This is a genomic window from Stenotrophomonas sp. YJH_SMC_81 (assembly GCF_059370875.1).
This window is the reverse complement of the sequence record NZ_JCAFUB010000008.1, coordinates 112375-163502: the sequence shown is the minus strand read 5'-3', so window position 1 is coordinate 163502 and position 51128 is coordinate 112375. Positions and strand designations below refer to the sequence as shown.

General features: G+C 68.4%; 39 protein-coding genes (1 of these 39 running past the window's edge). 14 read left to right on the top strand and 25 right to left on the bottom strand.

The window, feature by feature from the left end; translation table 11 throughout:
* Positions 1 to 264: 264 nt before the first annotated feature.
* The 14 genes from gspD to purL form a co-directional block, all read right to left on the bottom strand.
* Positions 265 to 2472, bottom strand: a complete 2208-nt coding sequence (gspD, locus tag AC5P8U_RS16160; RefSeq protein WP_447897484.1) for a type II secretion system secretin GspD — start codon at positions 2470 to 2472, stop codon at positions 265 to 267.
* Positions 2473 to 2481: 9 nt separating this feature from the next.
* Positions 2482 to 3270, bottom strand: coding sequence for a type II secretion system protein, XpsN-like (locus AC5P8U_RS16155; RefSeq protein ID WP_072168888.1), 789 nt, complete (start codon positions 3268 to 3270; stop codon positions 2482 to 2484).
* Positions 3260 to 3973 carry a type II secretion system protein GspM gene (gspM, locus tag AC5P8U_RS16150; RefSeq protein WP_061478433.1) on the bottom strand — a complete coding sequence of 238 codons (714 nt, stop codon included), beginning with the start codon at positions 3971 to 3973 and terminating at the stop codon, positions 3260 to 3262. Before gspM ends, AC5P8U_RS16155 begins: the two co-directional genes overlap by 11 nt.
* Positions 3948 to 5093 carry a PilN domain-containing protein gene (locus tag AC5P8U_RS16145; protein ID WP_005415230.1) on the bottom strand — a complete coding sequence of 382 codons (1146 nt, stop codon included), beginning with the start codon at positions 5091 to 5093 and terminating at the stop codon, positions 3948 to 3950. Before AC5P8U_RS16145 ends, gspM begins: the two co-directional genes overlap by 26 nt.
* A complete protein-coding gene (locus AC5P8U_RS16140) occupies positions 5090 to 5953 on the bottom strand; it encodes a type II secretion system minor pseudopilin (RefSeq protein WP_072168886.1) in 864 nt (287 codons plus the stop codon). The genes AC5P8U_RS16145 and AC5P8U_RS16140 overlap by 4 nt, the downstream gene beginning before the upstream one ends.
* Complete coding sequence (locus AC5P8U_RS16135; protein WP_072168885.1) at positions 5950 to 6582, bottom strand: type II secretion system protein J; 633 nt, start codon at positions 6580 to 6582, stop codon at positions 5950 to 5952. Before AC5P8U_RS16135 ends, AC5P8U_RS16140 begins: the two co-directional genes overlap by 4 nt.
* The gene (xpsI, locus tag AC5P8U_RS16130) at positions 6579 to 6998 is read right to left on the bottom strand and encodes a type II secretion system protein XpsI (protein ID WP_061478437.1); all 420 of its coding nucleotides are present in this window, start codon (positions 6996 to 6998) and stop codon (positions 6579 to 6581) included. The genes AC5P8U_RS16135 and xpsI overlap by 4 nt, the downstream gene beginning before the upstream one ends.
* The gene (gene xpsH, locus AC5P8U_RS16125; RefSeq protein WP_049417201.1) at positions 6995 to 7489 is read right to left on the bottom strand and encodes a type II secretion system protein XpsH; all 495 of its coding nucleotides are present in this window, start codon (positions 7487 to 7489) and stop codon (positions 6995 to 6997) included. The genes xpsI and xpsH overlap by 4 nt, the downstream gene beginning before the upstream one ends.
* Positions 7490 to 7495: 6 nt before the next feature.
* Positions 7496 to 7939 carry a type II secretion system major pseudopilin GspG gene (gspG, locus tag AC5P8U_RS16120; protein WP_005415225.1) on the bottom strand — a complete coding sequence of 148 codons (444 nt, stop codon included), beginning with the start codon at positions 7937 to 7939 and terminating at the stop codon, positions 7496 to 7498.
* Between the two features lie 49 nt (positions 7940 to 7988).
* Complete coding sequence (gene xpsF, locus AC5P8U_RS16115; RefSeq protein ID WP_180866658.1) at positions 7989 to 9209, bottom strand: type II secretion system protein XpsF; 1221 nt, start codon at positions 9207 to 9209, stop codon at positions 7989 to 7991.
* Between the two features lie 24 nt (positions 9210 to 9233).
* Entirely contained in the window at positions 9234 to 10955 is a 1722-nt protein-coding gene (gene gspE / locus AC5P8U_RS16110) for a type II secretion system ATPase GspE (protein ID WP_005415223.1), read from the bottom strand.
* Positions 10956 to 11091: 136 nt separating this feature from the next.
* Positions 11092 to 12945 carry a S8 family serine peptidase gene (locus AC5P8U_RS16105; RefSeq protein ID WP_188241611.1) on the bottom strand — a complete coding sequence of 618 codons (1854 nt, stop codon included), beginning with the start codon at positions 12943 to 12945 and terminating at the stop codon, positions 11092 to 11094.
* A gap of 158 nt (positions 12946 to 13103) precedes the next feature.
* Entirely contained in the window at positions 13104 to 21011 is a 7908-nt protein-coding gene (locus AC5P8U_RS16100) for an ESPR-type extended signal peptide-containing protein (protein WP_447897485.1), read from the bottom strand.
* A 439-nt stretch (positions 21012 to 21450) separates the two neighbouring features.
* Positions 21451 to 25335, bottom strand: a complete 3885-nt coding sequence (purL, locus tag AC5P8U_RS16095; protein WP_495214234.1) for a phosphoribosylformylglycinamidine synthase — start codon at positions 25333 to 25335, stop codon at positions 21451 to 21453.
* An 829-nt stretch (positions 25336 to 26164) separates the two neighbouring features.
* Between purL and AC5P8U_RS16090 the strand changes: the two genes are divergently transcribed.
* Positions 26165 to 28264 (top strand): glycosyl hydrolase family 18 protein, encoded by a 2100-nt coding sequence (locus tag AC5P8U_RS16090; protein ID WP_188241518.1) that lies wholly within the window; start codon positions 26165 to 26167, stop codon positions 28262 to 28264.
* Between the two features lie 121 nt (positions 28265 to 28385).
* Here AC5P8U_RS16090 and AC5P8U_RS16085 read toward each other — a convergent pair whose 3' ends face one another.
* Entirely contained in the window at positions 28386 to 29171 is a 786-nt protein-coding gene (locus AC5P8U_RS16085; protein WP_088496901.1) for a thioredoxin fold domain-containing protein, read from the bottom strand.
* Between the two features lie 100 nt (positions 29172 to 29271).
* Positions 29272 to 30249, bottom strand: coding sequence for a site-specific tyrosine recombinase XerD (gene xerD, locus AC5P8U_RS16080; RefSeq protein WP_072168877.1), 978 nt, complete (start codon positions 30247 to 30249; stop codon positions 29272 to 29274).
* A gap of 56 nt (positions 30250 to 30305) precedes the next feature.
* Here xerD and AC5P8U_RS16075 point away from each other — a divergent pair, with 56 nt between their 5' ends.
* A complete protein-coding gene (locus AC5P8U_RS16075; RefSeq protein WP_495214233.1) occupies positions 30306 to 30797 on the top strand; it encodes an RDD family protein in 492 nt (163 codons plus the stop codon).
* A 90-nt stretch (positions 30798 to 30887) separates the two neighbouring features.
* On the opposite strand, the gene lptG is transcribed toward AC5P8U_RS16075, so the two are convergent.
* Together lptG and lptF are read right to left on the bottom strand one after the other, a co-directional pair.
* Positions 30888 to 31994: an LPS export ABC transporter permease LptG gene (gene lptG / locus AC5P8U_RS16070; RefSeq protein WP_049414332.1), complete on the bottom strand. Its 1107-nt coding sequence runs from the start codon at positions 31992 to 31994 to the stop codon at positions 30888 to 30890.
* Positions 31991 to 33073, bottom strand: coding sequence for an LPS export ABC transporter permease LptF (lptF, locus tag AC5P8U_RS16065; RefSeq protein WP_072168875.1), 1083 nt, complete (start codon positions 33071 to 33073; stop codon positions 31991 to 31993). The genes lptG and lptF overlap by 4 nt, the downstream gene beginning before the upstream one ends.
* 104 nt (positions 33074 to 33177) lie before the next feature.
* Here lptF and AC5P8U_RS16060 point away from each other — a divergent pair, with 104 nt between their 5' ends.
* The 4 genes from AC5P8U_RS16060 (at position 33178) to AC5P8U_RS16045 (ending at position 39020) form a co-directional block, all read left to right on the top strand.
* Complete coding sequence (locus tag AC5P8U_RS16060; protein ID WP_072168874.1) at positions 33178 to 34656, top strand: leucyl aminopeptidase; 1479 nt, start codon at positions 33178 to 33180, stop codon at positions 34654 to 34656.
* Positions 34657 to 34738: 82 nt separating this feature from the next.
* Positions 34739 to 35164 (top strand): DNA polymerase III subunit chi, encoded by a 426-nt coding sequence (locus AC5P8U_RS16055; protein ID WP_005415211.1) that lies wholly within the window; start codon positions 34739 to 34741, stop codon positions 35162 to 35164.
* A 72-nt stretch (positions 35165 to 35236) separates the two neighbouring features.
* The gene (locus AC5P8U_RS16050; protein WP_283785457.1) at positions 35237 to 38065 is read left to right on the top strand and encodes a valine--tRNA ligase; all 2829 of its coding nucleotides are present in this window, start codon (positions 35237 to 35239) and stop codon (positions 38063 to 38065) included.
* A gap of 133 nt (positions 38066 to 38198) precedes the next feature.
* A complete protein-coding gene (locus AC5P8U_RS16045; RefSeq protein ID WP_005415209.1) occupies positions 38199 to 39020 on the top strand; it encodes an EamA family transporter in 822 nt (273 codons plus the stop codon).
* 45 nt (positions 39021 to 39065) lie between these two features.
* Here AC5P8U_RS16045 and rimI read toward each other — a convergent pair whose 3' ends face one another.
* From rimI to pssA, 3 genes are read right to left on the bottom strand one after another with little or no spacing between them, the layout of a single operon-like run.
* Positions 39066 to 39563 carry a ribosomal protein S18-alanine N-acetyltransferase gene (rimI, locus tag AC5P8U_RS16040; RefSeq protein WP_049465109.1) on the bottom strand — a complete coding sequence of 166 codons (498 nt, stop codon included), beginning with the start codon at positions 39561 to 39563 and terminating at the stop codon, positions 39066 to 39068.
* On the bottom strand, positions 39560 to 40063 hold the full coding sequence (locus AC5P8U_RS16035; protein ID WP_072168871.1) for a hypothetical protein: 504 nt from the start codon (positions 40061 to 40063) through the stop codon (positions 39560 to 39562). The genes rimI and AC5P8U_RS16035 overlap by 4 nt, the downstream gene beginning before the upstream one ends.
* Positions 40060 to 40836, bottom strand: a complete 777-nt coding sequence (gene pssA / locus AC5P8U_RS16030) for a CDP-diacylglycerol--serine O-phosphatidyltransferase (protein ID WP_111008221.1) — start codon at positions 40834 to 40836, stop codon at positions 40060 to 40062. The genes AC5P8U_RS16035 and pssA overlap by 4 nt, the downstream gene beginning before the upstream one ends.
* Positions 40837 to 40916: 80 nt before the next feature.
* Here pssA and AC5P8U_RS16025 point away from each other — a divergent pair, with 80 nt between their 5' ends.
* The 3 genes from AC5P8U_RS16025 (at position 40917) to AC5P8U_RS16015 (ending at position 43864) form a co-directional block, all read left to right on the top strand.
* On the top strand, positions 40917 to 41291 hold the full coding sequence (locus AC5P8U_RS16025; protein ID WP_072168890.1) for a DUF4124 domain-containing protein: 375 nt from the start codon (positions 40917 to 40919) through the stop codon (positions 41289 to 41291).
* Positions 41292 to 41554: 263 nt separating this feature from the next.
* Positions 41555 to 43258 carry a proline--tRNA ligase gene (locus AC5P8U_RS16020; protein ID WP_334271896.1) on the top strand — a complete coding sequence of 568 codons (1704 nt, stop codon included), beginning with the start codon at positions 41555 to 41557 and terminating at the stop codon, positions 43256 to 43258.
* Positions 43259 to 43480: 222 nt separating this feature from the next.
* Positions 43481 to 43864, top strand: a complete 384-nt coding sequence (locus tag AC5P8U_RS16015; RefSeq protein ID WP_005415203.1) for an H-NS histone family protein — start codon at positions 43481 to 43483, stop codon at positions 43862 to 43864.
* 110 nt (positions 43865 to 43974) lie between these two features.
* On the opposite strand, the gene AC5P8U_RS16010 is transcribed toward AC5P8U_RS16015, so the two are convergent.
* Positions 43975 to 45234, bottom strand: a complete 1260-nt coding sequence (locus AC5P8U_RS16010) for a threonine/serine exporter family protein (RefSeq protein ID WP_046428410.1) — start codon at positions 45232 to 45234, stop codon at positions 43975 to 43977.
* Between the two features lie 92 nt (positions 45235 to 45326).
* On the opposite strand from AC5P8U_RS16010, the gene AC5P8U_RS16005 reads away from it, so the two are divergent.
* From AC5P8U_RS16005 to AC5P8U_RS15990, 4 genes are read left to right on the top strand one after another with little or no spacing between them, the layout of a single operon-like run.
* Positions 45327 to 46448 (top strand): MlaE family ABC transporter permease, encoded by a 1122-nt coding sequence (locus tag AC5P8U_RS16005; RefSeq protein ID WP_065179137.1) that lies wholly within the window; start codon positions 45327 to 45329, stop codon positions 46446 to 46448.
* Position 46449: 1 nt separating this feature from the next.
* Complete coding sequence (locus AC5P8U_RS16000; protein ID WP_227837902.1) at positions 46450 to 47277, top strand: ABC transporter ATP-binding protein; 828 nt, start codon at positions 46450 to 46452, stop codon at positions 47275 to 47277.
* A gap of 3 nt (positions 47278 to 47280) precedes the next feature.
* The gene (locus tag AC5P8U_RS15995; protein WP_088496891.1) at positions 47281 to 48207 is read left to right on the top strand and encodes an MlaD family protein; all 927 of its coding nucleotides are present in this window, start codon (positions 47281 to 47283) and stop codon (positions 48205 to 48207) included.
* On the top strand, positions 48204 to 48845 hold the full coding sequence (locus AC5P8U_RS15990) for an ABC-type transport auxiliary lipoprotein family protein (RefSeq protein ID WP_151354777.1): 642 nt from the start codon (positions 48204 to 48206) through the stop codon (positions 48843 to 48845). The genes AC5P8U_RS15995 and AC5P8U_RS15990 overlap by 4 nt, the downstream gene beginning before the upstream one ends.
* A 4-nt stretch (positions 48846 to 48849) precedes the next feature.
* On the opposite strand, the gene AC5P8U_RS15985 is transcribed toward AC5P8U_RS15990, so the two are convergent.
* Genes AC5P8U_RS15985 through AC5P8U_RS15975 form a run of 3 tightly spaced genes read right to left on the bottom strand, consistent with a single transcriptional unit; the run spans position 48850 to position 50849 of the window.
* Positions 48850 to 49437: an alpha-ketoglutarate-dependent dioxygenase AlkB family protein gene (locus AC5P8U_RS15985; RefSeq protein ID WP_495214232.1), complete on the bottom strand. Its 588-nt coding sequence runs from the start codon at positions 49435 to 49437 to the stop codon at positions 48850 to 48852.
* A 46-nt stretch (positions 49438 to 49483) separates the two neighbouring features.
* Complete coding sequence (locus tag AC5P8U_RS15980; protein ID WP_069139452.1) at positions 49484 to 50116, bottom strand: CoA transferase subunit B; 633 nt, start codon at positions 50114 to 50116, stop codon at positions 49484 to 49486.
* 1 nt (position 50117) lies between these two features.
* Entirely contained in the window at positions 50118 to 50849 is a 732-nt protein-coding gene (locus AC5P8U_RS15975) for a CoA transferase subunit A (protein ID WP_069139451.1), read from the bottom strand.
* Between the two features lie 160 nt (positions 50850 to 51009).
* Between AC5P8U_RS15975 and AC5P8U_RS15970 the strand changes: the two genes are divergently transcribed.
* A protein-coding gene (locus tag AC5P8U_RS15970) for a DEAD/DEAH box helicase (RefSeq protein WP_111008214.1) crosses the window boundary here: on the top strand, positions 51010 to 51128 show its start. It continues 3190 nt past the right edge of the window; the window shows 119 of its 3309 coding nt (coding positions 1–119); its start codon is at positions 51010 to 51012; its stop codon lies off the right edge, out of view.

Sequence of the window (51128 nt, the reverse complement as noted above, 5' to 3'; positions counted from 1 at the left end):
TAGCGACGAGCAACGGCTTTGACCGATGTGGAGGTCTTGCAGGCCTCTTTGGCGACCTGCAGTTTGAAACGCGCGTCGTATCTGTTCATGTATCCCTCGGGGTTGGATCTGATGTCCAACTCCCGGGGGTCACTTCATGGATGGGTTTACGGCGTCCCCGCAAACCCACAGTGCCCCGCCATCCCTCAGTAAACCCGCTGTTGCTTTGGCTGTTGCCGTTGCTCTGGCCTCTGCGGGTGCCGGGCGCCGCCCGGCCGTAACCCCTTACTTCTTCGCGCGCGGCTGGTTCAGCGGCTCCATCGCGCGGAAGCGCTTGCTGTACTCATCGGTCAGGTTGCGCGATTCCTGGTTGTTGCGGACGATGGTCGGGGTCAGCAGCACGATCACCTCCGAACGACGGCTGGTGCGGGTCTTCTGCCCGAACAACGCACCGACCACCGGGATCCTGCTCAGGCCCGGAATGCCGCTGCTGCCATCGGTGGCCGAGTCGGTGATCAGGCCCGCCAGCATGATGGTGTCGCCGCTCTGTACCGCCGCTTCGGTGGACAGCTTCTTGGTCGAGATGCGCGGATTGCAGTTGCGTTCGTTCGGGTTGCAGGCGTCCGGCACGTCGGAGGCGCTGCTGACCTCCTGCACGATATCCAGGAACACCGTGCCATCGCGGGTCACGCGCGGGCGCACCTTGAGGATCACGCCCGTGTCGATGTACTGCACCGAGCTGTAGGTGCTGGTGCCCACGCCGGTATTCACCGTGGTGGTGTTGATCGGCACCTTGTCGCCAACGTTGAGCGTGGCCTCGGCGTTGTTGCGCACGAACACCGACGGTGTCTGCAGCAGGCGCAGGTCGGTGACCTTGTCCAGCGCGCTGACCACGGCGGCCGCGTTGTGACCGGTGAACGCCCAGCCTACGCCATCGTTGCCGGTGACACCGCCGGCGAAGGTATTCCACGAACCGCCCGCTGCCGGCGGCAGGGTCAGGCCCGCCAGTGCGCCGGTCAGCGCACGACCGGCCACGGCGTTGTCGAAGAACCAGTTCACGCCGTATTTCAGGTCACCGGTCAGCGCGACTTCGGCCACCTGTGCCTCGATGTGCACCTGCAGCGGCATCACGTCCAGCTTCTCGATCACCTCGCGGATCGAGCGCCAGGCCTGCGGGGTCGAGCGCACCAGCAGGGTGTTGGTCTCCTCCACCGCCGACACGCCGACGCGGTCGCCCTCCACTTCCAGGCTGACACTGACGTTGCCGGGCTGGCGCTGCGGCAGGTTCAGGCTGCCGTTGCTGCTGCCACTGCCACTGCCACTGCTCCCGCCCAGCGTCGAGCCGAGGGTGCTGCTGTTGTTGTCCATGCCACGATCGCCGTCACCGCCCAGCTGCGACCGGATGGCGCCTGGCGCCAGCGAGGCCGGGCTGGAGGCGCCGCGGTTGCCACTGCTGGCGAAGGCCTCGCTGAGGCGCTCGGCCAGATCGCGTGCCTTGATGTAGCGCAGCTCATAGGAGAACAGGCGGGCGCTGCCACCTGCGGTGTCGATGCGATCCAGCCACTGCTGGATCTGGTCCAGGTAGCGTACCTGCGGCGTGATCACCAGCACGGCGTTGGCGTTCTCCAGCGGCAGGAAACGGAACATGCCAGCACTGGGCGTCTTGCTCTCTTCGCCGAACACCTTTTCCAGGTCGGCCGCGACCTGCTCAGCCTTGCCCGACTGGATCGGGAACACGCCCACCGACATGCCCGACAACCAGTCGACGTCGAAGATCTCGACGGTGCGCAGGTAGTTTTCCAGTTCTGCGCGCGTACCACCGAGGGTGATCACGTTGCGTCCGCTGTCCACATTGACGATGGCGTTGGGACGCGCATACGGCTCCAGCACCTTCTTCATCTCGGTGGCGGAGATGAACTGCAGCGGGACCACGCGGACCTCGAAGCCGCGTGCGCTGGCCGCCGGCGCGGTGCTCGGCGCGACCGTACCGGCCAGCGCCTGGTCGGCGGCGACGATGTTGTAGCGGCCGCCGCTGTAGACCATGCGCGCGTTGTTCCAGCCCAGCACCATCTCCAGCAGGTTCAGCGCCTGCGCCGGCGAGACCGGCTTGGGCGTGGCCAGGGTCACCGTGCCCTGCACGCCCGGTGCAATCACGTAGTTCTGGCCAAGCATGTCGCCAAGGATGGCCTTGACCACCGCATGCAGCGATTCGCCTTCGAAGTTGAAGGTGGCCTCGCCGGTGCTGGCGCCATGCAGCGCCGGGGCCGGTGCGCGCGCGGCCTCACGGTTGATCATGGTGCCGGTGCCGCGACGGATCACCGCCTGCGGTGCGCCCTGGCTTTCGCGGGCGGCATCAGCAGCGACGTCGGCCGCTTCGCCGGCAGCGGCGCTGGGCGACAGGTTGCCGTTGCGCTGCACGTGCGGCGCGGACACCGTACTGCAGCCGACCAGCAGCGTGAGGGCAAAGGACCAGGGAAGAAAACGCAGGTTCATGCATTCACTCTATCGGTTGGTGCCATCGCCCGGGGGCGGCGACGGTTGTTGCTGCTGTTGCTGCAGCTGGCGGCGGCGGGCCTGGATGCGTTCGCGGATGGCCTGCATCTGCGCTTCGCTGGGACCGTTGTTGTTGGCCGGCGGTGTTTTTGCAGCTGACGCCGCAGGTGTGGGGGCATTGCCGGCGGGCGGCGTCGGAGGGGTGGCCGCGACCGGGGACGGCGCCGGCGGAGCACCCGCCGAAGGCGGCACAACGATCGCACCTGCAGGCGGTACACCGTTGGCACCGCGCAGCACCGTCGGCGGCTCACCGCCCTGGCCGTTGAACACGGCCAGTTCCAGGACCTGGTTGCCACCGGGGCCGATCACCGTCGCCTGGCGCGGCTGCAGCGCCACCAGCTGCCAGCCATCCACGGCTTCGCCGTTGAGACGCAGGCGCAGCGAGCGGTTCTGTTCGGTGGTGAAGGTGGCCATGCCGAAATCGCCGGTCAGCAGCACGCCGGTCAGGCGCAACGCGGCACTGGCCGCCGGTTCGCTGCCCCCCAGCAGATAGGGCCGCGGCCTGCGGTCTTCGGCGAACAGCGGGCGCTCTCCGATCGCGCTGTAGCTGTCGGCGCTGGCCATGCGCTCGGCAGCCAGCGGCGGCAACGATGGCAGCGATGGCGCGGCGTCGGCATCACCGTCGGCGCCCGGCAGCTGGCTGCCCAGCCCGAAGACGGTTGCCAGCCAGACCGCCGCCGCCCAGCCGGCCAGTGCCAGCAGGAAGCCGGTACGCAGGCTGATCTGCTCAAGCTTCATCGGCCACCTCCTGCCCTTCGGACGGGGGCGCCGGCTGGGGCGCCGGCGTGGCCTCGGCCGGCGAAGCAGCCGGCGTCGGCGCTGCAGCGGGCGCCGGAACCGTGCCATCGGCGGCGGCGCCTGGCAGCAGATAGCCGGCCAGCTCGAAGGACACATCCAGGCCCAGCCCCGATTCGTTCGGCGATTGCTGGAAGCGCTGCGCGATCAGGTTGAGGTTGTCGACGAACAGGCGGGGGCTGCCGGTTTCGAGGCTGTGCAGCACGGTGGCCAGTTCGGCCACGCCGCAGCGCAGGCGCACCTGCATGGCGACGCGCACGAACTCGGCATCGCGCCGGTTGTCGGTCAGCGGCGTGCGGTTGCTGATGGTGCAGCTGCGGTTGCCCGGGCTGGCCATCGCTACCGCATCCTGCAGCCGGGCGCCCAATGCAGCGGCGGCAGCTTCGGCGGTGGCTTCGCGCAGGAAGCCTGGCCGCTGCTGCAGTGCCTCGCGGGTAGCGCGAAGGCGCTGTTCGATCTGCGGCTGCTGCTGCAGCTGCGCCTGCACGCGCGACTCGCGTTCGCGCAGGGCGGCGACATCGGCGTCGATCGCACGCAGCGGCTGAGTGAACCAGGGGTGCACCAGCAGCAGATAGGCCAGGCCCAGCACTGCCAGCAGCAGTGCCAGCGCCAACCAGCGATCACGGCGTGCGCTTGGCATCGGCATCGGCCGCCTCCGGGGTCGGTGCTGCGGCCGGCAACGGCTGCAGTTCGGCGGTCATGGTGAAGCGGTCGCGGCCACTGGCCGCGCCATCGGCCTGCAGCACCCCGGTCAGGTTGACCTTGCGCCACTGCGGTGCGTCCTGCAGCAGCTGCACCAGCTGCGATGCCTCGCGGCTCAGGCCGATCAGCTGCAGGTTGTTGTTCTCGATCGCCAGCTTTTCCAGGTAGGTGCCTTCCGGCAGGCGCCGGGTCAGTTCGTTCCAGATCTCCACCGTACCGGCGCGCTGGCTGCGCTGCTTCTCAAGGAATGCAGCACCATCGATCAGCGCCTGCAGCTGCGCGCGTTCGCTGGCCACGCCACGCGCGCTGCGCGCGCTGCGCTCGACCTGCGCACGCAGTTCGTCGGCGGCGGCCTGGCGGTTGTCCAGCAACTGCACCGCGGCCAGTACCAGCATCACGACGGATGCCGCTGCCAGCAGCAGGTTCCAGCGCCGCATCGGGTCTGGCCGCAATTGGCGCTGCGCGGGCGGCAGCAGGTTCACCTGCAACACGTTGCCCTGCGCATCGATGGCATCGACGCCGGCCAGCGCATCGGCCCATTGGCCCACCCGCATGCGCCATGCTTCCAGCTGCCGCAGTGGCCACGCCACCAGTTCGACCTGCAACTGCCCTTCACCGCCCGCGCCGAGTTCACGCACGTCATAGCTGACCTGGGACGCTTCGAACGGGGTCTGCCGGTCGATCTCGAAACCGACCACGGCACGCAGGCGGTCGGCCGCCGCGGCGGGCAGGCGCAGCGTGCGCCGCAGCACATCCGCCGCGGGCAGCAGCCACACCCGGGGCAGGCTGCGCAGGCGCGGCTCGAGTACCCGGTCCAGTTCCACCGGCGACAGCGGCCACGGCAGGCGCGCCACCACTTCGCGGCGTTCACCGGCCTCACGCCAGACCTGCAGCTGGTCGCTCTCAGGCTGCAGCAACAGGCGGGCCTGGCCCCAGCCCAACGCCCATTGCCAGCGCACCGGTACCCAGGCCAGCAGCGACTGCCGCCACCAGCGCAGGAAACGGCCAGCGCCCGGGCCGATCCGGCCCTGCACCTGCCGCAGACTGTCCTGCCACGCCGTCATCTTGCTGTCATTCCCTGCTCCCAGCGAAGCACTGTGTAGGTCCGCCCGGGAACCCCGCCCGAGCCACTGCGTATCACTGCCTGCAACACCGACCTGCGTCCACTGCTGTCGATGGCAGCGGACTCGATACTATAGGTGCCGCTGCTGCTGGCAAGCGTTGTCGTACCACCAGCGGAATCTGCATCACGCTCCTGCTGGGCGCGCTGCGCCAGCACGGCATCCGCATCCAGGCCCAGTGCGGTCAGCACCGGTGCGCCGGCGAACTGGGGATCCGGCCGCGCCTGGCGGCTGTACAGGGTCAGGTGCGGCAACATCGCCCGGTACAGCGTGCCGCGCATGCCCAGCACGCGCTGCAGCTCGCCCAGGGTCTCGAACCGCTTGTTGCGTGGGCCATAGGGCAACCCGGCTGCGGCGTAGTCCTGCGCTTCGGCACCACCGCCCGGCTGCAGCAGGCTGTCCTCGTCACGCCAGTCGATGATGGCCCCGGCCAGCTGCCGGGCCTGTGCATCGTCTTCACCCAGTGCCTTGAGGAAGGCGGCCAGCAGCGCGGCATCGGCCAGGTTCAGGTTGATCTTGCCGTTCTCGTCCAGCACCTTGATCTCGATGCTGGCGTCGTCGAACTGCCAGCGATAGGTCCGGCCATCGGCACGCCAGGGCGCGCGCTGCGGATCGGCCGACAGGCGCAGCAGTGCATATTCGAGGCCGGCGCGCGCACGTTCCTGCCCGCGTGCATCGTCATCCAGCACGCGCTGCTGCAGGTGTTCGACCCGTGCGCTCAGCGCGAATGCGCCGACCAGCGCGGTCATCAACGCGATCAGCCACAGCACCAGCACCAGTGCCGCCCCACCCTGACGCCTCATCGCGCGCCTCCGCTGCCACCGGCGCGCAGCGCCACCACCAGCGGCGGCCACGGCGCACCCCGGGCCGGCGCGATCTGGATCTCCACCAGCATCGGCAGGCGGCGGGTGTCGTCCCAGCGCGGCATCCAGTCAGTCACCTGCCCGGTGCTGGCATCGATACCCCGATAGCGCAGCTGCACCGACTTCAGGTTTTCCACCAGCACCTCGGGCGGGCGCGGCGGGTTCTCGGCGATGCGCTCGCCTTCCTGCAGCAGCACCAGCTCCAGCAGCAGGCGCTGGTGGCCATCGTGTCCGTCGACCTGCAGCGCATGCAGGTAGGGTCCGCCACGGCCGAGGTAGCCGGGCAGGTCGGCGGCGAACAGCATGCGCTGCTCTTCGCCCTGGAAGAAGACCGGCTCGCGGGTGGGATCCGGAACTTCCAGCGGCGTGCGCAGCGCAGCCGCCAGCTGCCTGCGCAGCAACGATTCCACCGCGCGCATGCGTTCGCTTTCGGCGGCGATCTGCTCGCCGCGCTGGCTGACCGCCATCGCCGAGCGCACGCTGGCAAAGGCCAACGCCAGGCCGCCGGCCAGCAGCACGGTGGCCAGCATCACTTCGACCAGGGTGAACCCTGCGGCGCGGCGCCTCACCGGGCATTCTCCAGGTCGGGCGGCAACAGGCGCAGGCTGCGCCAGCGCAGCTGCTCGCGTTCGCTGTCGCCCCAGCGCACCTGCAACTGCAGCTCCGCCAGCCATGCAGTACCCGGTGACGTCGCCTGCCCGACAGTGCCGGCGCGGGGCTCCACCCACGGCTGAACCTGCAGTTCCCAGTGATAGCGCCCCTGTTCCCAGTCACCCTGTTGGCTGCCCACCTGCAGCGGCGTGTCGACACCGGCTTCGGCCAGCAACGACTGGGCGTGCAGCACCGCGCGCGTGCGCAACTCGGCATCGCGCACCTGTTTTGCGCCGCCGGACAGGCTGCCCAGCAGCAGGGTCAACGCCAGGCCCAGCAGGGCGAAGGCGATGATCACTTCCAGCAGGGTGAAGCCACGCGCGCGCCGCTTCATTGCGCCCGCCAGGGGCCGGAGCGGACCTCGCCAGTGAGCCAGCCGACGTCGACGCGCCATTCGGCGCCGTCGCGCTGCAACCGGATGCGGCCACCGCTGGAGCCACCATCGGGATGGAATTCGATCACGCCCTGCCCCGGCGCGGTGGCCAGCTGTGCGGCACCTTCGAACTGCACCTGCAGCTGTGCGGGCACCTCACCGTGGCGCTGGTTGGCGCCTTCCCAGCGCCGCCGCGCCGGCTCGATGACGAAGCGCTGCGGTTCACCGCGGGCGATCGCCTGCGCGCGCACCATGCGCAGCTGGCTGGCGATGTCCTTGCCTGCGCTGCGCAGCTGCATGCCGGCGAAGCCGCGCGACAGGCCGGCGGCAGTGATCAGGCCGATCGCCGCGATCAGTGCGATCACCAGCAGCATTTCCAGCAGCGACAGTCCCGCCGCGCGCCTGCCGTGCAGGCGCGGGTGGGGCAACCGGCGCGGCAGGAAATACGTCATGCGCGGTTACGGCTGGTAGCGGATGTCAGCGTCGACGCTGCTACCGCCGGCCTTGCCATCCTTGCCCAGGCTGACCAGCTCATAGGGCTGGCCTTCGCCCGGTGCGCGGTATTCCAAGGCGTGGCCCCACGGGTCGTTCAGGTCGGCCGGCTTGGCGTACGGGCCGAGCCAGCCGCCAACACCGGCCGGTGCGGTCACCAGGTCATTGAGCGAGCCGGGCAACTTGCCGGTGTCGATCTGGTAGTTGTCGATCTTGGACGCCACGGTCTGCACCTGCGCCTTGGCGATGTTGGCCTTGCCACGGTCGGCACCGCCCAGCACGCGGCTGGCGACCAGGGTCAGCACCGCGCCGATCAGCACGATGACGATGATGATTTCCAGCAGGCTCATGCCCGACTGGTTGCGCGCGGCAGTGAAGGAAAGGCGGATCGGTCGGCGACGGGCAATCATGGACGGTCCTTTCAGTTGCGGAGTGTCGGGGTTGCAGGGAGTGCCATCGTCAACCGATGGCATTGGTCAGGTCGTACAGCGGCACCAGCACGGCCACGATCACCGCGCCCACCACCGAGGCCAGCACCAGGGTGATCGCCGGCACCATCGCCGCCAGCAGGCGGTCGATGCGCCGGGCACTATCCTGTTCGAAGGTGTCGGCGGCCTTCAGCAGCATGGTATCGAGGGCGCCGGATTCCTCGCCGACCTGGATCATCTGCAGGGCCAGGCGCGGGAAGCGCTTGCCGCGCGACAGTGCCAGCGACAGGCCGGCACCATTTTTCACTTCATCGGCGGCCACTTCCACATCGGCGGCCAGCGCGCGGTTGCCCAGTACGTTGCGGGCGATGCCCAGTGCGCCCAGCAGGGGCACGCCGTTGCGCAGCAGGGTGCCCAGCGTGCGCGCCAGGCGCGCGGTTTCCAGTTCACCGACGAGACGGCCGATGCCACGGCGCTGCAGCAGCCAGCCATCCAGCGCCAGCCGGAACGCGGGTTGCCGCGCCTTGCGCTCGAAGAACAGCGCCACCAGCGCCGGCACCACCAGCAGCAGCACCCACCAGTCGCGCACGAACAGGCCCAGCTGCAGCACCGCATTGGTGAACCACGGCAGCGCCACGTCCAGGCTCTCGTACATCTGCGCGAACTGTGGCACCACATAGCCAAGCAGGAACAGCAGCGCGCCGCCCACCACCACCAACAGGATGGCCGGGTAGACCAGTGCGTTGATGACCTTGCCCTGCAGCGCGCGGCTGCGCTCGAGGTAGTCGGCCAGGCGTTGCAGGGTTTCATGCAGGCTGCCACCGGCTTCGCCGGCGCGCACCATGTTCACGTACAGCCGCGAGAACAGCCCATGCTGGCGTTCCAGCGCGGTGGATAGCGGTGCACCGCCCCGCACCACGTCGCGGATGTCGGTGATCGCGCGGCGCGATCGTTCGTCCTCGGGCAACCCCAGCAGGATCGACAGCGCGCGGTCCAGCGGCTGGCCGGCACCGAGCAGGGTCGCCAGCTGCTGGGTGAACTGCAGCAATGCAGCGCCCTGCAACGGGCGCTGCTGCAGCAGGTTGCGCCAGCTGCTGCCGCCGATCGCGCCGGCGTCGGCCAGCTGCGTCTCCATCGGCAGGTGGCCCTGGTCCTGCAGGCGCGCGATCAGCTCGGCCTCGCTGGCCGCCTCCATCTGCCCGTCGAAGACCTCACCGTGAGGATTGAGCGCCTTGTAGCGGTAGTTCGGCATGTCAGCCCCGGCGTCCTGCACGCATCAGTTTTCCTCGGTCACGCGCAGCACTTCCTCGATGGTGGTCTGTCCGCTCAGCGCCTTGGACAGGCCATCCTCGTACATGGTGCGCATGCCGGCTTCGCGGGCGATGCGCTCGATCTCGCCCATGCCATCGCGACGCATCACCGCACGCCGCAGCGCATCGTTCATCACCAGGAATTCCATGATGGTGGTACGCCCCAGGTAGCCGGTCGGCGCCAGCGCCGAGGGCTTCGGACGGTAAAGGTGGATCGGTCCCTCCGGCTGCAGGCGGCGCAGCTCGAAGCGTTCGATCTCCTCTGGCGAGGCTGCGTAGCGTTCGGCATGGGTCGGCTCCAGCCGGCGCACCAGGCGCTGGGCGAGGATGCCGTTGATGGTCGAGGTGAGAAGGTAATCCTCCACGCCCATGTCGAGCAGGCGGGTGATGCCACCGGCCGCATTGTTGGTGTGCAGGGTGGACAGCACCAGGTGGCCGGTCAGCGCCGACTGGATGGCGATGCGCGCCGTTTCCAGGTCGCGCATTTCACCGATCATGATGATGTCCGGATCCTGGCGGACGATGCTGCGCAGCGCGTTGGCGAAATCCAGGCCGATCTGCGGCTTGGCCTGGATCTGGTTGATGCCCTCGATCTGGTATTCGACCGGATCTTCCACCGTGATGATCTTGACGTCGGCGGTGTTGAGCTGGCTCAGCGCGGTGTACAGCGTGGTGGTCTTGCCCGAGCCGGTCGGGCCGGTCACCAGCAGGATGCCGTGCGGCTGTTCCAGTACCTTGCGGAACTGCGGCAGGAAGGCGTCGGTGAAGCCGAGCCGGTGGAAATCGAAGACCACCGTTTCACGGTCCAGCAGGCGCATCACCACGCTTTCGCCATGCGCGGTGGGCACGGTACTCACGCGCAGGTCCAGCTCCTTGCCCTGCACGCGCAGCATGATGCGGCCGTCCTGCGGCAGGCGGCGCTCGGCGATGTTGAGCCGGGCCATGATCTTGATGCGGCTGATCACCGCTGCGGTGAGGTTGGCCGGCGGGCTTTCGCCCTCCACCAGCACGCCATCGACCCGGTAGCGGACCTTCAACCGGCTCTCGAACGGTTCGACATGGATATCCGAAGCGCGCAGTTCCACCGCACGCTGGATCACCAGGTTGACCAGACGGATCACCGGCGCTTCCGAAGCGAGGTCGCGCAGGTGCTCGATATCGTCGACCGCGCCGCCTTCGCCATCGGCGGTTTCCACGATCGCGCCCATCGCGCTGCGGCCCTGGCCGAACCAGCGCTCGACCAGGTCATCGATCTCCGCACGCATGCCCAGCACTGGTGTCACCGGAACCCCCAGCGCCAACTGCACGGCCTGCTGCGGATAGGCATCGTGGGCATCGGCCAGCCACAGACGCACCCCGTGTTCATTCAGCTCCAGCGGGCACACATGGAACTGCTTCAGGAAACGCAGCGACAGCGGCAGTCCCTCGGCCAGCGCCTGCGGCGGGGCCTCCGGCACCTGTTTGCCCTCCAGCAGCGGCAGGCCCAGCACCTCGGCGCTGGCCTGTGCCTGGTCGCGTTCAGACACCAGGCCCAGGCGCACCAGCAGGCCCAGCAGGCTGCCGCCGGCCTCGGCGTGCAGCGGCCGCGCGCGCGCCAGGTCTCCTTCCTTGAGCCGGCCGCGTGCCAGCAGCGCATCCAGGATGCGGCCTTCGGCATCGTCGGTAACGGTTGCAGCGAGCGCGTTCACGTGACTCTCCTGTCAATCGGACCGACTTTAGCAGTTAAGCCATGATTTCCGCCGCCCTGCGGCCAGCTTTCGTAAAAAGACGAAGCCCGTCACACAGAATGACGGGCCTCGGCCGTTCAACTACGACACGTCAGGCTTACTGCGTGGCGAGGATGCTCACGCCGTTGTAGGCCGCTTCGCCCACCACCTTGATGTAGTAGGTGCCTGCCACCGGCTTGTTCACCCGTACCGTTTCGGACGTGCCGGGACGGGTCGACTTGCCATCGTTGTCGCTGGCGCTCGGCTCGCGTCCCTGGGCGATGTAGACCGACACGTTGCCGGTGCCACCGTAGGTGATCACGCTGAGCTGCTTGCCAGCGGCTGCCTCGAAGCTGTACAGGCGGCTGCTGCCGGCCGTACCGTTCAGGCCCCCCACGGCGGCCTTGTTGGTCAGCGGCGTCGCCACCGGCCCGCAGTTCTCGGTGCACGGCTCTTCCAGTGCCTTGGCCAGCGCCGCCTTGGCATCGACGATGCCGGTGCCGATCGGGGTGGCGGCCGGGATACTGACCGGGAACGGGCGCGCGGTTTCCTTCAGCAGCGCGCGCATCGCGGCGGGGGCCAGCGGATCCTTGCCCTTGGCGATCAGCGCGCTCTGCACCAGTGCAGCGACGGCAGCCACGTGCGGCGAGGCCATCGACGTGCCACCCATGCCCATGTAGCTGTAGCTGCCTGACTCCGGCGTGGTGGCCGCATCGGAACCGGACTGCCAGACGTAGCCGCCCGGATTGCCATCGACGCTGCCGCCACCACCCGGACCGGACAGGTCCACGCGGGTGCCGTAGTTGGAGTAGTAGGTGATGCCGCCGGTGATGCGGGTGGCGCCGACGGTCACTACGCCGTCGCAACTGGCCGGACGGTACTTGGATGCGTTGTCGGTCTCGTTGCCGGCCGCCACGACCACGGTGGTGCCACGCGAGATCGCGCCATTGATCGCATCCTGGTAGGTTCCGTCACAGCTGCCGCTTCCACCCAGGCTCATGTTGATGATCTCGGCCGGGTTGGCATTGGCGGGCACGCCCGCCACGGTGCCGCCGGAGGCCCAGGTGATGGCGTCGGCGATATCGGAAAGGTAGCCACCGCACTTGCCGAGCACGCGGACCGGCAGCACCTTGGCCTTGTGCGCGACACCGGCCATGCCGACGCCGTTGTTGGTCTGCTCGGCCACGGTGCCGGCCACATGGGTACCGTGCCAGGAGCTGTCCTCCGCGACGGAGCCGGTGTAGCACTCATTGTCGTTCTCGACCCAGTCGCCATAGTCCAGCGCGCCCGGCACGCGATCGTTGGTGGCACGGCGCGACGTCTCGGCATCGCTGATGAAGTCGTAGCCTTCCAGCAGGTTGCCGACCAGGTCCGGGTGCTGCGGCAGGATGCCGGTGTCGAGCACGGCCACCACCACGCCCTCGCCCTGCGATACATCCCACGCCGACGGTGCATTGATGCCACCGGTGGCGTTGTGCAGGTGCCACTGGTACTGCTGGTAGTACGGATCGTTCGGCGCCAGCGCCGGCTGCACGTCACCGGCGCGCAGCTCGGTGCGGCGCAGCTTCACGTCGGCTTCGGCGTACTGCACGGCCGGGTCGGCCTTCAGTTCCTTCAGCACGCGCTGCAGTTCCGCAGGCGCCAGGCGCCCCTGCAGGCGGATCAGGTCGGCACCGACGCCGAGCCTGCGCACGACCTGCGGGCCCAGCGTGCTGGCGCGGGCGGTGCCACCGGACAGGCTGGCGCGGGTCAGCGCGGACTGCACGGTGGACAGCTTGGCCGAACGGTCGCCCGCCGCAGCGGTGCCGGCACGATACTTGACGATGATGCGCTCGGCGCCCGGCTCGGCGGTGCTGGCCTGGCGCACCGGTTCACGGGTCGGCAACCCGGCGGCGTGGACGGCACCCACCGCGGTCATCGACAGCACGGCGGCGGCAAGCACATTGATGCGAAGGTTCTGCTTCTTGATCACGTCGAAATTCCTCTTCTGGGTCATGGATCGAACCAACACTGCGGCCATCATTCCTTGACGACTCCCGGCCGGCCCAGCCGGGATTGCCGTGACCTCCCCCCAGGCCCTCGTTGCAGGTGATGCGCCGGCGTGGGTGGCCGCCGGCGCAGTGGTTTGGCTTACCAGCCGAAACCAGCACCGACGCCAACCGAGCTGTCGTCGCTGCTGAAGGCACCGCCGAAGGTGACCGTGGCGCGATCGCTGATCGCACGCTGGTAGCCCAGCGACAACGCCGACTCGCCGCCCTGGAAACCGATGCCGACGCCGACCCGGTTCTGGGTGCGGATACCGGCGGCACTGGTGGCCATGTTGAGCATCGCCGCACTCATCGCACCCTGGCGGTCGATGCGGCGATCCATGTGGCGCAGGCGCCCGTCGATCTCGCCCTTGAACACATCGAAGCTGTCGGCGACGGCCTGCACGCGGCTGTCGGTGTAGCTGTTGGCAGTGGCCATGCCACGGTCCAGCTGGCCCTTGTTGACGGCGTCGGTGGCGGTGGTGCCGGCGGCGACGTTGGTGACCTGGCGTTCGTTGCCTTCGCTACCGACCGACACGGTGTTGGCACGATCGGCAACCGAGCCCTGGCCCAAAGCCACCGCGTTGGCAGCCGTGGCACTGGCACCCTGGCCGATGGCGGTGGACGAGGCGCCACTGGCCACTGCGCCCTCACCCATGGCGACGGCATTGAAGCCCGTGGCCGGGGTGCCAACCGGAATCCCGGCACCGGCGGCGGCGGCCGTCGGCGTGCCCTGCACGCGTGCGGTGCTGGCCGGTGCCGCGTCGGCGGTGGCCGGTGCGTCGGCGACGCTGGCCAGTGCGCTTTCATCCAGCGAGGCACTCATCGAACGCAGGCTTGCCGTTCCCGAACGCGTGCCTCCGGCGGTGCGGCGATCGATCTCGCTGACCTTGCGGTCCAGCGCACCGAGCGCATCGCCGACGTTGCTGTACGTCGCGCCCTGGATCACGTAGTTCGGCGCCACGAACACACCCTGCATGCCGACGCTGGCGCCACCGCCGAGGAAGCTGGCGGCATCACTGAGCGACTGGAACAACTGCCCGCCATTGATCGCCTGGCGGCTGCCGGCGGCGATGCTGCCGGCACCGACGTTGTCGATGGTGGTGCCCTGGAAGCCGGACAGGGTCAGGCGGTCACGGCTGGCGTCGTCATAGCCGACTGCACTGGCCGCCGTGGTCTCGACCGTCGCGATGCGCGAATCGAAATCGCCCACGCGGGTTTCCACTGCGCCCACGCGCTGGTTGGTGACGTTGAGCTGCGAACCGGTGACCGCATCGCTGCTGCCGGCAGCGATGCGGCCGTCGGCCACATTGACGATCCGCCGCGTGGCCGGGCCATCGGTGCCATTGCCACCGCCGACCGACACCACGTTGGCATCGAGCGCACGCGAGCCCGCCCCCAGCGCCACCGAGTTCGCACCGGACGCGCCGGCGCTGTTGCCCAGTGCAAGCGCACCATTGCCAATGGCCATCGCGTTGGCACCCAGCGCATTGCTGCGTGCACCACTGGCACTGGCGGCCGAACCGACCGCAGCGGCATCGCTGCCGCTGGCACTGGCGGTACCCGCACCAGTGGCCTTGACGTAGCGTGCGGTGCCATCGGCGGTCGCCGCGACCGCATCGAGCTGGCCACGATTGACTGCATCGGTGCCCTCGGTACCGGCGGCGACACGGGTGATCTGACGATCACTGGTGCTGCTGCCCACTGACACGGTATTGGCACGATCAGCCACCGAGCCGGCACCCAGTGCGATGCTGCCGGCTGCCGACGCATTGGCGCTGACACCCACTGCGGTGGCATTCGCGCCGGTGGCCTTGCTGCCGTAGCCGACCGCCGTACCAAGCCGGCCACTGGCTTCGGCATAGCTGCCCAGCGCGGAGGCACCGTCAGCCGAGGCGTTGGCGCGGAAGCCGCTGGCCTGCGACTGCGTGCCGCTGGCCGTGGCCTGCGCACCACTGGCGGTGCTGTAGGCACCCTTGGCCTGGGCACCGGTGCCGCTGGCGCTGGCACCGAGTTCGCTGGCGCTGGCGCCGCTGCCCACCGCCACGCTGTCGACACCACTGGCCTGTGCGTTGTTGCCCAGAGCCGCGGCGTTGTTGCCGGTGGCCAGGGCATCGACGCCGATGGCGGTGGCGTTGACGGCCATGGCGTTGGCTCCGCTGCCCAGCGCGGTGGCGCCGTTGCCGACGGCGTTGGCCGCGTTGCCGGCGGCCAGTGCGTTGTCTCCGTCGACCAGGGCACCGGCTTCGCCATCGGCGTTGCCGCTGGCCTGGAACCGCCGGGCAGTCCTGTCGGCAACGCTGGCAACCGCGTCCAGCTGGCCCTTGTTCACCGCGTCGGTGGCCTCGGTGCCGGCTGCGACATGGGTCACCTGGCGTTCGCCGCCCGCGGTGCCCACGGCCACGGTATTGTCGCGCTCGGCCTTGGAGCCGGCGCCCAGCGCCACGCTGTTCAACCCACTGGCGGTGGCACTGGCGCCCAGTGCCGTGGCATCTGCCGCATCCGCCCACGAATTCCAGCCGATCGCGGTGGCGTAATCTTCGGTCGCCCACGCACCCGCACCGAATGCCGCTGCACCGGTGCCGCTGGCACGCGACGGGATCAGGCCGAAGAAGGTGCTGCCACCGATGGCCACGCTCTCAGCGCCACTGGCTTCGCTGGACTGGCCGACCGCAACGGCACCGCTACCGGCCGCGGCGGCGCCGAAGCCCACTGCCGTGGTGTTGGCACCGCTGGCCGCCGAGCCATAGCCCAACGCGGTCCCGAGGCGACCGCTGGCTTCAGCATAGCCACCGACCGCGGTGGTGCCATCGGCGGAGGCGGCACTGCGGAAGCCACTGGCCAGTGCCTGCGTGCCGCTGGCGTTGGATTCGGTGCCGGTCGCGGTGCTGTACGCACCACTGGCCTGTGCACGCGCACCCGCGGCGCTGGCACCCAGCTCGCTGGCGCTGGCGCCGGTACCGAGCGCAAGGCTGTCTTCGCCGGTGGCCTGTGCGGTACTGCCGAGTGCTGCGGCGTTGTTGCCGGTGGCCAGCGCATCGATGCCGACCGCCGTGGCGTTGGCCGCCAGTGCATTGGCGCCGCTGCCGAGTGCGGTGGCACCGTTGCCGATGGCGTTGGCCGCATCACCGGCCGCCAGCGCGTTATCGCCCTCGACCAGGGCGCCGGTTTCACCATCGGCGTTGCCACTGGCCTGGAACTGCCTGCTGGTCTTTTCCGCTGCAGCCGCTACGGCGTCGAGCTGGTTCTTGTTGACCGCATCAGTGCCCTGCGTGCCAGCGGCCACATTGGTGATCTGGCGGGTATTGCCACCACCGCCCACCGACACGGTGTTGTCGCGGTCCGCGATCGAATCGGCGCCCAGCGCCACGCTGTTGGCCGCGCGCGATTCGGCGGCGTTGCCCAGTGCGGTGCTGTTGATGCCACCGGACCAGGCGCCACCACCGACGGCGGTGGAGTAATTGCCCGATGCTTCGGTGGCCAGCACGCCGAACAGCGAACCGCCGACGGCGACGCTGTTGGTGCCGGTGGCCAGGCTGCCCTGGCCGGTGGCGGTGCTGTAGGCACCCGACGCCTCGGAGTCGCCGCCCAGCGCCACGCTGTTGGAACCGGAGGCATTGGCGAAGTTGCCGAAGGCGGTGGCATTGAACGCCGAGGCCTGCGCATAGCCACCGATGGCGGTGCTGTAGCCACCGGTCGCTTCTGCGCCGATGCCGAACGCTGCCGACGCGGTGCCGCTGGCGACGCTCTCGCTGCCGACCGCGGTGGCGCCGCTGCCGCTGGCGTTGCTGAAGTAGCCCACCGCCACGGCTTCCTCGCCGGAGGCTTCGGACAACACACCGTTGGCGGTACTACCGGCACCACTGGCGATGCTGGCGGCACCGAACGCTGCGCTCTGCTCGCCGCTGGCTTCGCTTTCCGCACCCTGCGCGGTGGCGTACTCACCGGTCGCCTGGGCGTTGGCACCGACGGCGCTGGCGTTGGCGGCGCTGGCCAGCGCGTTGAAACCGATCGCCTGCGCGTTGTTGGCCAGCGCGTTGGCACCACTGCCGAGCGCGGTGGCGCCGTTGCCGATGGCGTTGGCCGCATCACCGGCAGCCAGCGCGTTGTCACCCTCCACCAGCGCACCGGCTACGTCGTCGCCGCTGCCACTGGCCTGGAAGAAGCGGCTGGTGGTGGTGGCGGTACTCGCGACCGCATCCAGCTGTGCCTTGTTCACCGCGTCCGTGGCTTGGGTACCGGCAGCGACGTTGGTGATCTGCCGCTCGTTGCCACTGCTGCCCACCGACACCGTGCGTGCACGGCTGGCAACCGAACCGGCACCGAGCGCGACAGCATTGCTGGCGCTGGCGTTGCTGCCGGCGCCCAACGCAATCGCACTTTCACCGCCGGCCACCGTATTGGTGCCGATGGCGATGCTGTTGATGCTGTTCCCCAGCGCCTGGAAGCCCAGTGCCACGCTGTTGTCGCCATAACCAAATGCGCCGCGACCGACGGCGGTGGAGCTGGTGCCGTTGGCCCAGCTGTTGTAACCGATGGAGGTCGCACCACTGCCACTGGCCCAGGCCGCGTTGCCGAATGCCGAGGCATTGGTGGCGGTGGCCCACGCACCCGAACCGAACGCTGCTGCGCCACTGGCCGTCGCCCAGCTGTAACCACCGACAGCGGTGCTGTCATCGCTGCTGGCGAAGGCGCTGTCACCGACCGCAACGGCATAGCTGCCGGTGGCGCGCGACTTGCCGCCGGCCGCGAAGCTGTTGTCGCCACTGGCCTTGGCGGCATTGCCGAACGCGCCGCTGGCAGCCCCGGTGGCCTGTGCACCGCTGCCGACCGCCGTGGCATCGGCGGCCGCCGTGGTGCCCACCTGCTGCGCCTTGCCGTCGGCGCCGATGATCGGCTGGTTGTACTCATCGTAGGCCTGCCCGAGGCCACCGATGGCAACACCGCCGTTGCCGGTGGCGCTGCTGTTGCGACCCACCGCCACGCTGTCATCACCGATCGCCGACGCGGCAGCGCCATGTGCAACCGCGCCGGCGCCAATCGCATTGCTCGACGAACCGGCCGCGACCGCGCCTTCGCCCTCGGCGAACGCACCGGCATCACTGCCCGCTTCGGGCTGTGCCTGGAAGAAGCGCGCGGTGCCGTCGGCGGTGCTTGCCACAGCGTCCAGCTGCGCCTTGTTCACCGCATCCGTCGCCTGCGTACCCGCGGCCACGCTGACGATCTGGCGTTCATTGCCATTGGTGCCCACGGCCACCGTATTGGCCCGATTGGAGCCCGAATAGGCGCCCAGCGCGACACTGTTTTCGGCGCCAGCGGTGGCGTAGTAACCGATGGCCGTGCTGTCCTTGCCGATGGCCCAGGTCTGCGCGCCCAGTGCACTGGCGTTGTCGCCTGCGGCATAAGCGAAGTAACCCAGCGCGGTGGATTCCGCGCCCACTGCTTCCGTGAAGCTGCCGTTGGCCAACGAGCGGTCACCACTGGCGACCGCACCGCCGCCTACCGCGGTGGAGGACACACCGCTGGCCCGCGTCTGCACATACAGGCCCATGCCCGGCACGATGTCGGCCGGGCCACCAATGGCGACGCTGCCGGCGCCGGTGGCGCTGCTCTGCGTTCCCAGGGCGGTAGCGTTGCTGCCACTGGCGGTGGCCGCCGCGCCGAAGGCCGCGCTGCCCTGCCCCGAGGCCAGCGCGTTGCTGCCGACGGCAGTGGCGCTCTGCGCGATGGCAACGGCGCCCGCTCCCAGTGCACTGGTGCCATTGCCGATCGCATTGGCCGCCTCGCCGGCGGCCAGCGCATCTTCGCCTTCGGCCAGCGCACCGGCCTCGCTGTTGCTGCTGCCGGTGGCCTGGAAGTGCTTGGCGGTGGCGTCAGCCACGGCAGCGACGCCCTTCAACTGGGCCAGATTGACCGCATCGGTGGCTTCATTGCCCGCGGCAACGCTGGTGATCTGCCGTTCGTTGCCTGCGCTGCCGACCGCTACGCTGTTGGCGCGGACAGCTTCGGAGTTCGCGCCCAGTGCAACGCTGTTGGCACCGCGAGCGGTGGCGTAATAACCGACGGCGGTACTCTGCGCGCCGCTGGCCCAGGTCTGCGCACCGAGCGCGCTGGCATTCTCACCCGGGGCGTAAGCGAAGTAGCCGACGGCGGTGGATTCCGCACCGGACGCTTCGGTCAGGCTGCCGTTGGCCACCGCACGATCACCGCTGGCGATGGCACCGGCGCCGACGGCCGTCGCCGCTTCGCCGCTGGCCTGGGTCTGCACGAAGAAGCCCAGGCCCGGAATCAGGTCGGCCGGGCCACCGATGGCGACGCTGCTGGTACCGGTGGCGGTGCTCTGCGTACCCAGTGCGGTGGAGTAGTCACCAATGGCATTGGCGACCGCACCGAATGCGGACGACTGCGCACCGGCGGCATACGCGCCAACGCCGTAGGACGACGCCGCAAATCCACTGGCTTCGGCACTGGCGCCGACTGCAGTGCCACCGACGCCTGCGCTGGTGGCGCCGGTTTCGACCGGCACGCCACCACTGGTGATCAGCGGATTGCCATCGGCATCCACTGCAGCACCACCGACGGCGACGCTGCCCGGGCCGTTCGCCTGTGCGTTGTTGCCGAACGCGGCGCTGTTCTGGCCTGACGCCAGCGCGTTGTTGCCGACGGCGGTGGCGTTCTGCGCAACGGCCGTGGCACCGGCACCCACGGCGGTGGTGCCATTGCCGATGGCGTTGGCCGCCTCGCCGGCCGCCAGTGCCTCGTCACCTTCGGCCAGCGCGCCCGCATCGCTGTGCCGGCTGCCGGTGGCCTGGAAGTGCTTGGCGGTGGCATCGGCCACGGCGGCCACATCCTTCAACTGGCCGACATTGACCGCGTCGGTATCTTCAGTACCCGCCGCGACGCTGGTGATCTGCCGGGTCAGGCCATATTCGGCGGCGCCGACCGACACGGTGTCGACACGGTCGGCCAGCGAGCCGGCGCCGAGCGCCACGCTGCCGGTGGCAACCGCCGCCGAGTTGGACCCCAGCGCGGCGCTGTACTCACCCACGGCGGTGCTGAACGCACCCACCGCGATCGATGCTTCATTGGCGGCGGTGGCGCCGCGGCCCAGTGCGGTACTGCCCGGGCCCATCGCCACGGCACCGCCACCCACGGCAGTGGCGCCATCGGCAGTGGCTTCGGACAACGCGCCCAAGGCGGTGGCCGCGCCATTCTCGCTTGCGGCATAGGCACTGGCGCCGACGGCGGTGTCACCAAGACCGAACGCGGCAGCACTCTGCCCGACCACCACGCTGGCGTCACCGATTGCCAATGCGCCCTGGCCGAACGCGCTGGCGCCCAGGCCGGCAGCAATCGCCTGGGTACCGATGGCGGTGGTGGCATTGGCCAACGACTGCGCACCGGCGCCCGCTGCAACCGCGCCCTGCCCGTCGATCTTCGCCGCGTCGCTGTCATCACCTGCGCCATCGGCCTTGAAATAGCGGTTTCCATCTGCGGCGACGTCCGCCAGCGCGGCCTGCGTGGCGCGTGCCTGCGCATCCAGCTGTGACTTGTTCACCGCATCGGTGGCCTGGGTGCCTGCAGCCACGTTGGTGATCTGCCGTTCCTTGCCGGCATCGCCAACGGACACCGTGTTGGCGCGGTTGGCCCTGGAGCCTGCGCCCAGCGCCACGCTGTTGGCGGCAGTGGCGCTGCTGTTGCTGCCGATCGCCACCGCGTTGCTGCCCTTGGCACTGGCGGAGCCTTCCACCAGGCATTTTTCCAGCAGCTTGCCGCTGAATGCCACGCAGGTTGCGCTGCCGCCGATCTGCACCGACTGCGCAGCGGCGTAACCGCTCATGCCCAATCCCAATACCAGGCCCAGTGCCACCGCCAACAGCGCGGGCGTAGCTGGTGTCGTATCGCGGCGCTGGTCGACAACACCACCGCTGCTGTCGGAGGAGGCCAGTTCCGAGGCCACCACCAACTGACCCAATGCTTTGTTCCAGACCTTGCGATAAATCCGATTCATCGGTACGGCTCCTGATTGGACTGGTTTTGGGCAAAGCAACGCCACCGCCGGGCCTTCTGGCCCAACGTCCCCTGGGGGCGTTTTTTCGCGTGATTTACTGCGGGGTATTGCCGAACGGCGCGCAGCGACAGAAAACCGAGCGCGTACGCCGAGCGGTTACTGCGGAATGAATGGTTCTGAAACGGGGTTCAAGTGTTAACGGCAACTTTGCAGATCGTCAAGACTTTGACACGACAAATGCTATTGCCGTGAAGCAGTTCACCATTTCGCGTGTTTATAAAAGTATTTTGTTAGGTACACGTGACGGACCGCTGGCGCATGAAAACCGATGTAACTAGCGGGCGCGACAAGGGTTTCACGCGTGCAAAGAAAAACCCGCCGACGAAGCGGCGGGTTTTTCCATACGCGGTGGCATTGCGGCCTGCGCGGAATGATGCGATCAGCCGCACCATACCCGCGCGTTGCGGAACATGCGCATCCACGGCGAATCACCCTGCCATTCCGCCGGTGCCCAGCTCAGGTTGAGCGCGCGCGGGGTACGTTCCGGGTGCGGCATCATGATGGTGACGCGGCCGTCGCTGCTGGTCAGGCCGGTGATGCCGTCAGGCGAACCGTTCGGGTTCAGCGGGTACTGGCTGGCCACCTTGCCATTGCCATCGATGTAGCGCAGCGAGACACGTGCAGCAGCCTGGTCGACGGCATTGTCGAACACGGCCTGGCCCTCACCATGCGCCACCGCCACCGGCAGGCGCGAGCCGGCCATGCCACGCAGCAGGATCGACGGCGATTCCACCACTTCCAGCAGCGCGGTACGGGCTTCGAACTGCTCGCTGGCATTGCGGCGGAACTGCGGCCAGTGCTCGGCACCCGGAATGATGTTCTTCAGCTGGCTCATCATCTGGCAGCCGTTGCATACGCCCAGCGCGAAGCTGTCTTCGCGCGCGAAGAACGCGGCGAAGGCATCACGCAGTGCGCTGCGCTCCAGGATCGAGGTGGCCCAGCCACGGCCGGCACCGAGCACGTCGCCATAGCTGAAGCCACCACAGGCCACCAGACCGGTGAAATCCTGCAGGGCCACGCGGCCTTCAATCAGGTCGCTCATGTGCACGTCGAAGGCGCGGAAGCCGGCGCGTTCGAAGGCGTTGGCCATTTCGATCTGGCCGTTGACGCCCTGCTCGCGCAGCACCGCCACGCGCGGACGCGCACCGGTGCTGATGAACGGTGCGGCCACGTCTTCGTTGAGGTCGAAGCTGAGCTTCGGCTTCAGGCCCGGTGCGTTGAAGGCACGCGCGACCTCGCGCTCGGCATCGGCGTTGGCCGGGTTGTCGCGGCGCTTCTGCATCGCGTGGGTGACCGACCACCAGGCGTCGAACAAGGCCTCCCAGCGCCACTCGGCCAGGTTCTCGCCGCCCAGCGACACGCGCACCACCGGTGCGGTGGTTGGCTTGGCGATGCGCTGCGCGCATTCGGTCAATGCATGGCGTTCAACCAGGTCGGCAAACGCGGCACGGTCTTCGCGCGCGATCTGCACCACCGCGCCCAGTTCTTCATTGAACAGGCTGCGGAACGGATCATCACCCCAGGCATCGAGGGCGATATCCAGGCCCAGGCGCGAGGTGAAGGCCATTTCGCACAGGGCGGCGAAAGCACCGCCGTCGCTGCGGTCGTGATAGGCCAGCAGCAGGCCGGACTGGCGTGCATCGCGGATCAGTTCGAAGAAACCCCGCAGGCGCTGCGGATCGTCCAGGTCCGGGGCGGCACCGGCGAAGGCCGGCAGGTCGCCGTGGTCGGCATGCACCTGGGCCAGGATCGAACCCCCCAGGCGCTGCTTGCCGGCACCGAGGCCGATCAGCCACAGCTCGCTGTCCACCTCCCGGTCGAGCAGCGGGGTCAACTGCTGGCGCACGTCGGCGACCGGCGCGAACGCCGAGATCACCAGCGACACCGGCGACACGCTCTTGTGCGCTTCGCCCTGGTCGTGCCACTGCGCCTGCATCGACAGCGAGTCCTTGCCCACCGGGATGCTGATGTCCAGCTGCGGGCAGAGTTCCATGCCCACCGCCTTCACCGCGTCGTACAGCAGCGCGTCTTCGCCGGGGTGACCGGCCGCAGCCATCCAGTTCGCCGACAGTTTGATCTCATCCAGCGCATCGACCGGGGCCGCGCACAGGTTGGTCAGCGCTTCGCCCACCGCCATGCGTGCCGAAGCAGCGGCATCGAGCAGGGCCAGCGGGGTGCGCTCGCCGATCGACATCGCTTCGCCAGCCACGCCATCGAAGTCGGCCAGGGTGATCGCCACGTCGGCCACCGGCAGCTGCCACGGGCCGACCATCTGTTCGCGCGAGGTCAGGCCGCCGACGCTGCGGTCACCAATGGTGACCAGGAAGTTCTTCGAAGCGACCGTCGGGTGCGCGAGCACGCGCAGGCCGGCTTCCTGCAGGTCCAGGCCACCGGTCTTCAGCGCCGGCCAGCGCGGTGCCGGCGGTTGCGCGGTGTCGCGATGCATCTTCGGCGGCTTGCCGAACAGCACGTCCATCGGCAGGTCGATCGGTGCATCGGCCGGGGTGTGGCCCGGCACGGCGCCGTAAGCCACCACCAGGTGTTCCTCGGCGGTGACCACGCCGACGGCCGCGAAGGGGCAGCGTTCGCGGGCGCACAGCGCGGCGAACTCGGCCAGGCGCTCCTGGGCCACGCCCAGCACGTAGCGTTCCTGCGACTCGTTGCACCACAGCTGCATCGGTGACAGCGACGGATCATCGGTGGGCACCTTGCCCAGGTCGATGACACCACCGACGTTCGAGTCGTGCAGCAGTTCGGGGATGGCGTTGGACAGGCCACCGGCGCCGACGTCGTGGAAGAACTTGATCGGGTTGTTGGCGCCCATCGCCACGCAGCGGTCGATGACCTCCTGGCAGCGGCGCTCCATTTCCGGGTTGTCGCGCTGCACGCTGGCGAAGTCCAGGTCCTCGGCGCTTTCACCGGAGGCCACCGAACTGGCCGCACCGCCGCCCAGGCCGATCAGCATCGCCGGGCCACCCAGCACGATCACCGCATCACCGGCCTGCAGCGGGATCTTGTCGACCTGCACGCGATCGATCGCACCGAGGCCACCGGCCAGCATGATCGGCTTGTCGTAGGCGCGCACCAGGTCGGCGCCTTCCGGCAGCTCGAAGCTGCGGAAGTAGCCGAGCAGGTTCGGGCGGCCGAACTCGTTGTTGAACGCGGCGCCGCCGAGCGGGCCGTCGGTCATGATTTCCAGCGCCGGTGCCATGCGCGGGTTCAGCGCGCGCGGCGCCTCCCACGGCTGCGGCAATTCCGGAATGCGCAGGTGCGAGACCGAGAAGCCGGTCAGGCCTGCCTTGGGCTTGCCGCCACGGCCGGTCGCGCCTTCGTCGCGGATCTCGCCACCCGCGCCGGTCGAAGCGCCCGGGAACGGTGCGATCGCGGTCGGGTGGTTGTGGGTTTCCACCTTGATCTGGAAGGCACTGGGCACCTGCGCTTCGCGGCGGTATTCGCCACTGGCCGGATCGGGACGGTAGCGCGACGCCGGATGGCCTTCGATCACTGCAGCGTTGTCGCTGTACGCGCTGAGCGTGTGCTGCGGGGTCTGCTGGTGGGTGTTCTTGATCATCCGGAACAGCGAGCGATCCTGTTCCTGGCCATCGATGGTCCAGCTGGCGTTGAAGATCTTGTGGCGGCAGTGCTCGGAATTGGCCTGCGCGAACATCATCAGTTCCACGTCCGACGGCGAGCGGCCCAGCGCGGTGAAGCGTTCACGCAGGTAGTCGATCTCGTCCTGGGCCATGGCCAGGCCGAGGCGCTGGTTGGCGGCCTCCAGCTGGTCCACCGGCACGCGTTCCAGCTCGCCACGGGCCGGCGCCGAGAACAGCGCCTGGCCCTGCTCCACGGTCTCCAGCACCGACTGTGTCATCGGGTCGTGCAGCGCCTTGACCAGCGCCTGCTGGGCGTCAGCATCTGCCGGCCAGCCCTGCACGTCGATACGCAGGCCACGCTCGACCCGGCTGACCGGCTGGCCGGCACCGCGGACCAGTTCGGTGGCCTTGCTCGACCAGGGCGACAGCGTGCCCAGGCGCGGCACCACGATGCGGCTGACCGCGCCGTCGGCCACGGCCTCGGCCTGCGGCGCCGCTTCGAGGATGCGGCACAGCGTGATCAGGTCGGGAGCGGCGCTGCCTTCGGGCTGCACGAAGTAGACGTGCCAGGCACCGCTGATGCGCAGGGAGGGAGCGATGGACTGCAGGCGGGATTCAAGACGTTCGCGGCGGAACGGCGACAGGGCGGGCGCGCCCTCGAGGACCATCATGTCCGGGGAACCGTAGTTGGGAAACGGGCCCGACATTGTACCGGAAGCAGGGGGATGGCTTTGGCCGGGCGGCGCCCGGCACCTGCCGAGGCCACGGCAACGACAACGGCAACGGCAACGGCCCAAGCAAAAGCTGGGTTCCCGTGGGATGGCGGGGTGGTGGGGGCCAGCAGGACACGCCGTAAACCCGTCCATGGGGGCTCGATGGCGCCATCCATGGCGCCAACGGTCCTGCTGGCCCCCACCACCCCGCCTTCGACAGATTTCCGCGATCTGCGGTAAATCCACGCCATGGGTGGATGCTCTGCGGTAGTGCCGGCCGCTGGCCGGCATCCAGGGAACATCAGAAGTCAGGCATTGAAGAGCGCAGCGACCGGCTTTTGCCTTTGTTTTTTTCTTCCGTCTTTCGTGGCTGGCCGCGCAGGAACCTGTCCGTGGCCGGGCGGGTGGGCTCAGGCGGGGTGTCCGCGGCATGGATGCCGCGGCCAAGCCCCCATGGACGGGTTTACGGCGTCCCCGCCTGAGCCCACCCGCCCGGCCAACCCCCAGAAATCCGCTATTAGCAGCAAGCCCCAGCCACGAGGGGGCTCCGCCGATGGCCGCCGACCGCGCGCAGCGCCGTTTCCCGCCCAAATCCTCGAACCATGCGCTTGCTCACGGATTGACCACGCAATTGATGACAACGTTGTCCCCACCTGGTGCCGGACTCTCTCCCCGGCCTCCCAGGTGCCTCCGTCCGGCCCCTCCGTCGCCTTCCCGGGCGATGCCCGGACCTGCGTCACGCGCGGCGCCATCGGGGCCCGCGCGCCCTTTGATCGGAGACTCACCCATGTACGACCCGATTGTGCGCAGTGCCGAACGTTCGACCCGAAGCTGTCGTCCCCGCCACCTGGCCTGGGTGCTTGCCCTGGCCGCCGGCAGCGCCGCCCTGCCCGGCCTGGCCCAGGCTGCCAGCTGTGCCGGCGTGGCCCAGTGGGACCAGGCCAAGATCTACCGGGCCGGCGATACCCTGCAGAAAGGAGGCGTCCTCTATCGGGCGAACCAGGACATCTGGAACGCGCCGCCGGACCATCCGGCCGGTGCGCCCTACTACACCAACCTCGGTGCCTGCGATGGCACCGGCACCAACCAGCCGCCGGTGGTCAGCCTGACCTCGCCGGCCAACGGCGCCACCTTCAGCGCCGGCAGCACGGTCAACGTGACCGCCACCGCCAGCGATCCGGACGGCAGCGTCGCCAAGGTCGAATTCTTCCGCGACGGCAGCACGCTCGGCGTGGCCACCAGTGCGCCGTATGCAGCCAGCTGGACCAACGCCAGCGCCGGCAGCCATACCCTGCGCGCGGTGGCCACTGACAACAACAATGCCACCGCCAGCACGGCGACGATCACCATCACCGTCAACGCCGCCAGCGGCGACACCACCGCACCGAGCGTGCCGGGCGGGCTGGCGGTCGGTGCCCGTACCGCCAACAGCATCGCGCTCAGCTGGAGCCCGTCCACCGACAACACCGGTGGCAGTGGCCTGGCCGGCTATGACGTGTACCGCAACGGCAGCCTGGTCGGTTCGCCGTCCAGTGCCAGCTATGTCGATGGCGGGCTGACCGCATCGACCACCTACCGTTACCGCGTGCGGGCGCGCGACAACGCCGGCAACGCATCGGCGCAGGGCACCGAGATCAGCGCCACCACGCTGGCCGGCGACGGCGGCACCACCGGCAAGCGGGTCATCGGTTACTTCACTCAGTGGGGCATCTACGGCCGCAACTACCGGGTCAAGAACATCGACAGCAGCGGTTCGGCGGCGCGCCTGACCCACATCAACTACGCGTTCGGCAACGTGCGCAACAACCGCTGCGAAGTCGGCATCACCCAGCCGTCGGATCCGAACAGCGGTGCCGGTGGCGATGCCTTCGCCGACTACACCAAGGCCTTCAGTGCCGCCGAGAGTGTCAGCGGCAGCGCCGATACCTGGGACCAGCCGCTGCGCGGCAACTGGAACCAGCTCAAGCAGCTCAAGGCCAAGTACCCGAACCTGAAGGTACTGATCTCGCTGGGTGGCTGGACCTGGTCGCGCGGCTTCTCCAGCGCGGCGCGCCCGGAAAACCGGCAGGCCTTCGTTGCCTCGTGCATCGACGCGTACATCAAGGGCAACCTGCCGGTGACCGACGGTGCCGGCGGCGCCGGTGCGGCGCTGGGCGTGTTCGACGGCATCGACATCGACTGGGAATACCCGGTGGCCTGCGGCATCGAATGCGGCAAGCCGGAAGACAACGCCAACTTCACCGCGCTGATGGCCGAGTTCCGCCGCCAGCTCGATGCGGTGCGTCCGGGCCTGTTGCTGACGGTGGCGGTGGGTGCCGGCATCGACAAGATCCGCGTCACAGATCCGGCGGCGTACCACCCGTACCTGGACTACATCAACGTGATGACCTACGACTTCCACGGCGCGTGGGATGCGAGGACCAATCACCAGTCGGCGCTGTTCGATTCGCCGAATGATCCGTCCACCGGCGACCAGAAGCTGTACAACAGCAACGACGCCATCGAGGCCTTCATCAGCCGTGGCGTGCCCGCCGCCAAGCTCAACCTGGGCATCGGCTACTACGGGCGTGGCTGGACCGGCGTGGCCAATGCCAACAACGGCCTGTACCAGACCGCCAGCGGTGCTGCCCCGGGCACGTATGAAGCCGGCATCGAGGACTGGAAGGTGCTGAAGAACCTGGCGTGGCCGGGCTACACCGACAACACCGCCGGTGCCACCTGGATCTACAACGGCAGCACGCTGTGGAGCTTCGACACCCCGGCCAACATCACCCGCAAGATGGGTTACGTGAAGACCCAGGGCCTGGGCGGCGCGTTCGTCTGGGAGTTCAGCGGTGACGATGCGCAGGGCACGCTGACCAAGGCAGTCAGTGATGGCCTGAAATAAGGCAAAAGCCGGGGGCGCATTTTGCGCCCCCGGCCTCTGATCTGTGGCGCCGAGCCCATGCTCGGCTGATGGTTGCGCAGCCGAGCATGGGCTCGGCGCTACAGGAAAAGGTCAACGGCGATCAGCGCTTGGCCGACAGCTTTTCCAACGCCGCACGCAGCTGTGCCGGCGGCAGGTACCCCCCCAGCTGGGTGCCGTCCGGCGCGAAGATCGCCGGCGTACCATTCACGCCCAGCTGCTGGCCCAGCGCGTACTGCATCGCCACCGGATTGGTGCAGTTCTTGGCGGGAACGTTGCCGCCGCGCTTGGCGTTGGTCAGCGCCTGGCGACGATCCGCTGCACACCAGACCGAAATCATGTCGGTGTAGTCCTTGCTGCCCAGGCCCATGCGCGGGAACGCCAGGTACTCGACGGTGATGCCGTTGCGGTTGAGCTCGGCGATGTCCTGGTGCAGCTTGCGGCAGTAACCACACTCGATGTCGGTGAACACGCTGATGGTGTACTTGGCGTTCGGCGCGGCGAACACGATGCGATCGCCGTGGTTGGCCTTGGCCAGCAGGCCGCGGCGATAGCCGAGCAGGCCTTCGCTGTTGGCCGGGCCCTTGGCGCGGGTGTCGTAGGGCTGAGACTGGAACAGATAGCGGCCGTCATCGGACACATACAGAAGCTGGCCTGAAACGACGACCTCGCGGAAGCCGGGGAAAGGCGCGGCGCCAATGTAGTCCACCTGGAAACCGGGGTTCAACGCGGTCAGTGCGGCGCGTACCGCCTGGTCGGCGGGCGCATTCGCGGCCGGACTGGCCTTGGCCGCAGCGGCGGCGGGTGCCTTGGCGGCCGGTGGAGCCGGCTGGGCGCAGGCGGTCAGGCTGAGCGCACCGAACACGGCGGCGATGGCAAATCGGAGCATGGAGCGGTCCGCGACAGAAGAAGACCCCGGATTCTGACACAGCCACCGCGACCGGGCGGCGACGGCCGGCAGCGCCCCGGGCAGCGATTCAGCCCGGCACTCAGCCACGCGGATGGTGGCGGGCGTGCAGCTTCTGCAGGTGCTCGCGCGCGACCAGGGTATAGATCTGGGTGGTCGACAAGGAACTGTGGCCAAGCAGCATCTGCAGCGCGCGCAGGTCGGCACCGCGGTTGAGCAGATGGGTGGCGAAGCTGTGCCGCAGGCCATGCGGGCTGATCCGCGCCGGGTCGATGCCGGCCACCTGTGCGTGGCGCTTGACCAGATGCCAGAACGCCTGCCGGGTCAGCGCATGCAGCGTCGGTTCGACGAACAACGGGGTCTGCCCATCCGCCAGGGCATGCACCTTGCCCTTGCCGACCAGCTGCGGGCGCGACTGCTGCAGGTAACGCTCCAGCCAGTGCTGGGATTCCTCGCCCAGCGGCACCAGCCGTTCCTTGCTGCCCTTGCCGGTGACCCGCAGCACGCCCTGGCGAAGGTTGACCGCCGTGGCCGGCAGCAACACCAGCTCGCTCACGCGCAGGCCGGCGGCATACATCAGTTCCAGCATGGCGCGATCGCGCAGGCCCAGTGGGCTGTCGACATCCGGTGCTGCCAACAGCGCGTCGATCTGGCTCTCGGCCAGCGCCTTGGGCAACAACCGTGGCAGCTTCGGCGGATCCAGCAGCGCACTCGGGTCCTCGCTGCGTTCGCCGCGCCGCACGCCATCGGCGAAGAACGCCCGCAACGCCGACAGCAGGCGCGCATTGCTGCGCGGCGACCAGCCATGCCGGGTGCGCCAGGCCAGATACTCGAACAATCCGGGACGCTCGATGCCGGCCAGGCCACCGTCGCGTCCATCCATCCAGCGCGCCAACCCTTCGAGGTCACGCCGGTAGCTGTCGAGGGTGGCACGGGCCAGGCCGTTCTCGGCCCAGATCGCATCAAGGAAGCGCTGGATGCGCACGCTGTCGTCGGCGCGAAGCTCGGGTAGTTGCTGGACCAGCTGGCGGCGTTCGGCGGGGGTGGAGACAAGGGCCATGCGTGCAGGATACGAGGGCCACTGCGGGCACGGCCAGCTTTGCGTATGCTCGGCGCATGTCCCGCCCTGCCACCGACACAGCCCCTGCGGCCGCCACCGAAATGCTCCATCCGCGCGCATTGCTGCTGTGGCGCGTGCTGGGGATGGTCTACGACGCACTGCCGGTGCTGGCGCTCTGGATGCTGGCCGGCACGCTGTTCACCCTCGCCTACACCTTCAGCGGCCACGCACAGCGCGAGAACATCGCGCCGTTCAGCGCCTGGCAGTGGCTGCTGTGGGCGGTGTGCTGGGCGGTCACGGGGTGGTACGCCACGGCCAGCTGGCGCCGCGGCGGACAGACCCTGGGCATGCGCCCGTGGCGGCTGAAAGTGCAATCAATCGATGGCACGCCGTTGCGGCGCGGGCAGTTGTGGCTGCGCTTTGCGGTAGGCACGCTGTCCCTGCTGCTGGGCGGTCTGGGATTCTGGTGGGCGTGGGTCGACCGCCAACGCCTGACCTGGCACGACCGCGCCAGCGGTACCCGCCTGGTGCGGATGCCGAAACGGTAAGGCGCTGTCTGTAGCGCCGAGCCCGTGCTCGGCTGCTTTCCGCACTGTACGTGACAGCCGAGCACAGGCTCGGCTCTACAACAATCAGAATCAGCCCGACTTGCGCCGGAACAGCAGTCCGGATACCGCCAGCATCACGATCGGCGGCAACGCGTAGGCAATGCGGTAATCGAACTTCAGCGCGCCGGCCATGCGGCCGAAGAACAGCTGCAGCAGCCAGAAGCCCAATGCGAACAGGATGCCCAGGAACAAGCGCTTGCCCATGCCGCCGCTGCGCAGCGATCCGAACGCGAACGGCACCGCCGCCAGGCACAGGGCCAGCACGTTCACCGGATAGAACCAGCGGCTCCAGTACACATCCTCGAAATCGCGCGCGTCCAGCCCGTTGCGTTCGCGGTAGGCAATGCTGGTGCTCAGCTCGGACACGCTGAGGTTGCGCGGCTTGGCGATACCGGTCGCTAGCGCGGCCGGGTCCAACTTCGAGTTCCAGGGCTCACGTGCCACTTCCTGACGGGTTGCCGAGCGCTCGCCAAAGGTGTCGCGGCGCACGCCGGTCAACACCCAGCCGTCCTTGTCGTGCTCGGCGGTGGCGGCATGGGTCAACGAGGCGATCTTGCCGTCTTCGGCGACCCGGTACAGGCGCACATCACGCAGGATCAGCCGCGTGCCCTTGTCGCCCACCAGCTGCTCCTCGCCGCTCTGCGCATTGAGGAAGGTGTCGCCTTCGCGTGCCCACAGCCCCGAGTAACGGGTAGTGGCAATATCCCGCCCCCATTTGGCGCTGGATTTCAGCGCATCGGCACGGTCCTGGCCCCACGGGCCCAGCGTCTCGGCGCTGAGCACCATCACCGCGGTCAGCAGCGACAGCGCAATCGCCACCGACACGCTCAGGCGCTTGCGCGACAGGCCCAGTGCACGCAGTGCGGTCAGCTCCGAGGTCGCGGCCAGCTGGCCCAGGCCCATCAGTGCGCCGATCACCGCGGCCGTCGGGAACATCGTGTAGGCGCGGCGCGGCACGGTGTACAGCACCCACGCGGCGGCATGGCCCAGGGTGTAGCCGTTCTTGCCGATGTCCTTGAACTCGCCGGAGAAGGCCATCACCACGTCCAGGCCCACCAGCACCGCCCAGGTCAGCAGCACGGTGGTAAACACCGACCGGCCCAGGTACAGGTCGAAACGCATCGGGCGCAGCCTCATGCGCGGGCTCCCTTCGGACGGCCCAGGCGGCCATCACGTACATACATCCAGATCGCCAGCGCCAGCAGCGGCAGGGTCAACCACCACAGGCCGAGCGCGGGCGGAATCTTGCCGTTGGCAATCCAGCCGCTGCCGATGAACATCAGGTTGGTGCCCACCATGTAGGCCAGCAGGGCCAGCATCATGCGGCCGTAGCGCTGCTGGCGCGGCGAGCTGCGGCCCAACGGCACGGTCAGCAGGGCGAATGCCAGCGCGATCAGCGGCGGTGCCAGCCGGCGATGCAGCTGCGCCTGCGCCTGCGGCCGTGCATCACCGATCAGCTGCAGGGTTGGCATCAGTTCCGGGTCATCCTCGGTGCGGGTCTGTGCGCCATCGGGCAGGGCCACGTCGTTGCGGGCGAAGGTCGCCAGCCGGTAATCCAGCCCAGCGGCCACCGGGCCTTCCACCTGGTGGCCATCATCCAGCTCCAGGAAACGCTGGCGGCTGCCCTCGAAGTACATGCGGCCACTGTTGGCCGACACCACCTCCAGGCGATCGTCCTTCTGCCGCTGCAGGAACACCTTGCCCAGCTCGGTGCCATCAGGCGAGATCGAGGACAGGTAGACCACGCCGCCATTGGGCAGCGGCGTGAACCGGCCCGGCTCCAGGCCGGCCATCAGCACGCTGCGGTTGGCCTCGATGATCATCTGCTCGGCCACCCGGCCTGCCCACGGGCCCAGCCACAGCGAGCAGGCGCCGACCAGCAGCACCACCGGCACCACCAGCATCAGCAGCGGTCGCAGCAGTCGCTTGGGGCCAACACCAATGGCGGTGATGACCGCCATTTCCGAGTCTCGGTACAGCCGCGCCACGGCCAGCAGCAGGCCCAGCATCAGTGCCAGCGGCAGGATCAGCGGCAGGTAGGCGATGAACTGCAGGCCCAGCTGGGAGAACAGCAGCTTGGCCGGCAGGCGTCCGTCGGCGATGTTGCCGAGGATGTCCACCAGCACGCCGCCCACGCTGACCACCAGCAGGACGATCAGGGTAGCCAGGAAACTCTGGACGAAATCGCCCAGCAGGTATCGGTCGAGCTTCAGCATGGGGCGGTGGTTTAAACTCTGGGGTTCGTTCGCGGTGCCGCCCAGTCTACTGTCTGGGCGTAAACGGCCTGCGATTGTACGGACTCGCCAATGGAATCTGCTCAATGGCCCTCGAATTCACCCTGAACCACGTTGCTCCGGCCGCCGCCACCGTTGATTGCCTGGTGGTCGGCGCGTATGCCGACCATACCCTGACCCCGGCCGCGCAGGCCCTGGATGCCGCCAGCGGTGGCCGCCTGGCCGCCCTGGCCCAGCGTGGCGATCTGTCCGGCAAGACCGGCGCAACCACCTTGCTGCACGACCTGCCGGGCGTGACCGCCCCGCGCGTGCTGGTGGTCGGCCTCGGTGAAGCCGCCCGTTTCGGCGTGCCGCAGTACCTGAAGGCCGTGGGCGACGCCGTGCGCGCGCTGAAGGCCGGCGCCACCCGCAGCGCGCTGTTCACCCTGTCCGAAGTGGCGGTGAAGGACCGCGACGCGGCCTGGGCGATCCGTCAGGCGGTGATCGCCGCCGATCACGCCGCCTACCGCTATACCGCCACCCTGGGCAAGAAGAAGGCCGACGACGCCGGTCTGACCCAGCTGGCCATCGCCGGTGACGACGCGCAGGCGCTGGCCCAAGGCCAGGCCATCGCCGCCGGTGTCGAGTTCGCCCGCGAGCTGGGCAACCTGCCGCCGAACTACTGCACCCCGGCCTATCTGGCCGACGTGGGCGTGAAGTTCGCCGGCGAGCACGAGGGTGCCGAAGCCGAGATCCTCGACGAGCACCAGATGGAAGCGCTGGGCATGGGCTCGCTGCTGGCCGTGGCCCGTGGCTCGGCCAACCGCCCGCGCCTGGTCGTGCTGAAGTGGAACAATGGCGGTGACGCCAAGCCGTACGTGCTGGTCGGCAAGGGCATCACCTTCGATACCGGTGGCGTCAACCTGAAGACCCAGGGCGGCATCGAGGAAATGAAGTACGACATGTGCGGTGGCGCCAACGTCATCGGCACCTTCGTCGCTGCGGTCAAGGCCAAGCTGCCGCTGAACCTCGTCGTGGTGGTCCCGGCGGTGGAAAACGCCATTGATGGCAACGCCTATCGTCCGTCGGACGTGATCACCTCGATGTCGGGCAAGACCATCGAAGTCGGCAACACCGACGCCGAAGGCCGCCTGATCCTGTGTGACGCGCTGACCTACGCGCAGCGCTTCGAGCCGGCCGCGCTGGTCGACGTGGCCACCCTGACCGGTGCCTGCATGGTCGCCCTCGGCCACCAGACCGCCGGCCTGATGAGCAAGCACGATGACCTGGCCAACGAGCTGCTGGCCGCCGGCGAGCACGTGTTCGACCGCGCCTGGCGCCTGCCGCTGTGGGACGAGTACCAGCCGATGCTGGATTCGAGCTTCGCCGACGTCTACAACATCGGTGGCCGCTGGGCTGGCGCGATCACCGCCGGCTGCTTCCTGTCGCGCTTCGCCGAAGGCCAGCGCTGGGCCCATCTGGACATCGCCGGCGTGGCCAGCGATGAAGGCAAGCGTGGCATGGCCACCGGCCGCCCGGTCGGCCTGCTGAGCCAGTGGCTGCTGGACCAGGCCGCCCGCGCCTGATGCCGTACCCGACCCTGGCCGGCAGACGCCGGCCGGGGCCTCGCCCGGCACTGCCGGGCCCCTGCCTGACCCGGACCCTGCCATGCCCCGCGCCGACTTCTACCTGATCGCCAAGCCCCGCTTCCTGACCGAGCCGCTGCGCCTGGTCTGTGAGCTGGCGCGCAAGGCCAACGACGCCGGGTTGTTCACCCTGGTGCTGGCCCGTGACCAGGCCCAGGCCGAGGAGCTGGACGAGCTGTTGTGGGCGTTCGACAACGACGCCTACATCCCGCACCAGATCGCCGGCGAAGACATGGACGAGGAAGAGGCCCTGGTACTGATCGCGGTACCCGGCACCGAGGCACCAGCGCGTCCGCTGGTGATCAACCTGCGCGACGAGCCCTGGCTGGGCCAGTGCGAGCGCGTGCTGGAAGTGGTGCCGGCCGATCCGGAAGCGCGCGAACCGCTGCGCGAGCGCTGGCGCCAGTACAAGGCCGCCGGTTACGACCTGAACAAGCACGACATGTAAGCGCGCCCCGGCCCCCTTGATGGGCCGCCGCCGCGCCCTGATCCTTCAACGATTACCTCCTGGTTCCCCCGCATGACCCAACTCGCCTCCAGCTACGACCCGACGTCCTTCGAGACCGACCTCTACGAGGCCTGGGAGAAGGCCGGCCACTTCAAGCCGTCCGGCACGGGCGAGCCGTACACCATCCTGCTGCCGCCGCCGAACGTGACCGGCACCCTGCACATGGGCCACGCCTTCCAGCAGACCCTGATGGACGCGCTGGTGCGCTACCACCGCATGCGCGGCTACGACACGCTGTGGCAGGTCGGTACCGACCACGCCGGCATCGCCACCGAAATGGTGGTCAGCCGCAACCTGGCGCTGGAAGGCAAGGGCGAGACCCGCGATTCGCTGGGCCGCGAAGGCTTCATCGGCAAGGTCTGGGAGTGGAAGCAGCAATCCGGCGACACCATCGAACGCCAGATGCGTCGCCTTGGCACCTCCGCCGACTGGTCGCGCAGCACCTTCACCATGGACCCGCAGCCGTCGGCGGCGGTCAATGAAGCCTTCGTGCGCTGGTACGAGCAGGGCCTGATCTACCGCGGCCAGCGCCTGGTGAACTGGGACCCGGTGCTGAAGACCGCCATTTCCGACCTGGAAGTGGAGAGCGCCGAGGAAGACGGCTTCCTGTGGTCGATCGCCTACACGCTGGACGAAGGCCTGAGCTACGAGCACGTCGAGCGCGATGCCGACGGCGTGGAAACCCTGCGCGAAACCCGCGACTACCTGGTCGTCGCCACCACCCGCCCGGAAACCCTGCTGGGCGATACCGCGGTGATGGTGCACCCGGAAGACGAGCGTTACGCGCACCTGATCGGCAAGAGCGTGGTGCTGCCGCTGACCGGCCGCCGCGTGCCGGTGATCGCCGACGACTACGTGGACCGCGCGTTCGGCACCGGCGTGGTCAAGGTCACCCCGGCGCACGATTTCAACGACTATGAAGTCGGCGTGCGCCACAGCCTGCCGATGATCAACCTGTTCACCCCGGTGGCCGCACTGAACGAGAATGCGCCGGAACGCTTCCAGGGCCTGGACCGCTATGAAGCGCGCAAGGCCGTGCTGGCCGAACTGGAAGACCTGGGCATCCTGGTCGAGACCAAGGCGCACAAGCTGCAGGTGCCGCGCGGCGACCGTACCGGCCAGGTGATCGAGCCGTACCTGACCGACCAGTGGTTCGTGAAGATGGACGACCTGGCCAAGCGTGGCCTGGAACTGGTCGAGGACGGAAGCATTTCCTTCGTGCCGCCGAACTGGATCAACACCTACCGCCACTGGATGAACAACATCCAGGACTGGTGCATCAGCCGCCAGCTGTGGTGGGGCCACCGCATCCCGGCGTGGTTCGATGCCGCCACCGGCAACTGCTACGTCGGTCGCAGCGAAGAGGAAGTGCGCGCCAAGCACAACCTGGGCAGCGACGTGGTGCTGAACCAGGAAAGCGACGTGCTGGAGACCTGGTTCTCCTCGCAGCTGTGGCCGTTCTCCACCCTGGGCTGGCCGAACGAGCAGGCCATGGCCGAGCGTGGCTTCGACCGCTACCTGCCGTCGTCGGTGCTGATCACCGGCTTCGACATCATCTTCTTCTGGGTGGCGCGCATGATCATGGCCACCGACAACCTGGTCGGGAAGATCCCGTTCAAGGATGTCTACTTCACCGGCCTGATCCGCGACGGCCAGGGCCAGAAGATGTCCAAGAGCAAGGGCAACGTGCTCGACCCGCTGGACATCATCGACGGCATCACCATCGACGATCTGGTTGCCAAGCGCACCGGCGGCCTGATGCAGCCGAAGATGGTCGAGAAGATCGAGAAGGCCACCCGCAAGGAATTCCCGGACGGCATCGCCGCCCACGGTGCCGATGCGTTGCGCTTCACCATCGCCGCGCTGGCCACCCACGGCCGCGACATCAAGTTCGACATGAACCGCGCCGAGGGCTACAAGAACTTCTGCAACAAGCTGTGGAATGCCAGCCGCTTCGCCCTGATGAACACCGAGGGCGCTGCGTTCATCGGCGCGCCCAAGCCGCGCACCGATGCCGAGCGCTGGATCCTCGCCCGCCTGGCCGCCACCACCGCCGAGGCACAGGGGCATTTCGCCGCCTACCGCTTCGACCTGCTGGCGCAGTGCCTGTACGAGTTTGCGTGGAACGCGTTCTGCGACTGGTTCCTGGAACTGAGCAAGCCGGCCCTGAACGGTGCCGACGCCGCCGATGCCGAAAGCACCCGCCACACCCTGCTGTACGTGCTGGAAGCACTGCTGCGCCTGCTGCACCCGCTGACGCCGTTCATCACCGAACAGCTGTGGCAGCAGCTGGCCCCGCGCCTGGGCCTGGCCGAAACCACGCTGTCGCTGCGCCCCTACCCGACCGCCGCCGAGTTCGAAGGCGATTTCGCCCAGGCCGAGGCCGACGTGGAATGGCTGAAGGCGGTGATCAGCGCGGTGCGTCGCGTGCGCAGTGAGCTGAACGTCGCGCCGTCCAAGCTGGTACCGCTGCGCCTGCAGGCCGGCCTGGAACAGGACCGCGTGCGTATCGAACGCTTCAGCGCTTCGCTGTCGTTCCTGCTGAAGCTGGACAGCATCCAGTGGCTGGCCGAAGGCGAAAGCGCACCGCCGGCGGCCGCCGCGATCGTGGGCGAGCTGAAGCTGCTGGTGCCGCTGGAGGGCCTGGTCGATCTCGATGCCGAGCGCGCGCGCCTGGACAAGGAGATCAAGCGCGTAGAAGGCGAGCAGGAAAAGAGCGAGACCAAGCTGGCCAGGTTCACCGACAAGGTGCCGCCGGCCGTGGTCGAGCAGGAGCGCGTGCGCCTGGCTGACTGGAACACCCAGCTGGCCGGCCTGCGCGAACAGCGCGCGAAGCTGTAACGCCGCGCTCTGGTGCGTGCCAACCAAGGTTGGCACCTACCACGCCGGGAGAGGTTGGCACCCACCCAAGCGAAATGGGAAACGCCGGGCGATGCCCGGCGTTTCCATTTCCCCCGCATGGCATCATCGCCGGATGCCTCTTTCGATCTTCCTGCTGGTTCTCGCCGCTGCGGCACTGCATGCCAGCTGGAATGCGATCGTCAAGCGCGGGCCGGACAAGTTCCTCGGCACCGTGCTGGTCACCGGCAGCGCCGCGCTGCTGTCGGCCGCCGCCCTGCCCTTCCTGCCTTTTCCCGCCGCGCACAGCTGGCCCTGGCTGGGCGCATCGGTGCTGTTGCAGGTGACCTATTACGGGCTGGTCGCACGCTGTTACCAGCAGGTCGACATGAGCCTGGCCTACCCGCTGATGCGTGGCAGCGCGCCGATCCTGGTCGCACTGGCGGGCACCCTGCTCGGTGAACCATTGCCGGCTGCAGCGTGGCTGGGCGTGGTACTGGTGAGCACCGGCATCCTGTGCATGGCAGTGGGTGCGCGTGGCGGCCAACTGCGCCTGCCGCTGCTGACCGCAGCGATGATCGCCACCTACACGCTGGTCGACGCGCAGGGTGCGCGCCAGTCCGGCAGCGCGCTCAGCTACACGTTGTGGTTGTTCCTGCTGTCGGGCATTCCGCTGCCGCTGTGGGCGTTGTACACGCGCGGCGGCGCGGTGCTGGACTATGCGCGGCAGCATTGGCCGCTGGGACTGGCCGGTGGCGTCGGCACCACCGCCTCCTATGCGATGGCATTGTGGGCCATGACCCAGGCGCCGGTGGCAATGATTTCGGCGCTGCGCGAATCCTCGATCCTGTTCGCGCTGCTGATCTCGGTGTTCCTGCTGCGTGAGCGGATTCCGCGCGCGCGCTGGCTGGCGGCGTCGCTCATCGTCGGTGGCGTGCTGGCGTTGCGGCTGGCGTGATGGGCGCGTTGGTAGTGCCGGCCGCTGGCCGGCAACCCGTCTGCGTCACAGCGGCGGCATCGCCTGCAGGTCGCCGTCGACCAGCTCGATGGCCATCACCACTGCATCCTCGCGGCCCTGTGCAGCCGGGTAGTAGCGCGGGCGGCGGCCGATCTCGTTGAAGCCTTCGCTGTGGTACAGCGCCAGCGCCGGCGTATTGGACGGACGCACTTCCAGGAAGACGCGCTGTGCGCCACGGTCGGCTGCCAGCTGCACCAGTGCGCGCAGCAGCTGGCGGCCCAGCCCGCGCGACTGTGCCAGTGGATCGATGCAGATGTTGAGCACGTGCGCTTCATCCGCGGCGATGCTGAGCACGCCATAGCCGACCAGCAGGCCATCACGCTCCATCGCCAGGCCGGGATAACCGGCGCGCAGGCAGTCGATGAAGATGCCGCGGGTCCAGGGAAACGGATAGCCCCGCAGCTCGATCGCCATCACGGCATTGAGGTCGCTCTCGCGCAGCGCACGCAGGCTGACCGGGCCGGGCCGGGTTACCGCGCTCACGGCGTGCCCCGCTTGCGCAGGGCACGCAGCTGCGGCCACAGCGCACGCTTGGCGGCCGGGTCGCGGCGCAGCTGGTCCAGCGGCCAGCTGTCCATCAGCATCTGGGTGGCCGGGTCGTTCGGGTTGCAGCCGGAGGCGCGCAGCAATGCGATCTGCAGGCGATCGGGCAGGCGTACCACCGGCTGGCGTGCGTTGCCGCTGGGCAGCGGGCGCTCAGCCGCCGGCACGGTATCCGGGGCACTGACCGGCGTTTCGCGGCGCGGCGGTGCCGGGCGTTCCGCGCGTACTGCGGTCGCGGGCGCGGTATGGGCGTCGCGCGGCGGCACAGCAGCCCGCACCGGCTCCGGCTCCGGCGGAGCAACACTGGCTTCGGCCACGCTCAACTGCAATGCGGCATCCAGCTCGGCGGCCAGCTGGCCGTCGTGATAGACGGTATAGCCCATGGCCTGCAGCCAGGCCTGCTGGGCCGGTGACCACAGCACGGGCAGGTCCTGGCTCACGCGGCCTCGGGCTTCTTGCGCATGCGCTGCCCGGCCCACATCACCGGGCCGGACAAGGCGTACAGGATGCCGACCGCGAACAGCACGCGCGGCAGGTCGATGACCGCAATCGCGATCGCCACCGGCACCAGTGCCAGCACCAGGAACGGCACGCGATCCGAACGGGTGCCCTTGGCATCGCCGCCCTTGAAGCTCCAGAAACGGATACGGCTGACCATCAGCAGCGCAGCGATGATCGTCACCGCCAGCGCCACGTAACGCAGCTGGTTGCCATCCCAGCCCAGGTTGCCGTCGGCAAACGCCCAGACGAAGGACATCATCAGGCCCGCTGCGGCCGGGCTGGCCAGGCCGACGAACCAGCGCTTGTCGACCACCGCCACCTGCGTGTTGAAGCGGGCCAGGCGCAGCGCCGCGCAGGCCGCATACAGGAAGGCCACGGCCCAGCCGACGCGGCCGAGGAGCGGATCGTCGAACTTCAGCCACGACAGCGACCAGTGGTACATCACCAGCGCCGGGGCCATGCCGAAGCTGACCAGGTCGGCCAGCGAGTCGTACTGCACGCCGAATTCGCTGCTGGTACCGGTCAGGCGCGCCACGCGCCCGTCCAGGCCATCCATCACCGCCGCCACGAACACGGCGATGCTGGCGTTGACGAAATCCCCGTTGGCCGCGGCGATGATCGCGTAGAAACCGGAGAACAGGCCGGCGGTGGTGAACAGGTTGGGCAACAGGTAAATCGTGCGCGAGCGCGGCGGCGGTGTGATCGGGTCCATGGAATCCAGTTTAATCGACTTGCCAGTGCTCGGCGCCAATGCTGCAATCGGCGTTCTACGCCCATTCCGTGGAGTTTGCCATGCGTGCCCTGTCCTGCCTTGGATGCCTGCTGCTGTTGGCCAGTGCCAACGCCGTGGCCGGTCCCGTGTACAAATGGAAGGACGCCCATGGCGTGACGCAGTACTCGGAGACCCCACCAGCGGGCAAGAAGTACGAGACCCGCGAGCAGGCCCGCACCCCGCAGGCCGCGACCAGCACCGAGACCCCGGCCGCGCCGGTTCCCGAGCAGTGCAGCACGGCCCGGGCCAACCTGGCCCTGCTGGACGGCGGTGGCCAGGTGATGCAGGACACCGATGGTGATGGCAAGGCCGATACCCCGTTGACCCCGGAGCAGCACACCGCACAGAAGGGGTTGGCTGAAGCGGCGATCAAGGCCTACTGCCCAGCACAATGAGGGTATCGGCAGGGCTTGCAGCCCTGCACCCGCAGAGGCAACAGCAAGGGCAACAGCCGGCTCTGGGCTTTCTGTGGGTTGGGCGGGGTGGGTCCGGTTGCGGGGGCGTGAGCCGCATAACCCGCTGTTGCTTCGGCTGTTGCTTCTGAGGTTGCCCGGCCAGCGGCCGGCACTACCGCGGGTGCAGGGCGCAGCCCTGCCGATACCCCTCCCCCCGGCCGGGCTGGCAGAATAGACGTCTCTGCCGTTATCCGAAGCCGACGATGCGCCTCTCCCAGTTCCACCTGCACACCACCAAGGAAACCCCCAGCGACGCCGAGCTGACCAGCCATCGGCTGATGCTGCGCGCGGGCATGATCCGCAAGCTGGCATCGGGCCTGTACACCTGGTCGCCGCTGGGCCTGCGCGTGCTGCGCAAGGTCGAGCGCATTGTTCGCGAGGAAATGGACCGGGCCGGCGCGGTGGAATTCCAGATCCCGACCATCCAGCCGAAGGAACTGTGGGAGCAGACCGGCCGCTGGCAGAAGTTCGGCCCGCAGCTGCTGAAGATCAAGGACCGCAAGGACCAGGTGTTCTGCTACAGCCCGACCGCCGAAGAAGCCGCCTGCGACTTCGCGCGCAGCGAGCTGTCCAGCTACAAGCAGCTGCCGGTGAACTTCTACCAGATTCAGACCAAGTTCCGCGACGAGATCCGCCCGCGCTTCGGCGTGATGCGCGCGCGCGAGTTCCTGATGAAGGACGCCTATTCGTTCCACCTGCACGATGAGTGCCTGGTGCGCGAGTACGAGAACATGAAGTCGGCCTACAGCCGCATCTTCACCCGCCTCGGCCTGGACTTCCGCATGGTGCAGGCGGACTCCGGCGCGATCGGTGGCGATGCTTCGCAGGAGTTCCACGTGATCGCCGATTCCGGCGAAGACGCCCTGGTGTTCTCCACCGGTTCGGACTACGCGGCGAACATGGAGGCGGCAATCGCCGCCGATCCGGCACCGCGTGCGGCCGCCTCCGAAACAATGCGCAAGGTGGATACCCCCACCCAGAAGACCTGCGAGGACGTCGCGGCCCTGCTCGGCATCGACCTGCATCGCACGGTGAAGTCGGTGGCACTGATCGCCGGCGAAGGCGAGGCACAGCAGTTCGTGCTGGTGCTGGTGCGTGGCGACCATGAGGTCAACGAGATCAAGCTGGCCAAGGTGGCCGGGCTGGACGAGCAGCGCTTCGCCAGCGAGGCGGAAATCGCCGAGTACCTGGGCAGCGTGCCAGGCTTCCTCGGCCCAGTCGCGCCGGCCAAGGCCATCCGCGTGGTCGCCGATCGCGAAGTGGCGGCAATGGCCGACTTCGTCGTCGGCGCCAACGAGGCCGGTTTCCACCTGGCCGGCGTCAACTGGGGCCGCGACCTGCCGGAACCGGAAGTGGCCGACATCCGCAACGTGCGTGCCGGTGATCGTGCCGTGGACGGCGGTGAACTGAAGATCGCCCGTGGCATCGAAGTCGGCCACGTGTTCCAGCTCGGCCGCAAGTACGCCGAAGCGCTGGATGCCACCGTGCTGGATGAAAACGGCAAGGCGGCGGTGATGGCGATGGGTTGCTACGGCATCGGTATCTCGCGCGTGGTGGCTGCCGCGATCGAACAGAACCATGACGATGCCGGCATCATCTGGCCGGACGCGATGGCGCCGTGGCAGGTCGTGGTGTGCGTGATCAACCCGAAGGGCGATGCCGTTGTGGCCGACGCTGCAGCCAATCTGCTGCAGGAGCTGCGCGACGCCGGCCTGGACGCCGCGCTCGACGATCGCGGCCTGCGCCCGGGCGCGATGTTCGCCGACATGGAACTGATCGGCATCCCGCACCGCGTGGTGGTCAGCGAACGCGGCCTGGCCGCCGGCACCTACGAGTACCGCGCGCGCCGCGCCAGCGAGGCGGAGAGCCTGGACAAGGCCACCCTGCTGCAGCGACTGCAGGGCTGACGTGGAAAGACCGGGGCCTGCCCCGGTCTTTTTTTTTTGGCGCGCGGCCTTTCCCTATATTGCAGCGGACATAATCCGGTCAAAATCACCGCGATAGCGTCTGCATGCCGCCACGCCATGACCCGCCTGCATTTGTGCTGTGATTAATTCATCTCTATTCTGTCCGCCGACGCCATGGACTGGCTTGTCCCGTCCACACATTAGTTTCCGGAGTAACCGTAAATGAGCATTGACCTGACCGGCCTGTCAGCACGCGAGCTGGGCGCCCTGATCCGTACCGCCAAGAAGCAGCAGACCATCGTCGCCAAGCGCCGGCCGATCACCAAGGTGCGCGCCCAGCTGACCAAGCTGGCCAAGACCGAGGGCTACACCATCGAGGAACTGTTCGGCGACGCCCCGGCCCCGCGCGCGCGCAAGGTGGCCAAGGTCGCCAAGGCACCGTCGAAGACCGCCGGCCGCAAGCTGGGCAAGGTTGCCCCGAAGTACCGCAACCCGGCCAACCCCAAGGAAACCTGGACCGGCCGTGGCAAGCAGCCGCGCTGGATGGCTGAACTGACCGCCAAGGGCAACAAGAAGCCGGAAGATTTCCTGATCAAGAAGGCCTGAGGCCGGATCGGGGAGCAATAAAAAAACGCCGGCGAAAGCCGGCGTTTCCTGTTTGTAGAGCCGCGCCCACGCTCGGCTATCCATATGCAAAGCCGAGCGTGGGCTCGGCTCTACAGGGTCTTGCGCGCCGGCATCAGCAGGTTGCCGAACAGCAGGCCCGCCACCAGCGCCATCACCACGTTCAGAACGGTGAGGAACACGCTCTGGCCGGCGCCCACGTCCTGCTGCTGGACCAGGGTCAGCACGCCACGCAGGCTGGTGCTGCCGGGCACCATCATGATGATGCCCGGCAGGCGGATGATCGCGCCCGGACGCCCGACCAGGCGACCGAACAGGTTGCCACCGGCGGTCAGCAGCATTGCCGACAGGAAGATGCCGGCCGGCGCGCCCCAGGCGTGGCCGCCGAACTTGGAGATCGCGTAACCGGCCACCGAGGCGGCGATCACCCACGGATAATCGCGGCGATTGGCCTTGAACAGCATCGCGAAGGCAAATGCGGCGGTCAGCAGCGAGCCCCATTCCACCCACGGCCCCTGCGGCCGCGCGGCCCGGATCACCGGGTCCAGGCCGAGCACATCGGCCAGGGTCACCGCGATCATCGCGCCGACGCTGAGCTTCATGATGGTGGTCAGTGCGCCGGCAAAGCGCGCGGTACCCGATACCCAGTGCTGGCTGGCCAGCTCATTGACCGCATTGGTCAGCGACATGCCGGGCAGCAGCACCACGAGCGAGGCGATGATCACGGTATTGAGGTTGAGCGCACCAATGAACGACGCGACCAGGGTGGCGACCATGCCGGCCAGCAGCGCCGCCAGTGCCTCGGCGGCTTCGCGGGTGGCCGGGCGGCGATCGGTGACCATGCCGAGCAGGCCGATCATCAGGCCGATGACACCGGCGGTGGCGATGTCCAGCCACGGCAGCTTCCACATGCCGGCCACGCCCGCCGCGCCGAGGGTGAACGACAGGATGGTGCGCAGCTTGCCGCGCCGGCCCGGATCCTTGTCCAGCTGGCGCAGCGCAGTGTGGCCCTGGGCGATGCTCATCCGCCCGTTGGACACTTCTTCGGCGATGTGGTCGGCAACGCTGAGCTTGTGCAGGTCGTTCTCACCCGGTGCCAGGCGGATCACGCGGGTGATGTCGCTGGAGCCGATCGCCTGGGCCGGATCGCTGAAGCTGAGGATGATACCGGTGGGATTCGACCACGGTTCACAATCCAGATCGAGCTGGCGGGCCAGGGCAACCACCGCCGTTTCCAGGCGCTGGGCCGTGGTGCCATAGCTGTGCAGGCGTCCGGCGATCTCGGAAACGAAGGCCACGCGCTGTGCGTAGGTGGCCTGGGGTGTGGGGATCGTGTGAGCATCTGCGGACATGCGCCGTAGTATTACCTACGCTGGGGCCCGCCGGAGAAATTCATCCAAGTTCGACGCGAAGCCCGATACAGAACGGTTATGCTGCGACCCGAATGGCCCACGTCACCCCGAACCTCGCTCCCCAGCTCGAACAGGATGCCCACGACCCGGGCCTGATCCGCCTGTCCGGCACCTGGACCTTGAAGACCGCGCTGGCCGCGGCCGAAGTCCTGCGCGGCGTTCCCGACGCGCTGACCGGCATCGATGCCACCGGCATCGAGCAGCTGGATTCGGCCGGCGTGCTGCAGGTGCTGCGCGTGGCCCATCGCGCCGACCTCCACGAAGACGCGCTGCAGTTCCGCCCGGACCACCAGGCGCTGGTGTGCACCATCGAGGAAGTGGCCGATGACCGGCCCAAGGCCAAGCGCGATTTCGGCGTGCTGGCCGCGCTGGAGCGGCTGGGCGTCAGCGTCCACGCCACCGGCCACAACATCAAGGCCCTGTGCAGTTTCCTCGGCGAGAACCTGGTCAAGGCGGCGCGGCTGGTCAAGGAACCCCGCCGCTTCCGGCTGACCGCCACCGTGCATCAGATGGAGCAGGTCGGGCTGGATGCGGTGCCGCTGGTGGCGCTGTTGTCCTACCTGGTGGGTGCGGTGATCGCGTTCCTCGGCTCGACCATCCTGCGCGACTTCGGCGCCGAGATCTACGTGGTCGAGCTGGTCAACATCGCCTTCCTGCGCGAGTTCGCCGTGCTGCTGACCGCGATCGTGCTGGCCGGCCGTACCGCCAGCGCGTTCACCGCGCAGATCGGTGCGATGAAGGCACGCGAGGAGATCGATGCGATGCGTACGCTGGGCCTGGACCCGGTCGACCTGCTGGTGCTGCCACGCTTGCTCGCCCTGCTGGTCACCCTGCCCTTGCTGACCTTCATCGCGATGATCGCCGGCCTGGCCGGCGGCATCACCGTCGGTGCGTTCGACCTCGACATCCCGCCACAGATGTACATCGCGCGCATGCACGAGACGATGGAAGTGCGGCACCTGCTGGTGGGCCTGTCGAAGGCGCCGGTATTCGCCCTGGTGATCGGCCTGATCGGCTGCCTGGAGGGCCTGAAGGTCGAGGGCACCGCGCAGTCGGTCGGCGAGCGCACCACTTCCAGCGTGGTGCAGACGATCTCGCTGGTGATCATCATCGACGCCTTCGCAGCGTTGTGGTTCATGCACATGGACTGGTGACATGAGCACATCCGCCCCCCTTGAAACCCTCGACATGCGCGACGACGACGGCCACGAACTGGCCATCCGCGTGCGTGGTCTGGTCAACCGCTTCGGCAGCCAGACCGTGCACGAAGACCTGGACCTGGACGTGCGCCGCGGCGAGATCCTGGGCGTGGTCGGCGGCTCCGGTACCGGCAAGTCGGTGCTGATGCGCTCGATCCTCGGCCTGCGTGTGCCGGATGCTGGGCAGATCGAAGTCCTCGGCCGCGATGCGCGTGCCGACGACGCCGAGAGCCGCCTGCACATCGAACGCAATACCGGCGTGCTGTTCCAGGACGGTGCCCTGTTCTCGTCGCTGACCGTGGGTGAGAACGTCCAGGTGCCGTTGAAGGAACACCACCGCGAACTGCCCGAGCGCTGGCACTACGAACTGGCGCTGCTGAAAGTGAAACTGGCCGGCCTGCCCGCCGACGCGATCAACAAGCTGCCCTCGCAGCTCTCCGGCGGCATGCGCAAGCGCGCAGGCCTGGCCCGGGCGCTGGCGCTGGATCCGCCGCTGCTGTTCCTGGACGAACCCACCGCCGGCCTCGACCCGATCGGCGCGGCCGCGTTCGACCGCCTGATCAAGACGCTGCAGGAAGCGCTGGGGCTGACCGTGTTCCTGATCACCCACGACCTGGACACGCTGTACGCCATCTGCGATCGCGTCGCCGTGCTGGCCGACCGCAGGGTGGTGGCCAATGCGCCGCTGCCGGACATCGAGAAACTGGATCATCCGTGGATCCAGGAATACTTCCACGGACCCCGCGCGCGCGCCGCGCGTGGCGAACAGATCGAGAGTGCCTGAGCCATGGAAACCAAAGCCAACTACGTGCTGATCGGCGCGTTCACCCTGATCACCGGCCTGGCCCTGCTGGCCTTCGGCCTGTGGGCGGCCAAGTACTCCTCCGACCGCACCTGGCAGGAGTACCGCGTGGTCTTCCGCGAAGCGGTGACCGGCCTGTCGGTGGGCAGCCCGGTGCAGTACAACGGCATCGCGGTGGGCTCGATCACCGAACTGAACCTGGTGCCCGACGACCCGCGCCAGGTGGTCGCGCGCATCCGCCTGAACTCCAACACGCCGGTCAAGACCGATACCCGCGCCAAGCTGGCGATCACCAGCCTGACCGGCCCGTCGATCATCCAGCTCAGCGGCGGCACGCCGCAGTCGCCGGCGCTGACCACGGTCAACAAGGATCCGGCACCGATCATCCCGACCACGCCCTCGGCGCTGCAGAACATCACCGATGTGGCCAACCGCATCGTCGAGCGCATGGACCAGATCCTCAGCGACCGCAACGTGGCCTCGATCAACGCCACGCTGGCCAACCTGGAGACGATCAGCGGCGGCCTGGCCGACCGCGACCAGGGCACGCAGGCGCTGCTGCTCAGCGCGCGCGATGCCGCCCGTAGCCTGGACACCACGCTGAAGACCACCAACGGCACCATCGAGCGCCTGGACAGGAACCTGGTGCAGCAGCTGCCCGGCATCATCGACAAGCTCGACGCGACCCTGGCCAAGCTCGACTCGGCCGCCGGCAATGCCGATTCGATCCTTGGCGAGAACCGCGCCGCGATCAACAGCTTCGCCAACGATGGCCTCGGCCAGCTGGGCCCGACGCTGACCGAACTGCGCGGCCTGATCCGCGACCTGCGCCGGGTCAGCGACCGTCTCGAGAACAACCCCGCGCGCTACCTGCTGGGCCGCGACGCACCCAAGGAGTTCGAACCCCAATGAGCACGCCCCCCCTTCCGCGCCTGCTGCTGGCCGCTTCGATGGTCGGCCTGCTGGGCGGCTGCTCCATCCTCGGCAGCAGCGAGAAAACTGCGGTGACGCTGTACTCACCGTCCGTGCAGGTCAAGGCGGACCCCGCGTGGCCGCAGGCCAGCTGGCAGCTGGTGCTGGCCAAGCCCAGCGCCGCGCGCATGGTCGACAGCCCGCGCATCAACGTGCGGCCGACGCCGTCGCAGCTTGAGATCTACAAGGGGGCCAGCTGGGCGCAGCCGGCCACCGACATGATCGAGGACACCCTGCTGCGTGGCTTCGAGGATTCCGGCCGCATCCGCGGCGTGGCCCGCAGCACTGCCGGCATCCGCGCCGACTACAAGCTGTCCACCGACGTGCGCCGCTTCGAATCGGATTACCAGGGCCAGGCCACGCCGACCGTGGTGATCGAGGTCAACGCCAAGCTGATCCATGTCGCCGACCAGCGCGTGGTAGCCGACCGCACCTTCCGCCAGGCGCAGCCGGTCGGCAGCACCGACGTACCGGCGGTGACCGCGGCGTTCGAGCGCGGCCTGCAGCAGCTGGCACAGGATGTGGTGGGCTGGACGCTGGTGAGCGGGCAGGCCGATCAACCTAACGTCGCGCGCTGATCGATCAGCGCGGCGCAATCCAGCGGAACGTCAGGTTGATCCGTTCACCCTGCACCCGTGCCATCTTCGGAAGCGCGTGCTGGTAGAACCTCTGCGTCTGCCCCGCCATTACCAGCAGATCGCCATGGCCGAGCAGGAATTCAGCCTTGCGCGCCGGATCGTCGCGTCGGCGCAGCAGGAAACGGCGCGCCGCACCCAGGCTCAGCGACGCGATCACTGGGGCCGGTCCCAGCTCCGGCTCGTCATCGCTGTGCCAGCCCATGTAGTCACCGCCACCGCGATAGCGGTTCAGCAGCACGCTGTTGAAGCGGCCGTAGCCTTCGGCCTGCAGGCGCTCGCGCACGGCCTGCAACACACGCGGCCACGGATGCGGCACGAACTCGACACCGGAGTAGCGGTAGCGCGCCTGCGGGTCGCCGATCCAGCAGCTCAGCCGCGGCGAGTCCACCCAGTTGCCGAACATGCGGATGCGGTGGACCTCCCACCGCACGTCGGCCAGCAGCGCCCCCATGAGCCGGTCGGAGTCGGCAGCGGCCAGCCAGCCCGGCAGGTGCTGGACGTCGGCGTCGGGCAGGTCATGGGGAAACAGCATGGCACCCCTCTGAGAAACAGGGCGGCCTTAGGCCGCCCTTGCACCTTCAGCCGCGCAGGAACGCGACGCCGGTCTTTTCCTTCAGCTCGTCATCGCTGACACCCGGCGCGGCCTCCACCAGCCGCAGGCCCTTGTCAGTCACGTCGAACACGGCCAGATCGGTGATGATGCGGTCGACCACGCCAACACCCGTCAACGGCAGCGTGCATTCGGCCAGGATCTTGTGCTCGCCGTTCTTGGCGGTGTGCTCCATCAGCACCACCACGCGCTGCACGCCAGCGACCAGGTCCATCGCACCGCCCATGCCCTTGACCATCTTGCCGGGCACCATCCAGTTGGCCAGATCGCCCTTGTCGGTCACCTGCATCGCACCGAGGATGGCCAGGTTGACGTGGCCACCGCGGATCATCGCGAAGCTGTCGTGGCTGCCGAAGTAGCTGGCGCCCGCACGTGCGGTGACGGTCTGCTTGCCGGCATTGATCAGGTCAGCGTCGACTTCAGCGTCGGTCGGGAACGGGCCGATGCCGAGCAGGCCGTTCTCCGACTGCAGCCACACGTCCACGCCTTCGGGAATGTGGTTGGCGACCAGGGTCGGCAGGCCGATGCCCAGGTTCACGTAGGCGCCATCGGTCAGTTCCTGGGCGGCACGGGCCGCCATTTCATCGCGGGTCCACGCCATGTCAGTTGCCCTCCGCGCGGATGGTGCGCTGTTCGATTCGCTTCTCAGGATGCGGGTTGTGCACGATGCGGTGCACGTAGATGCCTGGCAGGTGCACCTGGTCCGGGTCGATGGCGCCGACCGGCACCACCTCTTCCACTTCCACGATGCAGACCTTGCCGGCCATCGCGCAGGCCGGGTTGAAGTTGCGCGCGGTTTTGCGGAACACCAGGTTGCCAGCCTCGTCGGCCTTCCAGGCCTTGACCAGCGCCACGTCGGCGCGCAACGCGGTCTCCATCACGTAGTGCTTGCCATCGAACGCGCGGGTTTCCTTGCCCTCGGCCACCACCGTGCCGTAGCCGGTGGCAGTGAAGAACGCCGGAATACCTGCGCCACCCGCACGCAGCCGCTCGGCCAGGGTGCCCTGCGGGTTGAACTCCAGTTCCAGCTCGCCAGCCAGGAACTGCCGTTCGAACTCCTTGTTCTCGCCCACGTAGGACGAAATCATCTTCTTGATCTGCCGCGTTTCCAGCAGCTGGCCCAGGCCGAAGCCATCGACCCCGGCATTGTTGGAGATCACGGTCAGGCCTTTGGCGCCGCTGTCGCGCAGCGCAGCGATCAGCGCCTCGGGAATGCCACACAAGCCAAAGCCACCCACGGCCAGGGTCTGGCCATCGGCGACCACCCCCTGCAGGGCCTCCGCCGCACTGGCGTAGCGCTTGCCGCGCTTTCCGCCGGAAGTCGATTGCTGCATTGCTGTACTACCCTGCACGTTGAGGATGACGGCATTCTAGCTGGAGGGCGGCGAAGGGCCTGGATGCGCCGCAGCATTGACGGAGCACCGGGCGGGCATTGGGTAGAATGGCTGATTCCACCCAGAAGGGTGCCTCAGCGCCTGCGCCCCTCCATCTACGATGACGCTGACCTTCACTGACGAAGACCTGTTCCGCTGGATCGACGAATGGACACTGCAGAAAAGCGAGCAGTGCCTGGGTGGCGTGCGCAACCGGCAACTTCGCGAGGGCCTGCTGAC

Coding starts and splice junctions, on each gene's coding strand:
- gspD (WP_447897484.1), bottom strand. CDS start 2,472: ATGAACCTGCGTTTTCTTCCCTGGTCCTTTGCCCTCACGCTGCTGGTC.
- AC5P8U_RS16155 (WP_072168888.1), bottom strand. CDS start 3,270: ATGAAGCTTGAGCAGATCAGCCTGCGTACCGGCTTCCTGCTGGCACTG.
- gspM (WP_061478433.1), bottom strand. CDS start 3,973: ATGCCGATGCCAAGCGCACGCCGTGATCGCTGGTTGGCGCTGGCACTG.
- AC5P8U_RS16145 (WP_005415230.1), bottom strand. CDS start 5,093: ATGACGGCGTGGCAGGACAGTCTGCGGCAGGTGCAGGGCCGGATCGGC.
- AC5P8U_RS16140 (WP_072168886.1), bottom strand. CDS start 5,953: ATGAGGCGTCAGGGTGGGGCGGCACTGGTGCTGGTGCTGTGGCTGATC.
- xpsI (WP_061478437.1), bottom strand. CDS start 6,998: ATGAAGCGGCGCGCGCGTGGCTTCACCCTGCTGGAAGTGATCATCGCC.
- xpsH (WP_049417201.1), bottom strand. CDS start 7,489: ATGACGTATTTCCTGCCGCGCCGGTTGCCCCACCCGCGCCTGCACGGC.
- gspG (WP_005415225.1), bottom strand. CDS start 7,939: ATGATTGCCCGTCGCCGACCGATCCGCCTTTCCTTCACTGCCGCGCGC.
- xpsF (WP_180866658.1), bottom strand. CDS start 9,209: ATGCCGAACTACCGCTACAAGGCGCTCAATCCTCACGGTGAGGTCTTC.
- AC5P8U_RS16100 (WP_447897485.1), bottom strand. CDS start 21,011: ATGAATCGGATTTATCGCAAGGTCTGGAACAAAGCATTGGGTCAGTTG.
- purL (WP_495214234.1), bottom strand. CDS start 25,335: ATGATGGTCCTCGAGGGCGCGCCCGCCCTGTCGCCGTTCCGCCGCGAA.
- AC5P8U_RS16090 (WP_188241518.1), top strand. CDS start 26,165: ATGTACGACCCGATTGTGCGCAGTGCCGAACGTTCGACCCGAAGCTGT.
- AC5P8U_RS16085 (WP_088496901.1), bottom strand. CDS start 29,171: ATGCTCCGATTTGCCATCGCCGCCGTGTTCGGTGCGCTCAGCCTGACC.
- xerD (WP_072168877.1), bottom strand. CDS start 30,249: ATGGCCCTTGTCTCCACCCCCGCCGAACGCCGCCAGCTGGTCCAGCAA.
- AC5P8U_RS16075 (WP_495214233.1), top strand. CDS start 30,306: ATGTCCCGCCCTGCCACCGACACAGCCCCTGCGGCCGCCACCGAAATG.
- lptG (WP_049414332.1), bottom strand. CDS start 31,994: ATGAGGCTGCGCCCGATGCGTTTCGACCTGTACCTGGGCCGGTCGGTG.
- lptF (WP_072168875.1), bottom strand. CDS start 33,073: ATGCTGAAGCTCGACCGATACCTGCTGGGCGATTTCGTCCAGAGTTTC.
- AC5P8U_RS16060 (WP_072168874.1), top strand. CDS start 33,178: ATGGCCCTCGAATTCACCCTGAACCACGTTGCTCCGGCCGCCGCCACC.
- AC5P8U_RS16055 (WP_005415211.1), top strand. CDS start 34,739: ATGCCCCGCGCCGACTTCTACCTGATCGCCAAGCCCCGCTTCCTGACC.
- AC5P8U_RS16050 (WP_283785457.1), top strand. CDS start 35,237: ATGACCCAACTCGCCTCCAGCTACGACCCGACGTCCTTCGAGACCGAC.
- AC5P8U_RS16045 (WP_005415209.1), top strand. CDS start 38,199: ATGCCTCTTTCGATCTTCCTGCTGGTTCTCGCCGCTGCGGCACTGCAT.
- pssA (WP_111008221.1), bottom strand. CDS start 40,836: ATGGACCCGATCACACCGCCGCCGCGCTCGCGCACGATTTACCTGTTG.
- AC5P8U_RS16025 (WP_072168890.1), top strand. CDS start 40,917: ATGCGTGCCCTGTCCTGCCTTGGATGCCTGCTGCTGTTGGCCAGTGCC.
- AC5P8U_RS16020 (WP_334271896.1), top strand. CDS start 41,555: ATGCGCCTCTCCCAGTTCCACCTGCACACCACCAAGGAAACCCCCAGC.
- AC5P8U_RS16015 (WP_005415203.1), top strand. CDS start 43,481: ATGAGCATTGACCTGACCGGCCTGTCAGCACGCGAGCTGGGCGCCCTG.
- AC5P8U_RS16010 (WP_046428410.1), bottom strand. CDS start 45,234: ATGTCCGCAGATGCTCACACGATCCCCACACCCCAGGCCACCTACGCA.
- AC5P8U_RS16005 (WP_065179137.1), top strand. CDS start 45,327: ATGGCCCACGTCACCCCGAACCTCGCTCCCCAGCTCGAACAGGATGCC.
- AC5P8U_RS16000 (WP_227837902.1), top strand. CDS start 46,450: ATGAGCACATCCGCCCCCCTTGAAACCCTCGACATGCGCGACGACGAC.
- AC5P8U_RS15995 (WP_088496891.1), top strand. CDS start 47,281: ATGGAAACCAAAGCCAACTACGTGCTGATCGGCGCGTTCACCCTGATC.
- AC5P8U_RS15990 (WP_151354777.1), top strand. CDS start 48,204: ATGAGCACGCCCCCCCTTCCGCGCCTGCTGCTGGCCGCTTCGATGGTC.
- AC5P8U_RS15985 (WP_495214232.1), bottom strand. CDS start 49,437: ATGCTGTTTCCCCATGACCTGCCCGACGCCGACGTCCAGCACCTGCCG.
- AC5P8U_RS15980 (WP_069139452.1), bottom strand. CDS start 50,116: ATGGCGTGGACCCGCGATGAAATGGCGGCCCGTGCCGCCCAGGAACTG.
- AC5P8U_RS15975 (WP_069139451.1), bottom strand. CDS start 50,849: ATGCAGCAATCGACTTCCGGCGGAAAGCGCGGCAAGCGCTACGCCAGT.